General features: G+C 72.3%; 53 protein-coding genes and 1 pseudogene (1 of these 54 running past the window's edge). 30 read left to right on the top strand and 24 right to left on the bottom strand.

The annotated features are described in order from the left end of the window. Positions 1-1,044 carry the 3' portion of a tyrosine-type recombinase/integrase gene (locus ACZ52R_RS22050; protein ID WP_465753931.1) on the top strand. 159 nt of this gene lie to the left of the window's left edge, so only the last 1,044 of its 1,203 coding nucleotides appear in the window; the start codon falls outside the window, past its left edge; its stop codon occupies positions 1,042-1,044. Positions 1,045-1,250: 206 nt separating this feature from the next. Here the strand turns inward: ACZ52R_RS22050 and ACZ52R_RS22045 are convergent, their stop codons facing one another. Next, on the bottom strand, positions 1,251-2,324 hold the full coding sequence (locus tag ACZ52R_RS22045; protein WP_465663855.1) for a cytochrome c oxidase assembly protein: 1,074 nt from the start codon (positions 2,322-2,324) through the stop codon (positions 1,251-1,253). Between the two features lie 242 nt (positions 2,325-2,566). On the opposite strand from ACZ52R_RS22045, the gene ACZ52R_RS22040 reads away from it, so the two are divergent. After that, positions 2,567-4,066, top strand: coding sequence for an FtsW/RodA/SpoVE family cell cycle protein (locus ACZ52R_RS22040; RefSeq protein WP_465618526.1), 1,500 nt, complete (start codon positions 2,567-2,569; stop codon positions 4,064-4,066). A 122-nt stretch (positions 4,067-4,188) separates the two neighbouring features. On the opposite strand, the gene ACZ52R_RS22035 is transcribed toward ACZ52R_RS22040, so the two are convergent. Further along, positions 4,189-5,538 carry a YihY/virulence factor BrkB family protein gene (locus ACZ52R_RS22035; RefSeq protein WP_465618524.1) on the bottom strand — a complete coding sequence of 450 codons (1,350 nt, stop codon included), beginning with the start codon at positions 5,536-5,538 and terminating at the stop codon, positions 4,189-4,191. A gap of 177 nt (positions 5,539-5,715) precedes the next feature. Between ACZ52R_RS22035 and ACZ52R_RS22030 the strand changes: the two genes are divergently transcribed. From ACZ52R_RS22030 to ACZ52R_RS21980, 11 genes are all read left to right on the top strand, one after another. Further along, positions 5,716-5,799, top strand: coding sequence for a putative leader peptide (locus ACZ52R_RS22030; protein ID WP_310593185.1), 84 nt, complete (start codon positions 5,716-5,718; stop codon positions 5,797-5,799). Positions 5,800-5,997: 198 nt separating this feature from the next. Beyond that, on the top strand, positions 5,998-7,722 hold the full coding sequence (locus tag ACZ52R_RS22025) for a nitrite/sulfite reductase (protein ID WP_465753930.1): 1,725 nt from the start codon (positions 5,998-6,000) through the stop codon (positions 7,720-7,722). Further along, positions 7,719-7,901 carry an eL43 family ribosomal protein gene (locus ACZ52R_RS22020; protein WP_360499220.1) on the top strand — a complete coding sequence of 61 codons (183 nt, stop codon included), beginning with the start codon at positions 7,719-7,721 and terminating at the stop codon, positions 7,899-7,901. The genes ACZ52R_RS22025 and ACZ52R_RS22020 overlap by 4 nt, the downstream gene beginning before the upstream one ends. Next, positions 7,882-8,583: a phosphoadenylyl-sulfate reductase gene (locus ACZ52R_RS22015; RefSeq protein ID WP_465663857.1), complete on the top strand. Its 702-nt coding sequence runs from the start codon at positions 7,882-7,884 to the stop codon at positions 8,581-8,583. The genes ACZ52R_RS22020 and ACZ52R_RS22015 overlap by 20 nt, the downstream gene beginning before the upstream one ends. A 78-nt stretch (positions 8,584-8,661) precedes the next feature. Beyond that, the gene (gene cysC, locus ACZ52R_RS22010; protein WP_465618785.1) at positions 8,662-9,243 is read left to right on the top strand and encodes an adenylyl-sulfate kinase; all 582 of its coding nucleotides are present in this window, start codon (positions 8,662-8,664) and stop codon (positions 9,241-9,243) included. After that, the gene (cysD, locus tag ACZ52R_RS22005; protein WP_465618518.1) at positions 9,240-10,178 is read left to right on the top strand and encodes a sulfate adenylyltransferase subunit CysD; all 939 of its coding nucleotides are present in this window, start codon (positions 9,240-9,242) and stop codon (positions 10,176-10,178) included. Before cysC ends, cysD begins: the two co-directional genes overlap by 4 nt. After that, positions 10,178-11,497: a sulfate adenylyltransferase subunit 1 gene (locus ACZ52R_RS22000; protein WP_465618516.1), complete on the top strand. Its 1,320-nt coding sequence runs from the start codon at positions 10,178-10,180 to the stop codon at positions 11,495-11,497. Before cysD ends, ACZ52R_RS22000 begins: the two co-directional genes overlap by 1 nt. Positions 11,498-11,742: 245 nt before the next feature. Next, positions 11,743-12,903: an ABC transporter substrate-binding protein gene (locus ACZ52R_RS21995; protein ID WP_465618514.1), complete on the top strand. Its 1,161-nt coding sequence runs from the start codon at positions 11,743-11,745 to the stop codon at positions 12,901-12,903. Between the two features lie 140 nt (positions 12,904-13,043). Next, on the top strand, positions 13,044-13,847 hold the full coding sequence (locus ACZ52R_RS21990; protein ID WP_465618512.1) for an ABC transporter ATP-binding protein: 804 nt from the start codon (positions 13,044-13,046) through the stop codon (positions 13,845-13,847). After that, positions 13,834-14,760, top strand: coding sequence for an ABC transporter permease (locus tag ACZ52R_RS21985; protein ID WP_360499208.1), 927 nt, complete (start codon positions 13,834-13,836; stop codon positions 14,758-14,760). The genes ACZ52R_RS21990 and ACZ52R_RS21985 overlap by 14 nt, the downstream gene beginning before the upstream one ends. A 10-nt stretch (positions 14,761-14,770) precedes the next feature. Beyond that, complete coding sequence (locus tag ACZ52R_RS21980) at positions 14,771-15,499, top strand: sirohydrochlorin chelatase (protein WP_465618508.1); 729 nt, start codon at positions 14,771-14,773, stop codon at positions 15,497-15,499. A 15-nt stretch (positions 15,500-15,514) separates the two neighbouring features. On the opposite strand, the gene ACZ52R_RS21975 is transcribed toward ACZ52R_RS21980, so the two are convergent. From ACZ52R_RS21975 to ACZ52R_RS21955, 5 genes are all read right to left on the bottom strand, one after another. Beyond that, on the bottom strand, positions 15,515-15,925 hold the full coding sequence (locus ACZ52R_RS21975; RefSeq protein WP_465663858.1) for a PIN domain-containing protein: 411 nt from the start codon (positions 15,923-15,925) through the stop codon (positions 15,515-15,517). Further along, positions 15,922-16,143, bottom strand: a complete 222-nt coding sequence (locus ACZ52R_RS21970) for a type II toxin-antitoxin system VapB family antitoxin (protein ID WP_360499202.1) — start codon at positions 16,141-16,143, stop codon at positions 15,922-15,924. Before ACZ52R_RS21970 ends, ACZ52R_RS21975 begins: the two co-directional genes overlap by 4 nt. Before the next feature lie 138 nt (positions 16,144-16,281). After that, positions 16,282-16,389: an RICIN domain-containing protein gene (locus ACZ52R_RS21965; RefSeq protein WP_465663859.1), complete on the bottom strand. Its 108-nt coding sequence runs from the start codon at positions 16,387-16,389 to the stop codon at positions 16,282-16,284. 139 nt (positions 16,390-16,528) lie between these two features. Next, entirely contained in the window at positions 16,529-17,296 is a 768-nt protein-coding gene (locus ACZ52R_RS21960) for a ricin-type beta-trefoil lectin domain protein (protein WP_465663860.1), read from the bottom strand. A 293-nt stretch (positions 17,297-17,589) separates the two neighbouring features. Next, positions 17,590-18,621: a hypothetical protein gene (locus ACZ52R_RS21955; protein WP_465753929.1), complete on the bottom strand. Its 1,032-nt coding sequence runs from the start codon at positions 18,619-18,621 to the stop codon at positions 17,590-17,592. 111 nt (positions 18,622-18,732) lie between these two features. On the opposite strand from ACZ52R_RS21955, the gene ACZ52R_RS21950 reads away from it, so the two are divergent. Further along, the gene (locus ACZ52R_RS21950) at positions 18,733-19,635 is read left to right on the top strand and encodes a helix-turn-helix transcriptional regulator (protein ID WP_465618498.1); all 903 of its coding nucleotides are present in this window, start codon (positions 18,733-18,735) and stop codon (positions 19,633-19,635) included. Between the two features lie 55 nt (positions 19,636-19,690). On the opposite strand, the gene ACZ52R_RS21945 is transcribed toward ACZ52R_RS21950, so the two are convergent. From ACZ52R_RS21945 to ACZ52R_RS21930, 4 genes are all read right to left on the bottom strand, one after another. Further along, positions 19,691-20,458 (bottom strand): ricin-type beta-trefoil lectin domain protein, encoded by a 768-nt coding sequence (locus tag ACZ52R_RS21945; RefSeq protein WP_465618496.1) that lies wholly within the window; start codon positions 20,456-20,458, stop codon positions 19,691-19,693. A gap of 348 nt (positions 20,459-20,806) precedes the next feature. Next, complete coding sequence (locus ACZ52R_RS21940; protein WP_465618494.1) at positions 20,807-22,507, bottom strand: DEAD/DEAH box helicase; 1,701 nt, start codon at positions 22,505-22,507, stop codon at positions 20,807-20,809. 160 nt (positions 22,508-22,667) lie between these two features. Beyond that, positions 22,668-22,874, bottom strand: a complete 207-nt coding sequence (locus ACZ52R_RS21935) for a cold-shock protein (protein ID WP_380651267.1) — start codon at positions 22,872-22,874, stop codon at positions 22,668-22,670. Positions 22,875-23,216: 342 nt separating this feature from the next. Then, positions 23,217-25,409, bottom strand: coding sequence for an MMPL family transporter (locus ACZ52R_RS21930; RefSeq protein WP_465663862.1), 2,193 nt, complete (start codon positions 25,407-25,409; stop codon positions 23,217-23,219). A 592-nt stretch (positions 25,410-26,001) separates the two neighbouring features. Between ACZ52R_RS21930 and ACZ52R_RS21925 the strand changes: the two genes are divergently transcribed. The 5 genes from ACZ52R_RS21925 to ACZ52R_RS21905 all read left to right on the top strand — a co-directional run bounded on the left by ACZ52R_RS21925 (position 26,002) and on the right by ACZ52R_RS21905 (position 33,029). Then, complete coding sequence (locus ACZ52R_RS21925; protein WP_465618783.1) at positions 26,002-28,260, top strand: MMPL family transporter; 2,259 nt, start codon at positions 26,002-26,004, stop codon at positions 28,258-28,260. A 120-nt stretch (positions 28,261-28,380) separates the two neighbouring features. Further along, on the top strand, positions 28,381-29,274 hold the full coding sequence (locus ACZ52R_RS21920; RefSeq protein ID WP_465618490.1) for a phosphotransferase enzyme family protein: 894 nt from the start codon (positions 28,381-28,383) through the stop codon (positions 29,272-29,274). 204 nt (positions 29,275-29,478) lie between these two features. Next, positions 29,479-30,543 carry a polysaccharide deacetylase family protein gene (locus tag ACZ52R_RS21915; RefSeq protein ID WP_465663864.1) on the top strand — a complete coding sequence of 355 codons (1,065 nt, stop codon included), beginning with the start codon at positions 29,479-29,481 and terminating at the stop codon, positions 30,541-30,543. 26 nt (positions 30,544-30,569) lie between these two features. After that, a complete protein-coding gene (locus ACZ52R_RS21910; protein ID WP_465663865.1) occupies positions 30,570-31,535 on the top strand; it encodes a hypothetical protein in 966 nt (321 codons plus the stop codon). A gap of 198 nt (positions 31,536-31,733) precedes the next feature. Further along, positions 31,734-33,029 carry a S1 RNA-binding domain-containing protein gene (locus ACZ52R_RS21905; RefSeq protein ID WP_465753928.1) on the top strand — a complete coding sequence of 432 codons (1,296 nt, stop codon included), beginning with the start codon at positions 31,734-31,736 and terminating at the stop codon, positions 33,027-33,029. On the opposite strand, the gene ACZ52R_RS21900 is transcribed toward ACZ52R_RS21905, so the two are convergent. From ACZ52R_RS21900 to ACZ52R_RS21885, 4 genes are all read right to left on the bottom strand, one after another. Next, on the bottom strand, positions 33,010-33,723 hold the full coding sequence (locus ACZ52R_RS21900; RefSeq protein WP_465618781.1) for an exonuclease domain-containing protein: 714 nt from the start codon (positions 33,721-33,723) through the stop codon (positions 33,010-33,012). The two genes, ACZ52R_RS21905 and ACZ52R_RS21900, sit on opposite strands and share 20 nt — an antisense overlap. Beyond that, positions 33,723-33,896 carry a hypothetical protein gene (locus ACZ52R_RS21895; RefSeq protein ID WP_396287925.1) on the bottom strand — a complete coding sequence of 58 codons (174 nt, stop codon included), beginning with the start codon at positions 33,894-33,896 and terminating at the stop codon, positions 33,723-33,725. The genes ACZ52R_RS21900 and ACZ52R_RS21895 overlap by 1 nt, the downstream gene beginning before the upstream one ends. Positions 33,897-34,207: 311 nt before the next feature. After that, positions 34,208-35,140, bottom strand: coding sequence for a GNAT family N-acetyltransferase (locus tag ACZ52R_RS21890; protein ID WP_465618480.1), 933 nt, complete (start codon positions 35,138-35,140; stop codon positions 34,208-34,210). A gap of 74 nt (positions 35,141-35,214) precedes the next feature. After that, positions 35,215-36,489 carry an SAV2148 family HEPN domain-containing protein gene (locus ACZ52R_RS21885; protein WP_465753927.1) on the bottom strand — a complete coding sequence of 425 codons (1,275 nt, stop codon included), beginning with the start codon at positions 36,487-36,489 and terminating at the stop codon, positions 35,215-35,217. Between the two features lie 418 nt (positions 36,490-36,907). Between ACZ52R_RS21885 and glgX the strand changes: the two genes are divergently transcribed. From glgX to treZ, 3 genes are all read left to right on the top strand, one after another. Beyond that, positions 36,908-39,148, top strand: a complete 2,241-nt coding sequence (gene glgX / locus ACZ52R_RS21880; RefSeq protein WP_465663867.1) for a glycogen debranching protein GlgX — start codon at positions 36,908-36,910, stop codon at positions 39,146-39,148. Positions 39,149-39,300: 152 nt separating this feature from the next. Beyond that, positions 39,301-41,826, top strand: coding sequence for a malto-oligosyltrehalose synthase (gene treY / locus ACZ52R_RS21875; protein ID WP_465663868.1), 2,526 nt, complete (start codon positions 39,301-39,303; stop codon positions 41,824-41,826). Further along, positions 41,826-43,721: a malto-oligosyltrehalose trehalohydrolase gene (gene treZ, locus ACZ52R_RS21870; RefSeq protein WP_465663869.1), complete on the top strand. Its 1,896-nt coding sequence runs from the start codon at positions 41,826-41,828 to the stop codon at positions 43,719-43,721. Before treY ends, treZ begins: the two co-directional genes overlap by 1 nt. A 40-nt stretch (positions 43,722-43,761) precedes the next feature. On the opposite strand, the gene ACZ52R_RS21865 is transcribed toward treZ, so the two are convergent. Both ACZ52R_RS21865 and ACZ52R_RS21860 read right to left on the bottom strand, forming a co-directional pair. Beyond that, positions 43,762-44,655 (bottom strand): transketolase family protein, encoded by an 894-nt coding sequence (locus ACZ52R_RS21865; RefSeq protein ID WP_465663870.1) that lies wholly within the window; start codon positions 44,653-44,655, stop codon positions 43,762-43,764. 97 nt (positions 44,656-44,752) lie between these two features. Beyond that, positions 44,753-45,502 (bottom strand): thiamine pyrophosphate-dependent enzyme, encoded by a 750-nt coding sequence (locus ACZ52R_RS21860; RefSeq protein WP_465753926.1) that lies wholly within the window; start codon positions 45,500-45,502, stop codon positions 44,753-44,755. A 57-nt stretch (positions 45,503-45,559) separates the two neighbouring features. Between ACZ52R_RS21860 and soxR the strand changes: the two genes are divergently transcribed. Next, the gene (gene soxR / locus ACZ52R_RS21855; protein ID WP_465753925.1) at positions 45,560-46,096 is read left to right on the top strand and encodes a redox-sensitive transcriptional activator SoxR; all 537 of its coding nucleotides are present in this window, start codon (positions 45,560-45,562) and stop codon (positions 46,094-46,096) included. 90 nt (positions 46,097-46,186) lie between these two features. Next, complete coding sequence (locus ACZ52R_RS21850) at positions 46,187-47,140, top strand: phosphotransferase family protein (RefSeq protein ID WP_465753924.1); 954 nt, start codon at positions 46,187-46,189, stop codon at positions 47,138-47,140. On the opposite strand, the gene ACZ52R_RS21845 is transcribed toward ACZ52R_RS21850, so the two are convergent. The 4 genes from ACZ52R_RS21845 to ACZ52R_RS21830 all read right to left on the bottom strand — a co-directional run bounded on the left by ACZ52R_RS21845 (position 47,107) and on the right by ACZ52R_RS21830 (position 49,232). Beyond that, the gene (locus ACZ52R_RS21845) at positions 47,107-47,628 is read right to left on the bottom strand and encodes a GNAT family N-acetyltransferase (protein WP_465618462.1); all 522 of its coding nucleotides are present in this window, start codon (positions 47,626-47,628) and stop codon (positions 47,107-47,109) included. The genes ACZ52R_RS21850 and ACZ52R_RS21845 overlap by 34 nt on opposite strands. Positions 47,629-47,664: 36 nt before the next feature. Next, positions 47,665-47,838: a GNAT family N-acetyltransferase gene (locus ACZ52R_RS21840; protein ID WP_465618460.1), complete on the bottom strand. Its 174-nt coding sequence runs from the start codon at positions 47,836-47,838 to the stop codon at positions 47,665-47,667. 170 nt (positions 47,839-48,008) lie between these two features. Next, positions 48,009-48,629 (bottom strand): formylglycine-generating enzyme family protein, encoded by a 621-nt coding sequence (locus ACZ52R_RS21835; protein ID WP_465753923.1) that lies wholly within the window; start codon positions 48,627-48,629, stop codon positions 48,009-48,011. A gap of 9 nt (positions 48,630-48,638) precedes the next feature. Further along, positions 48,639-49,232 (bottom strand): TetR/AcrR family transcriptional regulator, encoded by a 594-nt coding sequence (locus ACZ52R_RS21830; RefSeq protein ID WP_465753922.1) that lies wholly within the window; start codon positions 49,230-49,232, stop codon positions 48,639-48,641. Between the two features lie 63 nt (positions 49,233-49,295). On the opposite strand from ACZ52R_RS21830, the gene ACZ52R_RS21825 reads away from it, so the two are divergent. Continuing rightward, complete coding sequence (locus tag ACZ52R_RS21825; protein ID WP_465753921.1) at positions 49,296-49,778, top strand: SRPBCC family protein; 483 nt, start codon at positions 49,296-49,298, stop codon at positions 49,776-49,778. A gap of 73 nt (positions 49,779-49,851) precedes the next feature. Further along, the gene (locus ACZ52R_RS21820) at positions 49,852-50,283 is read left to right on the top strand and encodes an SRPBCC family protein (RefSeq protein WP_465753920.1); all 432 of its coding nucleotides are present in this window, start codon (positions 49,852-49,854) and stop codon (positions 50,281-50,283) included. Positions 50,284-50,286: 3 nt separating this feature from the next. On the opposite strand, the gene ACZ52R_RS21815 is transcribed toward ACZ52R_RS21820, so the two are convergent. From ACZ52R_RS21815 to ACZ52R_RS21805, 3 genes are all read right to left on the bottom strand, one after another. Further along, the gene (locus ACZ52R_RS21815) at positions 50,287-50,739 is read right to left on the bottom strand and encodes a hypothetical protein (protein WP_465618450.1); all 453 of its coding nucleotides are present in this window, start codon (positions 50,737-50,739) and stop codon (positions 50,287-50,289) included. 251 nt (positions 50,740-50,990) lie between these two features. Further along, positions 50,991-51,266 (bottom strand): hypothetical protein, encoded by a 276-nt coding sequence (locus ACZ52R_RS21810; RefSeq protein ID WP_465618448.1) that lies wholly within the window; start codon positions 51,264-51,266, stop codon positions 50,991-50,993. Beyond that, positions 51,263-51,655: an ATP-binding protein gene (locus ACZ52R_RS21805; RefSeq protein ID WP_465618446.1), complete on the bottom strand. Its 393-nt coding sequence runs from the start codon at positions 51,653-51,655 to the stop codon at positions 51,263-51,265. Before ACZ52R_RS21805 ends, ACZ52R_RS21810 begins: the two co-directional genes overlap by 4 nt. A gap of 306 nt (positions 51,656-51,961) precedes the next feature. Here ACZ52R_RS21805 and ACZ52R_RS21800 point away from each other — a divergent pair, with 306 nt between their 5' ends. From ACZ52R_RS21800 to ACZ52R_RS21785, 4 genes and pseudogenes are all read left to right on the top strand, one after another. After that, entirely contained in the window at positions 51,962-52,807 is an 846-nt protein-coding gene (locus ACZ52R_RS21800) for a helix-turn-helix domain-containing protein (RefSeq protein ID WP_465618444.1), read from the top strand. After that, entirely contained in the window at positions 52,804-53,025 is a 222-nt protein-coding gene (locus ACZ52R_RS21795) for a DUF397 domain-containing protein (protein ID WP_465753919.1), read from the top strand. Before ACZ52R_RS21800 ends, ACZ52R_RS21795 begins: the two co-directional genes overlap by 4 nt. A gap of 211 nt (positions 53,026-53,236) precedes the next feature. Continuing rightward, positions 53,237-54,489: pseudogene (locus ACZ52R_RS21790) on the top strand (IS256 family transposase). Then, a complete protein-coding gene (locus ACZ52R_RS21785; protein ID WP_465753918.1) occupies positions 54,486-54,839 on the top strand; it encodes a hypothetical protein in 354 nt (117 codons plus the stop codon). Before ACZ52R_RS21790 ends, ACZ52R_RS21785 begins: the two are co-directional and overlap by 4 nt. Positions 54,840-54,919: the final 80 nt, after the last annotated feature.

The raw sequence follows: 54,919 nt of genomic DNA, 5'->3' as shown, positions 1-54,919 counted from the left end.
CAGCGCGCAACAGGTACCTACGTCGCCTCGTCGAAGATGACCGTGAACGAGCTTCTGGATATTTGGCTCAAGAGCGCCATCCGCGACGTGGAAGAGGCGACCGTTACTAACTACTACGCCACCCTGCGGCCTGCCCGAGAATTCTTCGGACACAAGCGGATCCAGCAGCTGACCGAGGAAGACGTCGAGGCGCTTATCGACTGGATGGCCACCAGTGCCCGGCATCGCGGCGGGGCACCGGGAACAGGCCTTGCTGTGTCAACTATTCAAGTCACGGTGAGCCGGCTCCGTGCTGCGCTGACGCTAGGTATCCGCCGCGGGTGGTTGATTCGCAACGTTGCTCAGTATGCCCGTGTAACGCGCGAGGTGAAGAACAAGGCGGCACAGACAAAGCAGGCGCGCCGCCCTTGGGATGAGACCGAGGTCAAGGCATTCATCGGAGGAACCCGGGATGACCGGTTTTTTGGTGCCATGCTGCTTGCCCTGATAGCGGAGCGTCCGGCTGAGGTGTGTGGTGCCCGGTGGGAGGAGGATGTCTGGCTCGGGGAGTCGGAGGGAACAATTGCCGTTGGCAATACGCGGACGCTCGTTTATGACCGGAGCCGGCCGTTCATGCAGCGGACGAAGGTGGTGGAGAAGCAGCCCAAGACCGAGGCTGGCAAGCGGGTGCTGCCGCTACCGTCTCCCGTCTTCTGGGCGTTGAAGGCTACCCGTGTGTGCCAGCTGCGCGAGAAGCTCGCGGCAGGGGAGGCCTACGAGGACTCGGGCTACGTGATCGTGGACGGGCTGGGCAGACCGCTGAAGACTGACAAGCTGCGCCGTGAGGCGTACCGGTTGATGGAGCAGGCGGGAGTCCGCAAGATCCGTCTCTATGACGCCCGCCATGCCGTCCTCTCCTGGATGGCCAACAACGGGGTTCCGGACACCGTGGTTTCTGCCTGGGCTGGCCACACCGACCTGTCCTTCACCAAGCGGGTCTACGTGCACTCCGATCCGCAGAGCCTCAAGGCAGGCGCAGAAAAGCTGGGACAGCTCCTCGGCTGATGAAGATCATCAGCGGCTTGTGACCAAATGTGACACAAGTGGCCTCCCGGCAGCAGCTCCCCCGGCCAACCTCCTTGGTACACCGCCGTTGTGCGGTGGTGGCGGGGGAGCTGCTATTTGTGACCTGCGGAAATACGCCCCACAGAGGCCAGGAAGCCCCCGTACCGCGACTGTCCCCGTACCGGCGCCATCCCCCCGTACCGCCGCTATCCCCCGTACCGGTGCTTGAGGTTCGGGTCGTCCAGCCACCACGGCCGCATCCCCGTCTCCTCCTCCTCCGGCCGCCCCTCGGCCCGCGCCTCCTCGGCCGCCGCCTCGAAGCGCGCGTCCAGCTCGGCGTCCACGGCCCGGATCTCCTCCCGCCCCTGCACGACCATCCGTCGCACCAGCGCGGCCAGGAACGGCAGTCCGACCAGGTCCCCCAGCACCCAGAACGCGTTGCCGCCCCAGGTCTGGTCCTGCGCCAGGCTCGGCCCCCACGGCCGCCCGAGCGCCACGTAGTAGTGCTCGGCGACCAGGTGGCCGCCGTAGATCAGCACGATCCCGAGCCCCGCGTCGAAGATCACCTCGGCGAAGGTGATGAACAGCCCGACCAGGTGCGGGTACTCGTGCCCGACCGGGTCGATCTGCAGCCGCGGCCAGAAGTAGGCGAGGCCGAGCAGCACCAGCGCCAGGTGCAGCAGCACGTTCCCGAACGCGCTGGAGACCGACTCCTCGTACCAGGGCGTGAAGTAGAGCAGCCACGGCGGTGCCATCAGCAGCGCGGTGGAGACGGCCGGGAACATCAGCACCTTGGACGGGCGGCTGCGCAGCGCCCGCAGGATCCGCTCCCGGCGGGCCGGCGGCGCGGCCTCGACCAGCAGCGAGACGGGCGCGCCGAGCGCGAGCAGCAGCGGGACGACCATCAGCAGCAGGACGACCTGCACGGCCCGGTCGGTGAAGAGGATCCGGTCGTACACGCCGAGGCCGGAGCAGGTGCACCAGATCCACAGGAGCAGTCCGCCGAGGAACGCGGCGCTGCGGGTGGGCTTCCACCGCTCGCCGCCGGACCGGTGGACGGTGCGCACCGCGGCGAGGTACCAGGCGCCGAGCAGCACCGAGAGGGTGAGCACCAGCGGTTCGGCCGTCCAGGAGGTGGCCAGGTCGGACCACTGCCACGCGGGCGGTCCGTGGTAGGCGAGTACGGAGACCGCGCCGTCCACCGCGCCGTTCATCCGTCCGCCCACCTCGCTCGCACCCGCCGCCGCCGAGGCGGCGGCAGCCGTGCACACCATCGCCATCGGGCCCCGCGGCGGACGCCGCGACGCCCGGCCATGATGTCGCCGCGCCGGCGGCCCGCCGCGCGCGGGGCCCACCTCTATACCCGGTCCTGAACAAAGCTTTACCCGGCCCGAACAAAGCTTTGCCCAGGCAAAGTTCTGCCCCGGGCCCCGTCGCTCCGCAACCGCGGCGACGACCCGGACGTCTGGCAGGATGCCCGTCGGCGATACCCGCCACGTGGGTGACAAGGGGACGACACGAGGTGCACAGCACTGCACGCGGCGAGGGCCGCCGGCTGGCCGCGCGCCACCGCAACATCGAGCTGGGCCTGCTGGCGCTCGCGGTGGCCGTCTGTCTGGCGGGACACATCGAAGCCGATCTGGCGCTGACCGGCAAGATGCCGCCCGGACTGCTGGTGCACGGCCTGTCGCTGGGCGCGCTCGCCGGGGCGGCGCATCTGGCGGTGCGCCGGTTCGCACCGTACGCGGACCCGCTGATCCTGCCGCTGGGTGTCTTCCTGACCGGCTTCGGACTGGTGCTGCTGGACCGGCTGGACATCAGCTACAAGGCCGCGCACAGCGCCAAGGGCGACTACCAGAAGCTCCCGGCCGCGCCCGCCCAGCTGATGTGGGTGTTCATCTCGGTGGCGGCGGCGATCGCGCTGATCGTGCTGGTCAAGCACCACCGCTTCTTCCAGCGCTACGTCTACCTGCTGATGGCGGGCGCGCTGATCCTGCTGGCCGCTCCGGTGGCCTCGCCCAGCGACAGCTTCGGCGCCAAGCGCTGGATCCGGCTGTTCGGGCTCTCCTTCGAGCCGGACGAGTTCGTGAAGGTCGCGATCACGATCTTCTTCGCGGGCTACCTGATGGCCTCCCGGGACGCGCTCGCGCTGGCCGGCCGCAAGGTCTGGGGGATGACCCTGCCGCGCGGCCGGCACGCCGGGCCGGTGCTGGCGATCTGGGTGGTCAGCCTGCTGGTGCTGATCTTCGAACGGGACCTGGGCACCTCGCTGATCTTCTTCGGCGTCTTCATCGTGATGCTGTACGTGGCGACCGAGCGCACCAGCTGGGTGGTGCTCGGCCTGCTGATGGCGGTCGGCGGCGCGGCGGTGGTCGGCACCGTGGAGCCGCACGTGCACGGCCGCGTCGAGGCGTGGCTGCACCCGCTCGACTACTACAAGCCGGTGCACGACAAGGCGATCTCCGAGCAGCCCGCCGAGGCGCTGTTCAGCCTGGGCACCGGGCACCTGACCGGGACGGGCCTGGGCTCGGGGCGGCCCTGGCTGATCGGCTTCGCCGGGCGCAGCGACTTCATCTTCACCACCATCGGCGAGGAGCTGGGCCTGGCCGGGGTGACGGCCTTGCTGCTGGTCTACGTGCTGCTGATCCAGCGGGGTCTGCGCACCGCGATCGGCCTGACCGACCCGTTCGGCAAGCTGCTGGCCACCGGCCTGTCGGCGGCCCTGGCGCTGCAGATCTTCGTGGTCGTCGGCGGGGTGAGCGGGCTGGTCCCGCTGACCGGCAAGGCGCTGCCGTTCCTGGCGGCCGGCGGTTCGTCGCTGCTGGCGAACTGGCTGATGGTCGCGCTGCTGATCAAGCTGAGCGACTCCTCCGGGCGCACCGCGCTGGAGCCGGCCCAGCCCACCACCGAGCCGTTCCCGGTCCGGGCCGCCCCGGCGGCGGCCGGCCCGACGCCCACCAGCCCGACGCCGACCCCGGCGGCGCCGCAGTACGGCTACCCCCCGAACCCCGCCACCACCTGACCGCCCGACCGGCGGACCTTCCGACCACGTGACCGCACGACCACAGGGACCGCCGGACACGGCACAGGGCCTCCCCCGCACCTGCGGGAGAGGCCCTGTCCGTTGGCACCGCACGCCCCTGCCTACCGCTGCTCCCACGGCGGCCGGGGCGGCCGCGGCGGGTACCCCGGCAGCTCCTGCCCGGGAGGACCGCCCGGGCCTGCGGCCGGAGGCCCGCCCGCAGGCCCGCCCGGCAGGGGCCCGGACGGCCGGTCGCTGTCCGGGGGCGGCGGGGTGGGCCGGTGGTGCGGCCCGCCGCGGGCGGTGAGCCGGCCGCGCACGTTGTCGGCGGCCAGCACGTCGGCCCACCGCTCCGGGTACTCGGAGGGCACGTCGACGTCCTCGCCGTCGTCCTCGCCCCACTCCTCCTCGGCGCCCTCGGCGAGCCCGAGTTCGCGGGCGCGCCGGGCCCGTTCGACGGCTCGCCGGGCGGCGACCTCGCGGACCACGGCGGCGGCCGCCTCCTCGTGGGCCCGTTCGTTCTCGGCGCGGGCGTCGGCGGTCTCCAGGGTGGGCCAGCGCCGGTCTATCGCGGCGTTCATGGCGGCGCCGATGAGGACCGCGAGGGCCACCACGAAGATCCACAGCAGGACGGCCACCGGTGCCGCCAGCGAGCCGTACACCGAGGGGCCCTCGACCGAGCTGACCAGGTAGAGCCGCAGGCCGACGCTGCAGAAGACCAGCACCACCAGGGCGACGAGGGCGCCGGGGATGTCCTCGCGCCACGGGGTCGAGACCGGGACGGCCAGGTGGTAGAGGGTGGTCAGCGAGACGATCAGCAGCACGATCGCGACCGGCCAGTACGCGGCGCCGACGAGTCCGGCGATGCCCGGCACGGCGTTCTCCACCAGTCCGGGCCCGGCCATCAGCAGCGGCAGCACCAGCGAGCCGATCACCAGGGCGCCGAGGTAGAGGCCGAGCGACATCAGCCGGGTCTTGACGATGCCGCGCTTGCCGTCGAGCCCGTACATGACGGTGATGGTGTCGATGAAGATGTAGAGCGCCCGGGAGCCGGACCACAGCGACAGCAGGAAGCCGATGGAGACGAGGTCGGGCCGGGTGTGGTCGAACACCTGGTTCAGCAGCGGGACGACGACCTCCCTGACGGAGGAGTCCGACAGGACCGTCCCGGAGGCCGAGACGATGTCGTGCTTGAGCCGGTCGATGGTGCCCGCGCCGAGGAACTCGTCGAGGTAGCCGAGGGTGCCGGCCAGGCCGAGCAGCAGCGGTGGGATCGACAGCAGGGTGAAGAAGGCCGCCTCCGCGGCGAGGCCGGTGACCCGGTACTCCACGCAGGTGTTGGTGGTGTCCTTGACCAGCTCCCACGCCGTGTGGCGCCAGGTGGCCTGTTTGGCCGCGCGCCGGGAGCCCTTGCCCCGGCGCCGGGAGGCCCGCTCGGGGTTCGTTCCGCTCGTATCGCCTGCTGCTTGCACAGGGCCAACCGTATCGGGCCGTGGCCCCGCGGTTGATCTCCCCGGGGTGGAAGCGTGTGGCCGGGCACCCGGGCCGGGAGCGGCGGGAACTCCCGACCGTCCCACATGACGAAACATCAGCGTCCAGTATGCGGATGTTAGTGGACCGCGAGTCCCGCGCCGTGCGAATCTCTTGCCATGCCTAGCGCCGGAACCACCCTGGTAGGTCGACTCCACGTCGATCTCCTTCGCGTGTCCAGCGCCATCTGTCCGGTGACCTGAGCCCACCCCCGCCGCACCACCGCACCCGGCGCCACCCGTTCCCGCCATCCCCGTCGCAGCGGATGTGCAGGCGCCCGCCCGGTCTCGGTCACTGCCCTCCAGGCCCTGAGAAACCCGCAGGTCAGAGCAGCACCGCACGGCTGAGCACGCTCCGCGACCCGCCTGGCACCAGCGCCATCTGCCCCGAAGGACTTCACCATGGCCACCTCCCCCGAGACCGTCGAGCCCACGGCCGACAGCCCCGCCGCGCGCCGCCCCGCCGCGGCCCGCAAGGTGACCCGCCACCGCGGCGAGGGCCAGTGGGGCATGGGCCACCACACTCCTCTGAACGCCAACGAGCAGTTCAAGAAGGACGACGACGGTCTCAATGTGCGGACACGTATTGAGACGATCTACGCGCACCGCGGCTTCGACTCGATCGACCCCGCCGACCTGCGCGGCCGGATGCGCTGGTGGGGGCTCTACACCCAGCGCAAGGAGGGCATCGACGGCGGCAAGACCGCGATCCTCGACCCGCACGAGCTGGACGCCGAGTACTTCATGCTCCGGGTCCGCATCGACGGCGGCCGGCTGACCGTCCCCCAGCTGCGGGCGGTCGCCGAGGTCTCCGAGCAGTACGCGCGCGGTACCGCCGACCTGACCGACCGGCAGAACATCCAGTACCACTGGATCCGGATCGAGGACGTCCCCGCGATCTGGCAGAAGCTGGAGGCCGTCGGCCTGTCCACCACCGAGGCCTGCGGCGACACCCCGCGCGTCATCCTCGGCTCCCCGGTGGCCGGCGTCGCCGAGGACGAGATCATCGACGGCACCCCCGCCATCGACGAGATCCAGCGCCGCTTCATCGGCAACCCGGACTTCTCCAACCTGCCGCGCAAGTTCAAGAGCGCGGTCTCCGGCTCCCCGCTGCTGGACGTCGCGCACGAGATCAACGACGTCTCCTTCGTCGGCGTGGTCCACCCCGAGCACGGGCCCGGCTTCGACCTGTGGGTCGGCGGCGGCCTGTCCACCAACCCGCGCCTGGGCGTGCGGCTGGGTGCCTGGGTCCCGCTGGACGAGGTCGCGGACGTCTACGGCGGCGTCATCGGCATCTTCCGCGACTACGGCTACCGCCGTCTGCGCAACCGCGCCCGGCTGAAGTTCCTGGTCGCCGACTGGGGCGTGGAGAAGTTCCGCCAGGTACTGGAGGACGAGTACCTCAAGTACCGGCTGGTCGACGGCCCCGCGCCCGCCGAGCCCGCCGCCCGCTGGCGCGACCACGTCGGCGTCCACCGGCAGAAGGACGGCCGGTTCTACATCGGCTTCGCGCCGCGCGTCGGCCGGGTCCACGGCAAGCTGCTCGCCGAGATCGCCGACCTCGCAGCCGCCCACGGCAGCGACCGGGTGCGCACCACCGCCGAGCAGAAGATGCTGATCCTCGACATCGCCGAGGAGCACGTCGAGTCGGTGGTGGCCGGCCTGGAGGCGCTCGACCTGCGCGTCGCCCCGTCGCCGTTCCGCCGCGGCACCATGGCCTGCACCGGCATCGAGTACTGCAAGCTCGCCATCGTCGAGACCAAGGAGCGCGGCCGCACGCTCATCGACGAACTGGAGCAGCGCCTGCCGGAGTTCACCGAGCCGCTGACCATCAACATCAACGGCTGCCCGAACGCCTGCGCCCGCATCCAGGTCGCCGACATCGGCCTCAAGGGCCAGCTGGTCACCGACGACAACGGCGAGCAGGTCGAGGGCTACCAGGTGCACCTCGGCGGGGCGCTCGGCCTGGAGGCCGGCTTCGGCCGCAAGGTCCGCGGCCTCAAGGTCACCAGCGCCGGCCTGCCCGACTACGTCGAGCGCCTGCTGACCCGCTACCAGGCCGACCGCACCGAGGGCGAGCGCTTCGCCCAGTGGGCGACCCGGGCGACCGAGGAGCAGCTGTCATGAGTGAGCGAGCAGCACCGTTCTTCTGCCCGTACTGCGGGGAAGAGGACCTGCGCCCCTCCGAGGCCGGACACGGCGCCTGGGAATGCCACGGGTGCCGCCGGGCCTTCCAGTTGAAGTTCCTCGGCCTGCTGTCACCGACCGACCACGGGGGTACGTCCCATGAGCAGCACCGCGACTGACCACGAGGCGGCAGCCGTCCGGGCCGGCCGCGAGCTGGAGGAGGCGACCCCGCAGGAGATCCTGCGGTGGGCCGCCGACACCTTCGGCAAGCGGTTCTGCGTCACCTCCTCGATGGAGGACGCGGTCGTCGCCCACCTCGCCTCCTCGGTGCTCCCCGGCGTGGACGTGGTGTTCCTGGACACCGGCTACCACTTCCCGGAGACCATCGGCACCCGTGACGCGGTGGCCGCGACCATGCCGGTCAACGTCATCACGCTCACCCCGCTGAAGACCGTGGCCGAGCAGGACGCCGAGTACGGGCCGAACCTGCACGACCGCGACCCGGACCTGTGCTGCTCGCTGCGCAAGGTCGAGCCGCTGAACCGCGGCCTCGGCGGGTACGACGCCTGGGCCACCGGGCTGCGCCGCGACGAGTCGCCGACCCGGGCGAACACCCCGGTGGTCTCCTGGGACCCCAAGCGCCGCAAGGTCAAGATCGCCCCGATCGCCCGGTGGACGCAGGAGGACGTGGACGCCTACGTCGCCGCCAACGGCGTGCTGCTCAACCCGCTGCTGTGGGAGGGCTACACCTCGATCGGCTGCTCCCCGCTGTCCTGCACCCGCAAGCCCGCGGAGGGCGAGGACGCCCGGGCCGGCCGCTGGTCCGGCTCCGGCAAGACCGAGTGCGGCATCCACCTCTGACGCACCGCCAGGCGAGCCCGCCGGACACACACGTACCGTCGACTACCGAGTGAGGAAGACCCCGTGACAGCTCACACCCTGGCCGCCGATGGAGCCGCAGAGGCGGCCCGCACGGCCGGCCCCTGCGAGCGCGGCGCCACCGTGTGGCTGACCGGGCTGCCGAGCGCCGGCAAGACCACGCTGGCCTTCGCGCTGGCCGAGCGGCTGCGCGCCGAGGGCCACCGGGTCGAGGTCCTGGACGGCGACGAGATCCGCGAGTTCCTCTCCAAGGGCCTCGGCTTCTCCCGCGAGGACCGGCACACCAACGTCACCCGGATCGGCTTCGTCGCCGAGAAGCTCGCCGCCAACGGCGTCAAGGTGCTCGCCCCGGTGATCGCCCCGTTCGCCGACTCCCGCACCGCCGTGCGCGAGCGGCACGCCGCGGCCGGCACCGAGTTCCTGGAGATCCACGTCGCGACCCCGGTCGAGCTGTGCGCCGAGCGCGACGTCAAGGGCCTGTACGCCAAGCAGGCGGCCGGCGAGATCTCCGGTCTCACCGGCGTGGACGACCCGTACGAGGCGCCGCAGGACCCGGAACTGCGGATCCAGACACAGGGCCGCGCGGTGGCCGACTCCGCCGCCGAACTGCACGCCTTCCTGACCGAGAGGGGTCTGGCATGACCACCGCGACCGACAGCCCGGTCTACACCGACGACAACCCGTTCGCGCTGTCCCACCTGGACGCGCTGGAGGCCGAGTCGGTGCACATCTTCCGCGAGGTCGCGGGGGAGTTCGAGCGCCCGGTGATCCTCTTCTCCGGCGGCAAGGACTCCATCCTCATGCTGCACCTGGCGCTCAAGGCCTTCGCGCCCGCGCCGGTGCCCTTCTCCCTCCTGCACGTCGACACCGGACACAACTTCCCCGAGGTCATCGCCTACCGCGACCGCGTCGTCGCGGAGCACAACCTGCGCCTGCACGTCGCCCACGTCCAGGACTTCATCGACGACGGCCGGCTGCGCGAGCGCCCGGACGGCACCCGCAACCCGCTGCAGACCGTGCCGCTGCTGGACGCCATCGAGAAGGGCCGCTTCGACGCGGTCTTCGGCGGCGGCCGCCGCGACGAGGAGAAGGCCCGCGCCAAGGAGCGCGTCTTCTCGCTGCGCGACGAGTTCGGCGCCTGGGACCCGCGCCGCCAGCGCCCCGAACTGTGGTCGCTCTACAACGGGCGGCACGCCGTCGGCGAGCACGTGCGGGTCTTCCCGCTGTCCAACTGGACCGAGCTGGACGTCTGGCAGTACATCGAGCGCGAGGGCATCGAGCTCCCGGAGATCTACTACGCGCACGAGCGGGACGTCTTCTCGCGCGGCGGCATGTGGCTGACCGCCGGCGAGTGGGGCGGCCCCAAGGACAGCGAGCCCGTCCAGCGGCGGCTGATCCGCTACCGCACCGTCGGCGACATGTCCTGCACCGGCGCCGTCGACTCCGACGCCACCACCATCCAGGCCGTGATCGCCGAGATCGCCGCCAGCCGCCTCACCGAGCGCGGCGCCACCCGCGCCGACGACAAGCTGTCCGAGGCCGCGATGGAAGACCGCAAGCGCGAGGGGTACTTCTAATGAGCACGACCATCGAGAACACCGCCACCTCCCTGCTGCGCTTCGCCACCGCCGGCTCCGTCGACGACGGCAAGTCCACCCTGGTCGGCCGCCTGCTGCACGACTCCAAGTCGGTGCTCGCCGACCAGCTGGAGGCAGTCGAGCACGCCTCCCGCAACCGCGGCCAGGAGGCGCCCGACCTCGCGCTGCTCACCGACGGCCTGCGCGCCGAGCGCGAGCAGGGCATCACCATCGACGTCGCCTACCGCTACTTCGCCACCCCCCGGCGGCGGTTCATCCTCGCCGACACCCCCGGGCACGTGCAGTACACCCGCAACATGGTGACCGGCGCCTCCACCGCCGAACTCGCCGTCGTCCTGGTCGACGCCCGCAACGGCGTGGTCGAGCAGACCCGCCGGCACGCCGCCGTCGCCGCGCTGCTGCGGGTGCCGCACGTCGTGCTCGCCGTCAACAAGATGGACCTCGTCGACTACGCCGAGCCCGTGTTCGCCGCCATCGCCGCCGAGTTCACCGCCTACGCCGCCTCGCTCGGCGTGGGCGACGTGCTCGCCGTCCCGATCTCCGCCCTCGCCGGGGACAACGTCGTCGAGCCCTCCGCGCACATGGACTGGTACGGCGGCCCGACCCTGCTCGAACACCTGGAGACGGTGCCGGTCGGCAGCGACCCGAGCGCCGAACCGGCCCGCTTCCCCGTCCAGTACGTGATCCGCCCGCAGACCGAGGAACACCCCGACTACCGCGGCTACGCCGGCCAGCTGGCCTCCGGCGTGCTGCGCGTCGGCGACCCGGTCACCGTCCTGCCGTCGGGCCTCACCAGCACCGTCGCCGGGATCGACGCGCTCGGCCGCCGGACGGACATCGCCTGGGCCCCGCAGTCCGTCACCGTCCGGCTCGCCGACGACCTCGACATCTCCCGCGGCGACCTCATCGCGGCCGGGGCAACGGCCGTCCCCACCAAGGACATCGAGGCCACCGTCAGCCACCTCAACGAGCGCCCGCTGCGCGCCGGGGACAAGGTGCTGCTCAAGCACACCACCCGCACCGTGCGCGCGCTCGTCAAGGAGATCTCCTACCGGATCGACATCGACACCCTCGAACAGCGCTCCGGCGACGAGGGGTTGAACGTCAACGACATCGGCCACGTGAAGCTGCGCACCGCCGAGCCGCTGGCCCTGGACAGCTACTCGGACAACCGTCGCACCGGCTCGTTCCTGCTGATCGACCCGGCCGACGGCACCACCCTCACCGCCGGCATGGTGGGCGAGGCCTTCGAGACCGTACGCACCACCGACGTACCCGACGAGGAGGACTGGGTCTGATGCCCAGCGAGGCGTTCTCGGGCATGGACAAGGAAGGCGGCCGCATCGGCAGCGGCGCCCTCGGCAGCGGCCAGGGCGGCCTGACCCGATGTGCGGGCCGACAGGGCTGAGAACGCCCTGTCACCGGGCTGTCTTCCCCCACAGCCGCCCGGCTTGCCCCGGCACTTGGCTGCCGCGCGCACCACCTTCCGAACCATCCGCCCGAGACCGCTTCCTGACGGTCCGTCCGCGAACAGGACTCCACCATGGCACCGAACCCGGCACCCTCGCATACCCGCACCCGCCCCAACGCCGGCCGGATCAGACGTACCGCCGCGGCCGCCACGGCCGGCCTGGCCGCCGTGGCGCTGCTGTCGGCCTGCGGCTACGGCTCCAAGGCCGACGACAAGTCCTCCGACACCAAGGCCGGCGCCGCCACCGCCGCGGATTCCGGCGCGAAGCTCTCCGCCGACTCCGTGAAGATCGGCTACTTCGCCAACCTGACCCACGGCACCCCGCTGGTCGGCCTCCAGGAGGGCCTCTTCCAGAAGGAGTTGGGCGCCACCCAGGTGAAGACCCAGGTCTTCAACGCGGGCCCGGCCGAGATCGAGGCGCTCAACGCCGGCTCGATCGACATCGGCTGGATCGGCCCCTCCCCGGCGATCAACGGCTACACCAAGTCCGACGGCAAGTCGCTGAAGATCATCAGCGGTTCGGCCTCCGGCGGGGTCAAGCTGGTGGTCAACCCGGACAAGATCTCCTCCCTCGACGACCTCAAGGGCAAGAAGATCGCCACCCCGCAGCTGGGCAACACCCAGGACGTGGCACTGCTCAACTACCTCGCGGGCAAGGGCTACAAGGTCGACGCGGCCTCCGGCGCGGGCGACGTCTCGGTGGTGCGCACCGACAACAAGGTCACCCCCGACGCCTACAAGTCCGGCTCCATCGACGGCGCCTGGGTGCCCGAGCCGACCGCCTCCAAGCTGGTCACGCTCGGCGCGAAGGTCCTGCTCAACGAGAAGGACGTCTGGCCGGACAAGAAGTTCGTGATCACCAACATCATCGTCTCGCAGAAGTTCCTCAAGGAGCACCCGGACGTGGTGGAGGCCGTGCTGCGCGGCTCGGTGAAGACCAACGCCTTCATCAAGGCCGACCCCGACAAGGCCAAGGCCGACGCCAACGCGGCGATCAAGAAGGAGGTCGGGACCGCCCTGGAGCCCGCCGTCCTCGACCCGGCCTGGGCCGACATCGACTTCCTGGACGACCCGCTGGCGAACACCCTGCAGGCCGAGGCCGACCACGCCGTCACCGCCGGGCTCCTCAAGAAGCCCAGCCTGAACGGCATCTACGACCTCACCCTGCTGAACAAGGTCCTCGCCGCCCAGGGCCAGGCCGCCGTGGCGGACGCCGGGCTCGGCGCCAAGTAGCGCCACCGCCCCTCCAGTTCCGCGGTCCGGCCCCCGCCCGCCCGGTCGATCCCCGATCGATGCCCACCGGGACGGGCGGGGCCCGGGCCCCGGCCCCGACCCGCAGCCCCCGCAGACCACTCACGCAGGAGGTGCCCAGGATGACACTGGCACTGACCACCTCGGCGGACGCCCCCGGCGCCGACGCCCTCGGCGGCGCGCCCGCCGTCCGGATCTCGCACGTGCACAAGTCCTTCGGCCGCCCCGGCGCGCAGACCCACGTCCTGGACGACATCACCCTCGACGTCGCGCCCGGCGAGTTCGTCACCCTGCTCGGCGCCTCGGGCTGCGGCAAGTCCACCCTGCTCAACCTGGTCGCCGGCCTCGACAAGCCCACCGCCGGCAGCATCGAGGTGCCCGGCGGCCGCCCCGCCCTGATGTTCCAGGAACACGCGCTGTTCCCCTGGCTCACCGCCGGGAAGAACATCGAGCTCGCCCTCAAGCTGGCCGGCCTGCCCCGTCCCGAGCGCCGCGCCGAGGCCGAGCGGCTGCTCGAACTCGTCCGCCTGAAGGGCTCGTACGGCAAGCGGGTGCACGAGCTGTCCGGCGGCATGCGCCAGCGCGTGGCGATGGCCCGGGCACTCGCCCAGGGCAGCAAGGTCCTGCTGATGGACGAGCCGTTCGCCGCGCTCGACGCCATCACACGGGACGTGCTGCACGACGAGATCACCCGGATCTGGGCCGAGCGGCAGCTGTCCGTCCTCTTCGTCACCCACAACGTGCGCGAGGCGGTGCGCCTGGCCCAGCGGGTCGTGCTGCTCTCCTCCCGCCCCGGCCGGGTCGCCCGCGAATGGCGGATCGACCTGCCGCAGCCGCGCCGCATCGAGTCCGCGGGCGTCGCCGACCTGTCCATCGAGATCACCGAAGAACTGCGTGGGGAGATCCGTCGCCATGGCCAGCACTGACACCACCCCCGTCCTGGACAAGACCGCCACGGTCGACGCGGCCGAGAAGGGCGCCACCGACACCGCCGGCGTCGGCGCGGGCCTGGACGCCCTCGACACCGTCACGGCGCAGCGCGGCTCGCTCGGCGAGGCCCTGCGGACCAAGGCGCTGCCGCCGCTGATCGGCGTGCTCGTGGTGATCGCCCTGTGGCAGGGGGCGTACAGCCTGCACGTCACCTCCTCGTACAAGCTGCCCAGCCCGGCGGACGTGTGGCACTCCGCGCAGGACCTCTGGTACCAGGGCACGCTGTTCTCGATCATCTGGACCAGCGTCTGGCGCGGCCTGTCCGGCTTCCTGCTCGCCGTGGTGATCGGCACCCCGATCGGACTGGTCGTCGCCCGGGTCAGGCCGGTGCGCACCGCGATCGGGCCGGTCCTGCAGGGCCTGCAGTCGCTGCCCTCGGTCGCCTGGGTGCCGGCCGCCGTCATCTGGCTCGGCATCAACGACTCGATGATGTACGCGGTGATCCTTCTGGGCGCCGTCCCGTCGATCGCCAACGGGCTGGTGGCCGGCATCGACCAGGTGCCGCCGCTGTTCCTGCGGGCCGGGCGCACCATCGGCGCCACCGGCCTGGCGGGCGCCCGGCACGTGCTGATCCCGGCCGCGCTGCCCGGCTACCTGGCCGGGCTCAAGCAGGGCTGGGCGTTCTCCTGGCGCTCGCTGATGGCCGCCGAACTGGTCGCCTCCTCCCCCGACCTGGGCCGGGGCCTGGGCCGGTTCCTGGAGGACCAGCGCGAGTTCTCCGACATGTCCGGGGTCCTGCTCGGCATCATCCTGATCCTGTTCGTCGGCATCGCCATCGAGCTGCTGGTGTTCACCCCGGTCGAGCGCCGGGTGCTGCGCAACCGCGGCCTGCTGGCCGGCGGCAAGTGAGGCCCCGCTGATGCCCGCCCTCCTCCTCATCGCCCACGGCAGCCGCGACCCGCGCCACGCCGCGACCGTGGCCGCGCTCGTCGAGGAGGTGCGGGACCGGCGGCCCGGCGTCGAGGTCGCCACCGCGTACCTGGACCACTGCGCGCCGCGGATCCCGCAGGTGGTGGGACGGCTGGCGGACGCGGTGGCCGTCCCGCTGCTGCTCAACCGGGCGTTCCACGCCAAGCACGACATCCCCGCCGCCCTGCGCGCCGCCGGCTCCCGGCTGCCGGTCGCGGACGTGCTCGGCCCCTCCCCACTGCTGCTCGCCGCCCTGGACCGCCGCCTCGCCGAGGCCGGGGTCGACGTGCGCTCGGCCGCCGTCCGCGCCCGTACGGGTGTCGTGCTCGCCGCCGCGGGCTCCTCCGACCCGGCGGCCGACGCCGCGACCCGCGCGGTCGCCGCCGAGTGGCGGCGCACCCGCGGCTGGGCCGCCGTCGAGGTCGCCTACGCCTCCGCCGCCGGCCCCCGCGTCCCCGACGCCCTCGCCGCCCTCCGGGCCGCGGGCGCCGAGCACACCGCCGTCGCCCCCTACCTGCTGGCCCCCGGCCTCCTGCCCGACCGCATCGCGGCGGCATCGGAAGGGGCGGACGTGCTGGCCGACGTCCTCGGCCCCGCCCCCGAGCTGGCGGCCCTGCTCCTGGAGCGCTACGACGAGGCGAGCCGCACAACCTCGGCCGTCCCGGCGCTCACCGCCTGAGCGGGGAGCCCTCCCTCACGTGTGGTCCAGGATGCTGTGCTCGCTGAGGTCGGACGCGAACCGCGCCACGGTGCGGTAGTCCGCATCATCGTGGAGGAGCGTGAGTCGGTGGTGCGCGGCCGTCGCCGCGATCATGAGGTCCACCGCAGATGCACTGCGGTGCTGTCCGGCGAGTGCCATCCGTCGTTGCGCCGTGTCGATCCAGCGCCCCGCGCCCTTCGGCACCGAGACGTCCGGGTACAGCTCGGCGAACATCTCGGAGATCTCGTCGTACTCCCGACCGTCACGCGCGGTGTACAGGAACTCGGCACGCTGCGGATAGCACGACGCGATCGACCCCGCGTCGATCGCGTCGTACCAAGCGGCCTGGAGGCTCGGATCACGGAGCAGCCGGACCAGCCCGGAGGTGTCGAGCAGGTAGATCACCGGGCGTCCTTCTCGGCCTGGTGCAGCCGCTCGGCGCGATCGACGGCCTCCCAGTTCCGAGCCCGCTCGAAGTGCCTGCCGATGCGGGCCGCCCGTTCCTGACGCTCGGCGTAGTAGCGCAGCGCGAGATTGACGGCTTCCTTCTTCGTCCGCACTCCGGCGAGTGCCATCGCCCGCTCCAACGCCTCTTCATCGATGTCGATCTGGGTCACGGACATTCGGCGCCTCCGTCGATCGATGTTGGTGATGTCCATGGAATTGTACTCCGCCAACATCACACTGGGCGAGGACCAGAACCAGGCCGGACCGACGGCGCGCGCGGCCGGTGGCCGCGCGCGCCGTGGGGGTGGTGCGGGTCAGGCCGGGAGGTTCCACTTCTCGTTGGCGGCGCCGTTGCAGTCCCAGATCTGGACGGGCGTGCCGTTGGCGTTGCTGCCGCCGCGCGCGTCCACGCACTTGTTCACGCACCCGCTGATCCGACCGACCGGGCCCGCCAGGACGGGCGAGCCGGTCACGATCCAGCCGCGAACAGGGCGGCGGTGCGACGCACGGCGGGGCTCCTCGGGGGTGAGGGTGATCCGGTCGACGGTCCGGCCGCGGGCATCAGACGGGCAGGTGCCAGATCTGGTTGGCGGCGGTGGCGCCGAAGCAGTCCCAGATCTGCAGGACCGCGCCGTTGGCGCTGGAGACGCCCCGGACGTCCAGGCAGCGGCCGGACTGCGGGTTGACCAGCGCGCCGTCGGCCCGCGGGCGCCACTGCTGGGCGCCACTGCCGTTGCACTCCCAGGTCCGCACCAGGGTGCCGTTGCCGGTGCGCCCGCCCTCGACGTCCAGGCAGTTGCCGACGGCCCGGACGGTGCCGTCGGCGCCGACCTTCCAGGTCTGGTTCACGTTGCCCAGGCAGTCCCAGATCTGGGTCTGGGTCCCGTTGGCGTTGCTGCCGCCGCGCACGTCCAGGCACTTGCCCGCGATGCCGGTGATCTGGCCGACCGGGCCCGCCGGGACCGCCGGACCGAAGGAGACGCCGCCCCAGCCCCCCGTGGCCATACCGGAGCACCCCGCGGTGGCGGTGGTGTTGCCGGTGACCCAGCCGCTCATCCCGTACGAGTAGGTGGGAAACCCGTTGCTGTCGGGGAGGCCCTGGCAGGTGATCCCGACCATCCAGGTCTGCTGCGGGTCGAGGCCCGTGCAGGTGCCGGAGAGGCCCCAGCCGGTGCCGCTGACGGTGCAGCTCCCGACACCGCCCGGGCCCGGGGTGGTGTCGCCCGACGCGTTACGGGTGGTGCTCTCGGCGGCACCGGCGGCGGGCGCGGTGACCGCGGCGGCTCCGGCGAGCAGGGCGGTGGCGAACAGGGCGGCGGTACGACGCACGGGGGGAGTCCTTCCGGAGAGGGTGAACCGACCGGCCCGCATGTGAAGTATTCGCGGTGAAGATGCGATCTTTGTGCGGGCCGCGCGAAAGCCTCGGGCACGCCATGTTCACGGTCAACGGGTAAGGCCAAGATCACGCCACAGATTCGCACACGCACGGAGCTTGTACGACACGGCGCGGGAACGGCCCCGGCAGGCCGCGCGCCCGGCCGATCCGGCCGGATCGCGTACGGCCCGGCCCCCGGGTGAGCGGGAGCCGGGCCGTAGGCGATCCGGGGTCGGGCGGCGCCGGGTCAGATCCGGCGCAGGGTGAAAGCGTCCGTCGGGTGGCCCGCGATGGCGTCGCCGAGGCCGGCGGAGAGCTGGTAGACGCGGCCCGCCGGGCCGGCGATGAGCGCGGTGGGGGTGGCGTCCACGGAGGGGCGGACGGCGGTGAGGCGGGCGGTGCGCCAGTGGTCGTCGGAGCGCAGTTCGACCTCGGCGTCGCGGCCGGCCCCCAGGAGGGCGTTGGTGACGCCCGCGACGGAACCGTCCGGGCGGCCGAGCAGGCCGTCCAGGTGGAGCAGGGACGCGGCCCCGGCGTCCACCTCGACCTGCCGCACGGCGGCCGGGTTCCACAGCGGGACCTGCCACAGCGTGCCGTCGTCCCACTTGCCGATGATCAGCCGGCCCTCGCGCAGGACGATGCCGTTGAGGCCGTACGAACCCGGGGCGGGGGTCAGCCGCGGGTCCCGCAGCAGGACGGAGGCGGTGCCGTCCGGCGCCACCCGGTAGACGACGGGGGCGAAGGAGTCGGTGACGTAGGCGGTGCCGTCGGGGCCGACCGCGATGTCGTTGGCCAGGTGGTTGCCGCCGTCGGCGGCGACGGCGGCGAGGTCGGTGTAGAAGAGGCGGCGGCCGGTGTCCAGGTCGTAGGCGCCGATCCCGGCGATCTTCCCGAGGGTCGCGGGGCTGCTGTGCTCGCCGACGCCGTTGTCGAGGTCGGTGACCAGGACGCGGCGATGGACGGGGTCGACCCGCAGGCCGGCGACCTCGGTCAGCGCGGGGTCCTGCACGAGGGTGCGCACGCTCCCGTCGGTGCCGACGGCGGAGACGGTGCCGTGCCGCAGCGAGCCGAGCAGGAAGCGGTAGTGGGAGGCGTCCCAGGCGCCCGCCTCGGGCACCACGGTGGGCGCGTGGCCGGTGATCACGGCCGGGGCCGGGCAGTTGGCGGGCGACGCGGCGGCGGGCGAGGCCGCGGGCAGTGCGCCGGCGGCGCCCAGCAGGGTGGTCAATGCGGCCGCGACCAGGGTGCGGCGGAGAGTACGGTGCTGACGGTTGCTCATCGGAATTCCCTTGCGTGCGATCCGTTGACGTGATCAAGCTTCGCGTGAACGGGCGGTCCGCAGCAGTGCGTGGGAATACTGGTAGTTCGACTACCAGGGAGGACGGGGGAGATGGTCGAGGTGGAGGACGCCCAGGAGCGCCGTACGGCGCTGTCGAGTTTCCTGCGCAGCCGCCGGGCGCGGCTGACGCCGCAGGACGTGGGGCTGGCGCCGGGGGTGCGGCGGCGCACACCGGGGCTGCGGCGGGAGGAGCTGGCGCTGCTCGCCGGGGTGGGGGTGACCTGGTACACGTGGCTGGAGCAGGGGCGGGACATCCATCCGTCCCCGGAGGTGCTGGCGAGCCTGGCCCGGACGCTGCGGCTGGACCGGGCGGAGACGGCGTACCTGTTCCGGCTGTCCGGCAGTCACCCGCAGGACGGGGAGGTGGCCGCGCCGGGGGACGTCCCGGTCCCGCTGCTGCGGCTGATGCACGCGCAGTGGCCGGCGCCGTCCTTCGTGATGGACGCCAACTGGGACATCCGGGCCTGGAATCCGGGCGCGGACGCGCTGTTCGGCCTGACCGGCCGGCCGCCGCAGGAGTGCAACCTGGCCTGGGTGGTGTTCGGCAACCCCGTGCACCGGGCCCGGGTCGAGCACTGGGAGGAGCATGCCCGCAGTTTCCTGGCGCAGCTGCGTTCCGCCTATGCCGAGCGCGGTGGCGAGACGACGGCCGTGGGGCGCCATCTGGCCCGGATGATCCAGCAGATGCGCGGCGAGTACGCGGAGGCGGACCGTTGGCTGGACGAGCACCAGGTCGCCGAGCGTTCCGGCTCCGAGAAGGTCCTCCGGCACGAGGCGGTGGGCCTGCTGCGGATCGACCAGCATGTGCTGCTGGCCGCCGAGGGCCTGCAGCTGATCGTGATGGCCCCGCGTGACGCCGAGACGGAGGAGCGGCTGCGCGCCCTCGCCCCGGCCCCGGCCCTGGCCCCGGCCCTGGCCCTGACTCCGGCGGCGGCGGCGGTGGCAGCGGTGTGACGCGGAACGGTCCGCCGCCCCCGTGTGGCGCGGGGCGGCGGACCGGGAGCGGCGGTCAGGCCGGGAGGTTCCACTTCTGGTTGGCGGCGCCGTTGCAGTCCCAGATGCCGAGCTGGTTGCCGTTGGTGGTGGAGAAGCCGAGGTCGTCCAGGCAGCGGCCGGACTGCGGGTTGAGTAGCGAGCCATCCGGACGGACCTGCCACTGCTGGGCGCCGGTGCCGTTGCAGTCGTAGATCTGCACCAGGGTGGCGTTGCCGGTGTTTCCGCCCTGGACGTCCAGGCACCTGCCGAGGGCGCGGATGGTGCCGTCGGTGCCGACCCTCCAGGTCTGGTTGGCGGCGCCGGTGCAGTCCCAGATCTGGACGGGCGTGCTGTTCGCGTTGCTGCCGCCGCGCACGTCCGCGCACTTGTTCACGTAGCCGCTGATCTGACCGACCGGGCCCGCCGGCACCGGGGAGCCGTACACGATCCAGCCGGAGGTCGGCATCGCCGGGAAGAAGCACCCCGCGGTGGCGGTGACGTTGCCGGTGGCCCAGCCGCTGGACGTCCCCGAGAAGACGGGGAAGCCGTTGCTGCCGATGCTCTGGCAGGTGCCCGCGACGCGCCAGGTCTGCTGCGGGTCGATGCCCGTGCACGTACCGACGAAGCCGTAGCCGTTGCGGCCGACGGTACAGCTTCCGGCGGTCAGGGCATTGGTGGTCGGCGCGGCGGACGCGGACGGCGCGTTCCGGGTGGTGCTCTCGGCGGCGTCGGCGGCGGGCGCGGTGAGCGCGGCGGCCCCGGCGAGCAGGGCGGCGGTCAGAAGTGCGGAGGTTCGGCGCATCGGTACGGTCGTCCTTCCGGTTGGCGGATCACGTCGACTCACCCTCGGCCGCACCGTGTTGACGGTGTGGCAGATGTGTGGGCCGGGTGAGAGCTTCGGGGCCTCGTGATCGACCGTCAACCGGCAGTAAGGCGGAAGCTGCCGGTGCGATCGGGGCTGACCAGCACCGTTGCCCCGGGCGGCAGTTTCACCGCGAGCGGGCAGTTTCACCACACGCGGGCAGCGGTGCCGCGGCCGCCTGGGTGCGGACAGGCGCTGTCGCGGCCGTCGGCCCCGGAACGCGGAACGGGCCCCGCGCCCCCCACGACAGGGGAGGCACGGGGCCCGTTCGGCGGGCTCGGACGGTCGTCAGTCCGTCTTGCGACGCTGGCGCCCGGTCCCGTAGTTGGAGCCGGACTTGGTGCCGCTGCCCGGCTTGGCGCGACCGGAGGAGCGGCCGATGAAGCCGGCCGCCTGGGGGCGGTCGCCCTGGGCGGCGGCGGCGCCCATCCGCTGCTTGGGGCGGGGGCGGCGCGGGTTGCCGTTCATGTCGACGTCGGCGGGCAGCCCGGAGCGCTTGCCGGAGCGGCGGCGCGGGGACCCGTTCTTGGACCCGGCGCGCTTCTCGTCCGCCGAACCCGCCGAGTCGGCCGGGGCCCCCGTGGCAGCCTGGGCCACCGGCACCGCCAGGGTGACCGGGACGCCGCTCGGCGTGCGGGCGCCGGTGATCCGGGCCAGGTCGGCGTCGCCGGGGCGGATCTTGGTGACGGTCGGGCGGATGCCGGCCACCGTCATCAGCCGGTTGACCTCGCGGCGCTGCTCGGGCAGCACGAGGGTGACGACCGTGCCGGACTCGCCGGCCCGGGCGGTGCGGCCGCCGCGGTGCAGGTAGTCCTTGTGGTCGATCGGCGGGTCGATGTTGACGACCAGGTCCAGGCCGTCGATGTGGATGCCGCGCGCGGCGACGTTGGTGGCGATCAGCGCGGTGACGTGGCCCTCGCGGAACTGGTCGAGCACCCGGTTGCGCTGCGGCTGGGACTTGCCGCCGTGCAGGGCGGCGGCCTTCACGCCGTTGGCGAGCAGCTGCTTGGCGAGCCGGTCGGCGCCGTGCTTGGTGTGCACGAACATGATCACGCGGCCCTCGCGGGAGGCGATGTGCGCGGTGGCGGAGGCCTTGTCGGTCGGCTCGAGCTGCAGGACGTGGTGGTCCATGGTGGTGACCGCGCCGGCCGACGGGTCGACCGAGTGGGTCACCGGGTCGGTCAGGAAGCGCTTGACCAGCCGGTCGACATTGCGGTCCAGGGTGGCGGAGAACAGCATCCGCTGCCCGCCCTCGGCGACCTGCTCCAGCAGCTTGCTGACCTGCGGCAGGAAGCCCATGTCGGCCATCTGGTCGGCCTCGTCCAGGACAGTGATCGCCACGTCGGAGAGGTTGACGTCGCCGCGCCCGATCAGGTCGTCCAGCCGGCCCGGGGTGGCGACCAGGACCTCGGTGCCACGGCGCACCGCGTTGGCCTGCCGGTTGATCGACATGCCGCCGACGACGGTGGTGATCCGCAGGTTGACGGCGGTGGCGTACGGGGTGAGCGCCTCGGTGACCTGCTGGGCCAGCTCGCGGGTGGGCACCAGGACGAGGGCCAGCGGGTACCGGGCGTCGGCGCGGCGCCCGGCGGTACGGGCGAGCAGCGACAGGCCGAAGGCCAGGGTCTTGCCGGAGCCGGTGCGGCCGCGGCCGAGCACGTCGCGTCCGGCGATCGAGTCGGGCAGCGTGGCGCCCTGGATCGGGAACGGCTCGGTGACGCCCTGGCGGGCGAGCGTGGAGAGGATCGCCTTGGGCAGCTCGAGCTCGGCGAAGGTGGCGGCCGGGGGGCGGGCCGGGGTGCCCTGGACCACGGTGAAGTCGGCGGCCTCGGGCGCGACGGCGCGGGTCTGCTTGGGGGCACCGGTCTGCTTGGGGGCACCGGTGCGGCCGCGCGGCTTGCGCAGGCGGTCGCCGCCGCCGGCGTTGCGGCGGGACTGGTCGGTGGTGCGGGGGCCGCGGTCGCGCGGCGGGCGGGCAGGGGTGGTCATGGGATCTCCGATCCGTCGGTCTGAAGCCCGCGGTGTGCGGACTGGTCGGCCGTCGGAAGGGAGTGCGCCGCCCCGGCCGTACGGCGGCATGAACGGGGGCCCGCACCATGCGGTGCGGGCCCCAGCTTCGCGATGATCGCGAGTCAGCGTGGAGCTGACGTCAGCCGATGATCTGGATGTTCTCGGCCTGCGGGCCCTTCTGGCCCTGCGTGACGTCGAACTCGACCTTCTGGCCCTCGAACAGCTCACGGAAGCCCTGAGCCGAGATGTTCGAGTAGTGGGCGAACACGTCAGCGCCGCCACCATCCTGCTCGATGAAGCCGAAGCCCTTTTCGCTGTTGAACCACTTCACGGTGCCGGTAGCCATAACCGTCTCCTCATACTGGGGCATCAGGAATCCACACCTCGTGAATCCCCAAGTAGCCGCGATCCCCATCCGGAGACTGAAACACCGGACAAAACAAATGCGCCTGTTGGTTGGTACCAGCAGGCGCACATACACGTTCATGGGAACCAAAACTGCAACTGACTCGACTGTAGCACGGCGCCACCCAGAGCGACCGGGGATTTTCCGCTGAACAGATCACGTTTGGCGCCCCCGGCGAACGGGCAGGCGGCGCCCCGCCGAAGCGGGGCGCCGCCGGTGGATCGGCCCGGGGCCGGTCCCGGGGAGGAACCGGTCCCAGGCCGATCCTGGGTCAGCCCGAGGTCAGTGCCGGCCGGCCGGCTCCGGCACGCCGTGCGTGCCCGCCAGCGGGGCCGGACCGTCGCCGTGACCGTGGTCGGGGCTGTCGGCGTGGCCGGGCCACCAGGCGCGGTGGCCGAGCAGCGCGGTGAGCGCCGGAGTGAAGAACATCGCCATCACGAAGGCCGCCAGCACGATGCCGAAGGCCAGCGAGAAGCCGAGCTCCATGAAGAGCACGTTGCCCGCGAGCATGAAGGTCGCGAACGACGCCGCCAGGATGAAGCCGGCCGCCGCGACGGTCGGGCCGCCGTGCTTGACGGCTTCGCGGGCCGCGTCGCGCGGGTTGCGGCCCTCGCGGGCCTCCTCGCGGAGGCGGGCGATGATCAGGATGTTGTAGTCGGTGCCGATCGCCACCACGAAGAGGTAGATGAAGATCGGCAGCATGAACATCAGGCCCTGCTCGCCCTTGATGTTCTGGAACACCAGGGTGGTGGCACCGAGGGTGCCGCCGAAGCCGAGGCCGACCGAGGCCATCAGGTACCACGGCGCAACCACGCTGCGCAGCTGCAGGCCCAGGATGATCATGATGAGCAAGGCCGCGATCGGGAAGACCAGCGTGTAGTCGTGCACCATCGCGGTGTTGATGTCCTTGTACACCGAGGTGATGCCGCCGACCAGGGCCTTGCTGTCCGCCGGGGCCGAGGCGTGGGCGGTGTCGCGGACCTTCTCGATGGCGTCGATGGCCTTGTTGGAGGCCGGGGCGTCGTTGAGCATCACCGTGAAGTCGGCGGTGCCGCCGTCGGCGCTGATCCCCTTCTGGGCGACCGGCGTGGTGACCGAGGCCACCCCGGAGACGCCCTGGAGCTTGCCGGCGAAGTCCGTGATCGCCGAGTCGCTGAGCTTGGCGCCGTTGGTGCTGGTCAGGTAGACGTGGCTCGGGTCGGCGGCGCCGGCCGAGAACGCGGTCATCAGCTTGTCCTGGACGACCATCGACTCCTTGCCCTTGGGCATGGAGCTGCCCGCCAGGTCGTAGGTGCCGTTGTAGTTGATGCCGGTCAGGGTCAGCAGCACCAGGACGCCGCCGGAGACCAGGGCGACCAGGCCGGGCTTCTTGCCGGTCATCCGGCCGAGCGCGGCGAAGCGGGCGTTCTTCGGCTCCTGCATCCACTTCTTGCCGGGCCAGAACACGGCCTTGGACGGGAGGACGGCGAGCACGGCGGGGGCCAGGGTCAGCGAGACCAGGGCGGTCGCGATGACCGCGATGGCCAGTGCCGGGCCGAGCGCGGTGAACATGCCCAGGCTGGACAGGATCAGCACGGCGAAGGCGACGGCGACGGCACCGGCGGCGGAGGCGATCGCCTCGCCGACCCGGCCGACGGCGTTGGCCACGGCCGTCTTGCGGTCCTCGCCCAGGCGCAGCCGCTCGCGGTAGCGGAAGGCCAGGAAGAGGAAGTAGTCCGTGCCGACGCCGAGGACCACGATGATCAGGATCGCGGAGGTCATCGGGGAGGACTTGAGGTCGAACATCTTGATCGCGTCGGCGATCAGGCCGTTGGCCACCGGCATCGCGATGACCAGCGAGAGGAGGACCGGCAGGAGGCCGGCCAGGATGCTGCGGAAGATGATGCCGACGATCAGGATGACGAGCAGCAGGCTGCCGAGCATCACGATGGCGTCGGTGGAACCGGAGGCGTCCTTCTGGTCCAGGCTGCTGGCGGCCTGGCCGCCGACCTGGAACTTCAGTCCGGAGCCGTCGGCGAGCTTGGCGCCCTCCTCACGCAGCTTCTTGGCCGCGTCGGGGAACTCGTCGGTCTGCATCTTGGTCTTGTCGATGGCGACCATGGACAGCGCGTACTTGCCGTCCTTGGACTTCGAGGTCTTGGGGTCGACCGGGATGATCTTCTCGACGGCGGGGATGTTCGCCGCGGTCAGACCGTTGACGACCTTGTCCATCGAGGCCTGGTCGGCGTCGTTCAGCGCCTGGCCGTCGTTGCGCTCGAAGAGCAGAAGCGCGGCGGGGGTGAAGCTGGACGGGAAGGCCTGCTCCTGGAGCTGCGCCGCCTGGATCGACTCGTAGTGCTTGGGCAGGAACGCGGACTCGTCCGTCTGGGAGGTGACCTTCGGGGCCGACGCGACGATGGCGAGCATCGCGACGACCCAGGCGAGGATCACCCACCACGCACGGCGAACGACGAAGTGTCCTAGTCGGTGGAACATGCTCGTGATGCCTCCTGGGCATGGTTCACCGCCGGCCCTTGGGGGACGGGACGCTGGGCGACGGCAGGACCGGCCCAGGCATGCACGGGAGGCACACCCTTGCCGGTCGGCAGGTAAGTAGGTTTGGGGCATCATCTTACGAGCACTTGCTTGCCGCCCGGCAAGGAGCCCCCGTATTCCAACCCCCGTTGCGGGACCGCCCCGAACGGCCCCGACCCAGTTTCTCCCGAACGCAAGCCCGTTGACCTCGTGCTCCGGGTGGAGTCGCCTCCCCCTCAGGGTGGAGTTGTGCCCCCTACCCCTGAGGAGGAGTTCTCGGGGTCGGGAGGTAGGGAAAACCCCACCCCGGCCCCGAGGCAAGCCCCAGGGAAGGGTCACCCGCCAGCCGGATTACCGACCAACCCCCGCTTCCCTACTGTCTGTTGGGACGCCGGATCCGCACCCGGCAGACAGCCGGCGGGCAACCGGCGCGGCACCGGCGACCACCGCCGCCACCGCTCCCGTCCGGCGACGACCGCTCTCCCAGGGGGGACCTCCCGTGAAGCCCGTACAGACCGGACCCGTGCAGGCCCGACTAGGCCTGGCCGCCGCCATGGGCGTCTGGAGCGCCCGGCACCGCAAGACCGCCGTCTTCGGCTGGCTGCTCTTCGTCGTGCTGGCCGCCGTGCTCGGCGGCATGCACGGCAGCACCAAGGTGACCGACGCCGAGTCGATGCCCGGGCAGGTCGCCCGGGCCGCGAGGATCCTCGACGAGGCCGGACTGACCAGCCCGGCGAGCGAGACCGTCCTGGTCCAGAGCGCCACCCGCAGCGCCGACGACCCCGACTTCCGCACGGCCGTCGGCCAGGTGGTCACCGCCGTCGACGGCACCGGCAAGGCCGCCGGGATCCGCTCGCCGTACGACACCAAGGCCGTCTCCCAGGACGGCCACTCCGCGCTCGTCCTGGTCACGCTCAAGGGCGACCGGGACACGGCCGTCGCCGAGGTGCAGTCCGTGATGGACGCGGTGGCCGGCGTGCAGAAGCAGAACCCCGGCCTGACCGTGGTCGAGCTCGGCGACGCCAGCTCCGGTAAGTGGATCCAGGACCAGTTCACGAACGACTTCGCCCGCGCCGAGTGGACCGCCGTGCCGCTCGCCCTCGGCATCCTGCTGATCGCCTTCGGCGCGCTGGTCGCCGCCGTGCTGCCGGTGGTGCTCGCCCTGACCGCCTTCGTCGCGGCCGCCGGACTGGTCGCGCTCGGCAGCGGCCTGCTGCACACCAGCGACGACGCCAGCTCGGTGATGCTGCTGGTCGGCCTCGCCGTCGGCGTCGACTACTGCCTCTTCTACCTGCGCCGCGAACGCGAGGAACGGGCCGCCGGACGCGACGCGCACACCGCGCTGACCGTGGCCGCCGCCACCAGCGGCCGGGCGGTGCTGGTCTCCGGCGTCACCGTGGTGGTCGCCATGGCCGGCATGTTCCTCACCGGGATCGGCGACTTCCGGGCGATGGCCTTCGCCACCATCCTCGTCGTGGTCACCGCCGTGCTCGGCTCGCTCACCGTGCTGCCCGCGCTGCTGTCGATGCTCGGCGACCGGGTCGACAGGGGCCGGGTGCCCTTCCTCTCCCGGCTCCGCCGCCCGAACGCCGCCGGGAGCCCCGCCGGGAGCCCCGCGACCGGCGGACGGTTCTGGAACGCGGTGCTCACCCCGGTGCTCAACCGCCCGCTGGCCTCCACCCTGCTCGCCGGTGCCTTCCTGCTCGCCCTGGCCGCGCCGCTGCTCACCATGCACACCGCCAACCTGACCTTCCAGCAGCAACTGCCCCGCGGCAACGAGCTGGTCGCCGCCTCACAGAAGATCGAGGCCGCCTTCCCCGGCAGCCCGGCCCCCGCCACCGTCGTCATCAAGGCAACGGACATCGGCTCCCCCGCGATGACCGCCGCGATCGCCGACCTCAAGGCCAAGGCGCTGGCCAGCGGACGGATGCACGGCCCGATCGAGGTCGCCGTGCACGCCGACCGGAACGTCGCCACCGTCGACATCCCGCTCGACGGCACCGGCAACGACGCCACCAGCAACGACGCGCTGAAGACCCTGCGCGAGGACCTGGTGCCCTCGACCGTCCTCAAGGTGCCGGGCACCGAGGCCCCGGTCACCGGAAGCACCGCCGGCTCGTACGACTTCAACGCCACGATGACCGGCTCGATGCCACTGGTCTTCGGCTTCGTGGTCGCCTTCGCCTTCCTGCTGATGCTCACCTCCTTCCGCTCGCTCGCCGTGGCCGGCACCGCCGTGGTGCTCAACCTGCTCTCGGTGGGCGCCGCGTACGGGGTGCTGACACTGGTCTTCCAGCACGGCGTGGGCGCCTCGCTGCTGGGCACCGCCGGCGTCGGCGCGGTGGAGTCCTGGGTGCCGCTGTTCCTCTTCGTCATCCTCTTCGGGCTCTCGATGGACTACCACGTCTTCGTGGTCTCCCGGATCAAGGAGGGCCACGACCGCGGCCTGCCGACCCGGGCCGCGATCGCCCACGGCATCCGCTCCACGGCCGGGGTGGTCACCAGCGCCGCGGTGATCATGGTGGCGGTGTTCGCGGTCTTCGGCACCCTGTCCATGCAGGCGATGAAGCAGATGGGCGTGGGCCTGGCGGTCGCGGTGCTGATCGACGCGACGGTGATCCGCGCGGTGCTGCTCCCCTCCGTGATGAGCCTGCTCGGCGACCGCAACTGGTACCTGCCGCGCTGGCTGAACTGGCTGCCGGACCTCTCGCACCGCGAGTCCGTCCCACCGCTCGGCACCGCGACCGCCCTGCACGGGCAGCCCGCCGCCCCCGCCGAGGGCACCGCCCGGCACCGGCGGGTCGAGGTCTGAGCCGCCACCGGTGACGCGCACCACGCCGGGCCCCGCCACGCGCGGGGCCCGGCGCCCGTGCGTCATGATGATCACCGTCCGGGGTCCCCCGGGTGAACCCCGCCGGAACGGAGCCCCCTCATGATCCCCTTCGACGAGGGCCGCGCCCGGCTGCTGCTCGCCCACGCCTGCGAATCCGCCGACCTGCCCGGCTCCGGCGACGCCCGGCTGCTCGCACTCGGCGAGAACGCCGTCTTCGACCTCGGCGACCCGGCCGTGGTCGCCAAGGTCGGCCGCGGCCCCGAGCTGTACGACCGGGCGCACCGCGAACTGACCGTCGCACACTGGCTGGCCGGACAGGGCGTCCCGGTGGTGCGCCCGTTCGACGCGGTCGCACCCGAACCGCAGCTCGCCGACGGGCACCCGGTCACCTTCTGGCACCGGCTCGCGCCCGCCGTCCGCCCCGCCCGCCCGGTCGACCTCGCCCCGCTGCTGCGCACCCTGCACCGGCTGCCGGTGCCGCCCGTCCCGCTCGGCCGACGCGACCTGCTCGCCCCGGTGGAGCGCTGGCTGGCCTCCGCCGAGGGCCACGTCGCCCCGGCGGACGTCGCCTTCCTGCGCCACCGCAGGGACGCCTTCGAAGCCGCCCTGCCCGACCTCGCCCCGCGGCTGCACCCCGGGGTGATCCACGGCGACGCGCTGCCGCGCAACGTCCACGTCGGCCCGGACGGGCCGGTCCTGCTCGACCTCGAGTTCGTCGCCAACGACCTGCGGGAGCACGACCTGGTGGTCCTCGCACTCGCCCACGACCGCTACAGCGTGCCCGACGAGGAGTACCGCGCGTTCACCGAGGCGTACGGCTGGGACGTGCGCGACTGGCCCGGCTTCACCGTGCTGCGCGGCGCCCGGGAGACCGCCAGCGCCTCCTGGGTGGCGCAGCAGGCGGCGAGCAACCCGGCCGCGCTCGCGGAGTTCCGGCGGCGCGTCGACTCGCTGCGGAGCGGGGCCACCGAGGTGCGCTGGTACCCGTTCTGACGGCGGCCCGACGGGCCTCGACCGGCTGGGGTGAGGAGCCCGGTACCCCGATCGGCGGGCGGACGCCAACCGGTACGGGTGTGAGAAGGCTCTTAGAGCGCCGCGGTCCGGCGTGCAACCGGGCCACGTACGCTCGGCGTCCTATCGGACAGTCATCCTGACCCGAGAGATCGGCACCGCACTCGCACCTCAGGAGCCGCCGCCATGCACCGGAACGCCCACCGGACCACCCTCCGCCCCTCCGCCCCGACCCACCCGTCCCGCTCCCGGCGCCGGCTGATCGCGGGCTGCGTCGCGGTGGCCGCCGTCCTGGGACTGACCGCGTGCGGAACCGCCAGCGGGGCGCTGCAGCCACCGGGCGCCACGGCCCAGACCGGCACACAGCCGCCGATGGCCGCCCAGCCGAACGGGACGGCGGCGACCACCATCGCACCGACGCCCGGCTCCGACGGAATGCCGCCGGTCGCCGGCTCCTCCGGGTCCACCGGGTCCACCGGCTCCTCCGCGCCGTCCGCTCCGGCCGCGTCGTCCGCTCCGGCGAAGCCGCGCACGCCCAAGCCGGCGGACCCCTCCTCCCCCGCAGCACCGGCCACACCCGCAGCACCGGCCACACCCGCCGCGGCCTCCTCGCCCGCCGCGCCGCCGACCACCCCGCCCGAGCACCCCGGGGCGGGCACCGTGATCGGCTCCACCGCCTCCGGCGGCCGCACCGTCGCGCTCACCTTCGACGACGGCCCCGGCCCCGCGACCGGCCAGATCCTCGACCTGCTCGCCCAGTACCACGCCAAGGCCACCTTCTGCGAGATCGGCCAGAACGCCGCCGCCAACCCGGCCACGGTCAAGCGCGTCCTGACCGCCGGGCACCGGCTCTGCGACCACAGCATCCACCACCCGCAGCCCTTCGCCAAGCTCCCGCACGACAAAGCCGTGTACGAGATCACCGCGGCCCGGGACATGATCGTCCAGGCCGGCGGCCCGGGCACCCAGGTCGACTGGTTCCGCGCCCCGGGCGGCGGCTTCAACGCCGACAACGAGCAGATCACCGCGAGCCTGGGAATGGGCTCGCTCGGCTGGACCGTCGACCCGCGCGACTGGTCCCGCCCCGGCGTGCCCGCCATCGTCTCCACCGTGCAGAAGCAGCTCAAGCCCGGCGGCGTGATCCTCATGCACGACGGCGGCGGCGATCGCAGCCAGACGGTGGCCGCACTCAAGCAGCTGCTGCCCTGGCTGGTCGCCCAGGGGTACACCTTCGACTTCCCTGCGGCCTGACGGACCGTACCCCTAGGGTGTGCGGCGTGACCGACACCCGCCCGACCCCCGCCGAACTCGTCGCCGCCGTACCGGGACTGGCCCCGTACCTGCGGCCCGCCACCCTGCTCCACCCGTACGCCGCGACGCCCGACCCGCAGGCGAGCCGGATCGGCGGCCCCGCGCTCTGGCCGGCCGACGAACCCTGGCCGCACTGCACCGCCGGGCACCTGGAGGACGAGTACCAGGACGTCTCCGCCGCCGACCGCGCGATCTGGGAGGACATCGACCGCGCGGTGCGCGAGCGCACCCGGGCCGGCGGCCCCGCGCACGTCTTCACCTCGGCCGAAGCCGCCGAGCAGCGCCGGATCATGGGCGACGGCCGCTCCCTCGACCTGGTCAACTGGCGCACCCACCGCATGGTCCCCGAGCGGCCGGCCGCCGGAACGGCCATGGTGCCGCTCGTCCACCTCCGGGCCGAGGACGCCCCGCACCTGCCCTGGCCGGACGGCACCGACCGGCTCCAGGTGATCTGGTGCCCCAACGACCACGACGACCTCCCGAACACGCGCTACTACTACGGCCCGAACGTCGAACTCCACTGGCAGCGCGCCGCCGACCTCGCCCCGGCCATACCCCCGGCACCCCGGCGCAGCGACAAGACGTACCTACCGACCCCGTGCGCGCTGCGCCCCGAGCAGGTCCGGGACCTGCCCGACCAGGACGAGCTGCCCAGCGAACTCCACGACGCCGCCGAGGAGTTCGCGCAGCGGCACGGCATCGAGTACCACCGCTTCCTGTCCTGCGCGGAGGGCTGGAAGGTCGGCGGCTGGCCGTCCTGGCACTCCACCGACCTGGTCCCGATCGACTGCGGCTGCGGCGCGCGGATGGTCCACCTGCTCACCGTGGACAGCGGCTTGGCCCCGGACGTGTCCGTCGGACGGTTCGGAGAACTGCACGTCTTCATCTGCCCGACGGACCTCACGCACCCGGTGGGCCTGGACCTGCAGTAGGGCCGTCAGGCCGGGCCGGGTCCGGGGGCGGCTCCCGGCAGCGGCGACTGCGGCGGCGATGCGGCTCGGTATCCCGCTTGCAGAAGGTGATCGCGATGACCATCCTCGAGGCAGCGATGCGCCGGCCCATCCCGCCCTACGCTCCCGATCACGAGATCGGCCGCTGAGCCAGCATCGTCAACGACCACGGGGAGCCACGTGCCGCCTTTCGTCCACCAGATCACCAAGTACGACCCTGCCGACCGCGACGAGCACGGCAGCTACACCGGCACCGAGGACTCGACCAGCGACCACGGACCGGTCGAGGCCGCCTATCTGCAAGCGATTGCCGCCTTCGCCGAGGACACCGGCATCGACCGACTGGCCATTCGTGAGCCGGAGATCTCCGGCCTTGCCCACTTCGGCCTGGAGCCGGCGGTCGACGGCCATGGTCTCGCCGGGCTCTTCCCGCCCGACCTCAGCGGGTTCCACGACGGTGCCGAGGTGCCCGTCTCCCTCGGCCTGGAGCTGGTCAGGGCCATGCTCCGCGACAACGGCGCCTGGTGCCGTCTGGAGGTGGAGGACAGGTTCGTCGTGCACGTCGGTTGGGACCAGTACGTCTACGTCAGCAGCGACACGTCCTGCGAGCGCGCCGTTGCCCGCACCCGGGCTCTCGGTCTCTTCCCGGAGCGGCTGGAGGCCTCGCCCTATGACGCGGACGTCGACGAGCCCGGCGTGCAACGTCCCGCCGACGAGGACTTCTGGGCCCGTCTCGGCTGGTCCGTCGCCATGCGGCAGGCAGCGGTACTGGAGGAGGGGTACCTCCACAATGCCTCCCGCTGGCACCGCCTCACCGAGGGCACCCTCGATGCGGTACGCGCCCGGCTCACCCCTCGTGCCTGGTTGACCGTCTGGCCGGACCTGTCCACCGATGTCGACGCGGTCCTTGCCGCGCTTCCCGACCGGGGTTCGGTGGAGTTCGTCTGGGAGGACGAGAACGGAGCCATCTCCGGCACGATGGCCGACGAGTCCGAGTACCGGGAACTGGCCGCCCGGGTGGCAGGCGCCCGTGCCGCGATGGCCCTGCCCTTGGCCCTCGACGAACGCCACCCGCTGTTCACCGCGGTCCTGCCCGACAGCGACGGCGTCCTGCGCGCCCGGTGGAGGACCGAGCCGACCCGGAGCGATCGGGACTGGGCCTTTCTGAGGACTCTCCGCCGCGGGCAGATCGTCACCGGCACGGTCATCAAGATCGCCGACTTCGGGGTGACCTTCGTGGACATCGGCGGCTTCACCGCGATGATCAACATTCCCGAGCTGTCCTGGCACCGTTTCGATCACCCCTCCGAGGTCGTCGCCGTCGGCCAGGAGATCTCGGCCCAGATCCTCGACGTCGACCTGGTGCGCGAGCGCGTGCCACTGTCCCTGAAGGCCTTGCAGGAGGACCCGATGTCGCCGTTCGCACGGCAGGTCGGCCGGACGGTGACCGGCGCGGTCACCGACTCCGGGGAATGAGCGGCCAGGCCGGCTCGACGACTGCCGTCGGATCCGCGGTACGCCGCAGATAGGCCTGGAGGGAGACCGACTGCTCAGCCGCCGCACGCACCTGAAGGTCATGCAGATCCGCCAGCGGCATCAGGCCCACGGGCTGGTGCTTCTCACCCATGCGCCGCACCACGCGGGCGGCGGCCACGGCATCGGCCCTCGCGTTGTGCGCGTCATCGAGCGACACCCCGTAGTGCGCACACAACGCGTGGAGGGCCCGCTTGCCCTTCCGGTACTTGTCGATGTGCTTGTCGATCACCAGCGGATCGATGACGGGCGAAGGCACACCACCCAGCCGCGCACTGATCGACTCGACCCCGTGCCGCCGACACTCGCGGTCCAGCAGTGACAGGTCGTAGCGTGCGTTCATCACCACCAGAGGCGTCCCCGTGCGCAGCCCCTCGACGACGACCTGCACGATCTCCTCGATGGCCGAAGCAGCCGGCACCCCGTGCTCGCGGGCGTGTTCCGTCGAGATGCCATGGATCGCCGATGCCTGCTCGGGTATGGCTACCCCGGGATTCAGCAGCCAGGTCCGCTCGGCCGAGACGGCCCCGGCCGAATCCAGGCGCACGACCGCCGCCGTCACGATGCGGTCGGTCTCGACGTCGGTGCCCGTGGTCTCCAGGTCGAAGGCCACCAACGGCCCACTGATCCAGCTCATCACGCGGCCCTCGTTCCGGCGTGGGCTGCCGGCCGGCGCCGTGCCTCGCCATGAGACACCCGAGCGGCCCCGACCGTGTCCACGAGCGCGGCCGTGACGATGCGCTCCACGGCCGGGTCGGTGCCCGTGGTCTCCAGGTCGAAGCCGACCAGTGGCTGCTGCCACCAGCTCATCAGGTGTGTCCTTCCGTCCTACCGCTCGAAACAGCCCCTATCATCACCCGACCCACCGACAACCCGACCCACGGGCCGCCCGCTCCCCCTGCCCGGCGGGCCCGGGCTGCTCCTCGGGCCCGAACGCAGGAGCCACCCATGAGCACTGCCCCGAACCTGCCCGGGTGCCCCCTCACCGGCCGGACGAGTCCCACCCGCTGCGGACGATCGGAGACGCGCCAGCGAGGGCGCCGGGCCGTGGGCATCTCGGATGACTACCGGCCGCCAGCCGTCCGGCCTACGGAGGCCTGAGGCCGGTCGCCGACGAATCGTTACTGCCTCAGGCGGCGGGCCTCGGCGAGGACGTCGGCGTCCAGGTCCTCCCGAGTGCGCGTGCCGTAGTCGAGCATGTCGTACTCGTCGTCGAGGCACGAGAGCGGGTCGGACTCGTCGAGCTGGTGCCCCCAGCGCTGGTGCACGACGCGGGTCAGCTCCCGGGGCGTCAGCTCCCCGTCCAGGCAGCGCGCGGCGAGCGCCCGCAGCGCGGCCTCGTCGGCGGAGCGGCTCCCGTTGGGGTGGAAGTCCAGGCCCTGTTCGGCCAGCGCCGGGGGCAACAGCGCGTCCAGGTCGGTGACGGCGTCGGCGTACTCGCAGGCGGCCAGTTCGCGCAGGGCCGGGCCGTCGAGTCCGACGACCAGGGCCTCGCAGGCCGCGTCGATCACGGTGCGGCCGGTGGCGGCACCGGTGCTCCAGAGGGCTGCCCAGTTCTGGAGCCGGGTGCGCGCCTGCTCCGGGGTGGTCGCGGGGGTGGGTTCGGGGGCCGGGCGGTGCATGTGGACGTCGATCGGGTCCTCGTGGACGACGGTGAAGCCGTGCCGCTCGTACAGCCGCTGGGCGGCGCTGCCTCGCAGGACGACGAGGCGCACCGGCTCTCCGGCGGCGTCGGCCTCGGCGAGGAGCCGGCGCAGCACGGCGGTGCCGAGGCCGCGGCCCTGGAGGTGCGGGGCCAGGTAGAACAGTTCCAGGTGGCGCCCGCCCTGCTCGTCGGGGCGGACGGTGACGGAGCCGGCGAAGGCGCCCTCGACCAGCAGCACGGACGTCCACCTGGTGGAGAAGGAGTCCGCCACCCGCCGGCGGGAGCGGTCCGGGTCCCAGCGGCCGAGGCGTTCCAGGTCGGCGCGCATGACCTGGTCCTTGAGGTCGGTGATGCGTTCGAGGTCGTCGAACGCGGCGGGTTCCAGGGTCCACGCGGGAAGGCTGTTCACGGCCCGCAGTCTGGCAGCCACCGCACCCCGTGGACCAGCGGTTATCTCACGGCGTGGGCCTTGCGGCGTGGGCCTCACGACACGGGCCGGGAGTCCGCCCAGACCCCTTCGAACTCCTCGCGGTAGACCTCCAGCAGTCCCGGCTCGGTGCCGCCGGGCTGCTGGCCGGCGCCGCCGCGCAGTACCAGCGCCGGGGACTCCATGCCGCGGGCGCGGCGCAGGTAGGGCTGGATGACGCCGAGGTCGCGGCCCTGTCGGCGGCCGCCGGCCTGGCCGGTGGTCCGGGGGCCCTCGACCAGGTAGGCGGTGAAGCGCGGGGTCTCGTCGAAGACCCGGATCTCGAAGCCGCCCTGGTCGCGCAGCCGGGCCCGGACCCGCCGTACGTGCATGATGTTCATCTCGATCGAGCGGGACAACTCGTTGCGCCCGAGGCCGAGTTCGCGTTCACGGCGGCGTACCGCGCTGCTCGCCGGGTTGAGGAAGAGCAGCCGGACCCGGCAGCCCTCCCCGGCCAGCCGCACCAGGCGCTTGCCGGTGTAGTTCTGACAGAGCATGCCGAGGCCGATGCCGAGCGCGTCGAGTCGTCGGGCACCGTCCAGGAGGTCCTCCACCGGAAGGTCGCGCTGCAGCCGGACGCGGTCGACGTGCACCGCGACCACGTCCGCGTACCGGCCGGCCACCAGGGACTCCACGACGTCGGCGGGCACCCCGCCCGCGCCGCCGTCCAGGACGGCCAGCAGCCGGGCGGCGGCCCGCTCGGTCTGGGCCAGGACGGTCTGGGTGAGCACCCGGTTGCGGGAGACCACGTGCCGGGCCACTTCCAGCTCGTCCAGGGCGAGTTCGATCTCGCGGCGGTCGGCGAGGTACGGCTCGAAGCAGGGCCAGTGCTGGACCATCAGCTCGCGCAGCTGGGGCAGGGTGAGGAAGACCAGCGGGTCGTCGTCGGCCGGGTCGAGCAGGTAGCCCTTGCGGCGGCTGACCTCGCGCACGGCCCCGGCCCGGTGTGCCCATTCCTCGCCGGCCGGTCCGGCGGCGGCGGTGACCCAGTCCTCGCCGTGGGCGGGGGCGTAGATGGGGTGCAGGACTTCGTCCACCAGGGAGCGCAGCCGCTGTTCGACCAGGTTGAGCCAGACGTAGGCGCGGCCGGACAGCCGCACCCGCTGGTAGGCGTCCTCCCATTCGGCGGCGGACCAGGCCAGTGCGGGTATCTCGACGGGGCCGCTCTGGGCGGGGACCAGCGCGCGGCCGGTCAGGGTGGGGCGCATGACCACCGTGGGCGCCTCGCTGCGGGCCCCGACCCGGTGGGGGCCGTCGGGCCCGGGGCCACGGCCGCCGGCGGGGAACACCATGCGCCACCTCATCTGGTTGCTGCTCGTTCTGCCCCGGGTCCGTCGACTGTCCGCTGACTGTCCGTCGGCAGTGCGCCGGGTCGGCCGGGGCGGCCGGACGATCAAGGGTACTGCCCGCCGCGAGCCGACCGCAGCCGGATGCTCGAGGGCTCCGCCCGCACCACTGGTCCGCACCACCCGCACCACTCTTCACAGGAATGCCCGCCGGACACTCGTTCGGACCAACCCGGGCCGGTTCTCCCGGCCCCCGGGGAAGGGCTCGGGAAGTATGCGGGCTGTGCCGTGCGTCACGGCGCACGAGCACCGCACATGCCCGGCCGCCCGGCCGGGCAGGAGAGCGTCCGAGTCCGGGCAGTCCGTCGGACTTATTGTCGGACCACATGTCAGTTTCCATAGGCAGCAAGGAAGTTGAGGAGTCATGCAGGTCTGGCCTGGTACGCCCTACCCGCTCGGCGCCACCTACGACGGGGCCGGCACCAACTTCGCCGTGTTCTCCGAGAGCGCCGACCGCATCGAGCTGTGCCTGCTCGACGAGGACGGCTCCGAGACCGCCGTCGAACTGCGCGAGACGGACGCCTTCGTCCGGCACGCCTACCTCCCGGGCATCCAGCCCGGCCAGCGCTACGGCTTCCGCGTGCACGGCCCGTACAACCCGGGCCTCGGCCAGCGGCACAACAGCGCCAAGCTGCTCCTGGACCCGTACGCCAAGGCGATGAGCGGGAACATCGACTGGGACGAGTCGGTCTACGGCTACCACTTCGGCGCACCCGAGCGCCGCAACGACCTCGACTCCGCCCCGCACACCATGCACTCGGTGGTGATCAACCCGTACTTCGACTGGGGCACCGACCGCCCGCCGCGCACCGACTACCACCGCACCGTCATCTACGAGGCCCACGTCAAGGGCCTCACCCGGCTGCACCCGGGCATCCCCGAGGAGATCCGCGGCACCTACGCGGGCCTGGCCCACCCGGCGGTGATCGAGCACCTGGCCAAGCTCGGCGTCACCGCGATCGAGCTGATGCCGGTGCACCAGTTCGTCCGCGACCACCGGCTGCGCGACCTCGGCCTGGCCAACTACTGGGGCTACAACACCATCGGCTTCTTCGCCCCGCACTCCTCCTACTCCTCCACCGGCGACCGCGGCCAGCAGGTGCAGGAGTTCAAGTCGATGGTCAAGGCCCTGCACGCGGCCGGGATCGAGGTGATCCTGGACGTCGTCTACAACCACACCGCCGAGGGCAACCACCTCGGCCCGACGCTCTCGCTGCGCGGCCTGGACAACGTCTCCTACTACCGCCTCGCCCAGGACCAGCGCTTCTACGAGGACACCACCGGCACCGGCAACAGCCTGCTGATGCGCAGCCCGCACGTGCTCCAGCTGATCATGGACTCGCTGCGCTACTGGGTCACCGAGATGCACGTGGACGGCTTCAGATTCGACCTCGCCGCCACCCTCGCCCGGCAGTTCCACGAGGTCGACCGGCTCTCCTCGTTCTTCGACCTGGTCCAGCAGGACCCGGTGGTCTCCCAGGCCAAGCTCATCGCCGAGCCCTGGGACCTCGGCGAGGGCGGCTACCAGGTCGGCAACTTCCCGCCGCTGTGGACGGAGTGGAACGGCATGTACCGGGACACCGTGCGCGACCTGTGGCGCGGCGAGAACGCCACCCTCGCCGAGTTCGGCTCCCGGCTCACCGGCTCCTCCGACCTCTACCAGGACGACGGCCGCCGCCCGATCGCCTCCATCAACTTCGTCACCTGCCACGACGGCTTCACCCTGCGCGACCTCGTCTCCTACAACGACAAGCGCAACCAGGCCAACGGCGAGGACAACCGCGACGGCGAATCCTTCAACCGCTCCTGGAACTGCGGCGTCGAGGGCCCCACCACCGACCCGGCCGTCGAGGAACTGCGCGCGCGCCAGCAGCGCAACTTCATCGCCACCCTGATGCTCTCCCAGGGCGTGCCGATGCTCTCCCACGGCGACGAACTCGGCCGCACCCAGCTGGGCAACAACAACACCTACTGCCAGGACAACGAGCTCAGCTGGGTGCACTGGCCCGAGGACGACGGGCCGCAGGCACGGCTGCTGGAGTTCACCCAGGGGATGATCTGGCTGCGCCGCGACCACCCGGTGTTCCGGCGGCGGCGGTTCTTCCACGGGCGGCCGGTGTCGGGGCCGTCGTCGGTGTCCGGGCCGTCGGGGGCCGGGCTGTCAGGGGCCGGGCTGTCAGGGGCCGGGCGGCCGGGCTCCGGACAGTCGGGGTCCGGGCGGCCCGGTGCGGGGGCGCCGGCCTCCGGCGGCTTCGACGACCTCACGGACATCGCCTGGTTCACCCCGACCGGCGAGGAGATGACCAAGCGCAACTGGGGCGCCAGCTACGCCAAGTCGCTGACCGTCTTCCTCAACGGCTACGCGATCTCCGAGCCGGACCGGCGCGGTGGGCGCATCGTCGACGACTCCTTCCTGCTGATGTTCAACGCCCACTTCGAGCCGCTGGAGTTCACCGTGCCCGCCGACCACGGGCAGGAGTGGCAGCTCGTGGTCGACACCGCGCAGGCCCGGCTGCCCGCCCCGGGCACGGGGGCGCGCGTCAAGGCGGGCGACACGCTGTGGCTCATCGACCGCTCACTGATGGTGCTGCAGCGGCCGGCGTAGCGAGACTCCCCGAACGGCGGCGGTCGCCCCTCCGCGACGGTGACGGTGACCGTCCGCGAACGCTGACGGTCACCGTCCGCGAACGGCGGTGGTCACCTGTTCGGGTCAGCAGCGGGTCTTGGCGGCGGGCTCCCCCGGGTACCTATGGAGCTATGACCTCCGCCGCCGAGCCCGCGCAGTCCCGCCCGGCCGCCACCCCTCCCGGCGGCACGCCCACCGCCAGCTACCGCCTCCAGCTCCAGCCCGGCTTCACCCTCCACGACGCCACCGCCGCCGTCCCCTACCTGGCCGCCCTCGGCGTCTCCCACCTGCACCTCTCCCCGCTGCTGGAAGCCGCCCCCGGCTCCAGCCACGGCTACGACACCGTCGACCACACCCGGATCAGCGAGCAGCTCGGCGGCGAGGCCGCGCTGCGCGCACTGGCCGCCGAAGCGCACCGGCACGGACTGCGCCTGATCGCCGACGTGGTGCCCAACCACATGGCCGTGCCCGTCCCGGAGCGGCTCAACCGCCCGCTCTGGCAGGTGCTGCGCGACGGGCCCGACTCGCCGTACGCCCGCTGGTTCGACATCGACTGGACCGCCCAGCCCGGCCCCACCGACGCCCCCGGGCGCGGCCGGGTCCTGCTGCCCCTGCTCGGCGACCGGCTCGGCACCGTCCTGGACCAGCTCACCGTCGACGGCGAGACCCTGCGCTACCACCGGCACGAGCTGCCGCTGCGCCACGGCACCGAGGCCCTGCCGCTGCCCGAGCTGCTCGCCCGCCAGTGGTACCGGCTCGCCTGGTGGCGCCTGGCCCGCACCGAACTCAACTACCGGCGCTTCTTCACCGTCAACGAGCTGATCGCCCTCCGCGTCGAGGACCCCGAGGTGTTCGCCGCCACCCATGCCGTGCTGCTGGGCCTGCACGCCGACGGCGTCCTGGCCGGCTTCCGGATCGACCACCCGGACGGGCTCGCCGACCCGCGCGGCTACCTGCACCGCCTCGCAGCGGCCACCAACCGGGCGGGGGCCACCGGCGGGGCGGCGGGCGCCACCGGCGGGGCGTACGTCGTGGTCGAGAAGATCCTCACCGGCGAGGAGCGGCTGCCCGCGGACTGGCCGGTCGCCGGCACCACCGGCTACGACGCGCTGCGCCGCATCGACGGCGTGCTCACCGACCACGCGGGCGCCTGCCGGCTGGCCGGGGCCTACGAGTCGTTCCTGCGCGACCCCTCCCCGCACGGCGGCCCCGCCCGGGACCTGTGCGAGGACCCGCACCCGGCGATCGCCGCCGCCCGGCGCGGGCGGGCCGACATGACCCGACCGGACGGCGAGCTCGCCGCCGAGGTCGAGCGGCTGGTGCGGATCGCCCTGCGGATCGGCGCCGCCGAGCCCGCGCACGCCGACCACTCACCCTGGCAGCTGCGCGCCTCGCTCGGGCGGCTGCTCACCGGCTACCCCGCCTACCGGCCGTACGCCCGGCCCGGCGAACAGGTGCCCACCGCCTCGGCGCAGCAGCTGCGGGCGGCCCTGGACGGCTCCGCCGACCCCACCGACCGGCTGGTGGCCGCACTGGCGCTCGGCGAGCTGGGGCGCGGCGCTGACCACGACGAGTTCTGCGTGCGCTTCGCCCAGACCGCCGCTGCGGTGGCCGCCAAGGGCGTCGAGGACACCGCCTTCTACCGCTGGAACGCGCTGCCCGGCCTCAACGAGGTCGGCGGCGATCCCGCCCGGCCCGGGCTGCGCCCGGCGGACTTCCACGACTGGTGCCGCCGGCAGGAGCGTGACTGGCCGCACGGCATGACCGTGCTCTCCACCCACGACACCAAGCGCAGCGCCGACGCCCGTGCCCGGCTCGCCGTCCTCGCCGAGCAGCCGGAGGCGTGGGCCGCCGAGGCCGCCGCCTGGTCCACCGCAGCCGGGCTCCCGGCTGTCGGGCCCGGCGCTTCCGGCCTCGACCGCGACGCCGACTGGCTGCTCTGGCACACCCTGGTCGCCGCCTGGCCGATCACCCCGGACCGGCTGGTCGCGGCCCTGCTCAAAGCGGTCCGCGAAGCCAAGCTGCACACCTCCTGGACCGAGCCCGACCCGCGCTACGAGCGGGCGCTGGAGGAGCGGGCCCGCGCCGTCTTCGGCAACCCCGGGCTGCTCCCCCGGATCGAGGGCACGGTGCACGCCCTCGCCCCGTACGCCCGCTCCAACACCCTCGCCGCCGCCCTCCTCCACCTCACCGTGCCGGGCGTGCCCGACCTCTACCAGGGCAGCGAGGAGCCGCTGTACACCCTGGTGGACCCGGACAACCGGGGCGTGGTGGACCTCGGCGCGCTCGCCGTCCGGCTCACCGACTCGGCCACGGCGCGCCCCGGCGACCTCGCCCGCGAGAAGCTGCACCTCACCACCCGCGCACTGCACCTGCGCCGCTCCCGCCCGCTCGGCCCGTACCGGCCGCTGCCCGGCGTGGGCCTCTCCAGCGACCACCTGCTGGCCTTCGCCCGCGGGAACGACGTGGTCACCGCCGTCACCCGGCTGCCGTACGGGCTGGAGCGGGCGGGCGGCTGGCGGGACACCGTGCTGGAGCTGCCACCGGGCGGACCGTGGACGGACGAGCTGACGCTGCGGAGCTTCCCGGCGGGCCCGGTGCCGACCGCCGAGCTGCTGGCGGCCCTGCCGGTGGCGCTGCTGACGAGGAGGGGCTGATGCCGGCCAACGAGGCGCGGGCCGACAAGGCACAGGCCAAGGAGGTGCCGGCCAAGGAGGTTCGGGTCGACGTGGTGCGGGTCGAGGAGGTGCGGGCGTACGAGGTATGGGCGCCCAACGCCGCTTCCCGCGTCCACGTCGAAGTCGACGGCGTGCCGCACGAGTTGGACCGCTGCACCAACCGTGACGGCTGGTGGTCCGGCGAGGCCCCGGCGGGCGACTACGCCTTCCGCCTCGACGGCGGCCCGCCGCTGCCCGACCCCCGTTCGGCGTGGCAGCCGCACGGCCCGGACGGCCCGAGCCGGCCGGTGGACCACGCCGCGTTCCGCTGGTCCCGGACCGGCTGGCGCGGCCGCGCACTGCCCGGAGCGGTGCTGTACGAGCTGCACATCGGCACCTTCACCGCGCGCGGCACCTTCGACGCCGCCGCCGAACACCTGGACCACCTCGTCGAGTTGGGCGTCGACTTCGTCGAGCTGATGCCGGTCTGCCCGTTCCCCGGCAAGCACGGCTGGGGCTACGACGGGGTCTCGCTCTGGGCCGTCCACGAGCCCTACGGCGGCCCCGAGGGGCTCAAGCGCTTCGTCGACACCGCCCACCGCAAGGGCCTCGGTGTGGTGCTGGACGTCGTCCACAACCACCTCGGCCCGTCCGGCAACTACCTGCCGTCCTTCGGGCCGTACTTCACCGACCGGCACCACACCCCGTGGGGCTCCGCGGTGAACCTGGACGCGCCCGGCTCGGACGAAGTCCGCGCGTACCTGATCGGCAGCGCGCTGGCCTGGCTGCGCGACTACCGCATCGACGGCCTGCGGCTGGACGCCGTGCACGCCCTCGCGGACGACCGCGCGGTCCACTTCCTCGAAGAACTCTCGTACGAGGTCCAGAAGTTGGCGGTCGCGACGAACCGCCCGCTGTTCCTGATCGCCGAGTCCGACCTCAACACCCCGCGCACCACCACCCCGCGCGAGGCCGGCGGCCAGGGCCTCGGCGCCCAGTGGAGCGACGACTTCCACCACGCCCTGCACTGCGCGCTCACCGGCGAATCCCAGGGCTACTACGGGGACTTCGCGCGCGAACCGCTCGCCGCCATCGCCAAGACCCTCACCCGGGGCTTCTTCCACGACGGCACCTGGTCCTCCTTCCGCGGCCGCAGCCACGGACGCCCGTTCCCGGCGGGCGAGGGACACCGGCTGCTCGGCTACCTGCAGACCCACGACCAGATCGGCAACCGGGCGCTCGGGGACCGCCTCTCCACCACGCTCTCCCCCGGCCGGCTCGCCTGCGGCGCCGCGCTCGTGCTCACCTCGCCGTTCACCCCCATGCTGTTCATGGGCGAGGAATGGGGCGCCGCCACCCCCTGGCAGTACTTCACCGACCACACCGACCCGGACCTCGCCGAAGCCGTCCGGCAGGGCCGGCGGCGGGAGTTCGCCGAACACGGCTGGGCCGCCGACGCCGTCCCCGACCCGCAGGAGCCCGCCACCGTCCTGCGTTCCGTCCTGGACTGGACCGAGCCCCGGCGCACCCCGCACAACGAACTGCTCATCTGGTACCGGACGTTGATCCGGCTGCGACGCGAACGCCCGGAGCTCGCCGACCCCGACCTCGGCACGGTCCGGGTGGACTTCGACGAGGCGGCGGGCTGGCTGGTGGTACACCGCGGGCCGTACCGGATCGCGGTCAACCTCGGGCCGGCCGAGGCCGCGCTGCCCCTGGGGGCCGCCGGACTCGAGGTGGTCGCGGCCTTCGGCCGAACGGTTCCCGGCGACCCGGCGGCGCCGGACGGCGCGGCGGTGCGGGTCGGGGCGGCGGTGCTGGACGGGGCGGCGGTGCTGGACGGCTCGGCGGTGCGGGTCGGCCCGGACGCGGTGGCCGTGGTCCTGACCGGCTGATCCGCCGGCTGATCCGCGGACTGATCCGACTGGGACCGGCTCACCCCAGGAAGGTGCCGATCCGCTCCCGCAGCGCGGGCGCGTCCAGGCCGTAGGCGGCCAGGTGCTCCGCGATCGAGCCGTAGTGCCGGTGCTCCTCGCGCGGCACGCCGAGGCCCAGCACCCGGTGCGGGCGGTCGGCCAGCGCCTCGTGCGCCTCGTTCGCCGAGGTGCCCGCCAGGTACGGCTCGACCAGCACCACGTCCGCCCGGTCGCCGATCGCCGCACGCAGCCCGGCGGCGTCGAAGGGCCGCACCGTCGCCGCGTACAGCACGGTGACGTCCAGGCCCTCGGTGGCCGCGAGCACCGCGTCCAGCATCGGCCCGACGGCCAGCACCACACCGCGCGAGCCGGTGCGGACGGTGGTGAAGCGGCCCGGCTCGACCGCCACCGGCGCCGCGTTCTGGTGCGCCGAGAGCCGGACGTACACGTTGCGGTCGCCGTCCGCGTAGGCGTGCCGCAGCAGCTGCTCGGCCTCGTCCGGGTGGCCGGGGACGTGGACGGTCCAGTCCGGCAGGGTGTCCAGCAGGGCGACGTCGCCCGGGGACATGTGGGTACGGCCGCCGGCCGGCCAGTCGTAGGAGCCGGCCGCGCTGACCAGGACCGCGCCGACGCCCTGGTGGATCAGGTCCAGCTTGACCTGCTCGAAGGGCCGTTCGATCAGGAAGCTGGCGAAGGTGTGGGCGATCGGACGCATCCCGGTGAGCGCGAGGCCGCCCGCGGCGCCGATCAGCAGCTGCTCCCGGATGCCGACGTTGACCACCCGGTCGGGATGGCGCTCCTGGGCCGGGGTGAAGGCGGCCGCGGTGATGTCGGCGAGCACCACGGCCAGCCGGGGGTCCTCGTCCAGCAGGCGGGTGGTGACGTCGACGAAGCGGTCGCGCATGGTGTCCATCGGTGGGGTTCCCTTCGGGTTCTTGCAGTCTTGGCGTGCGTGCGGCACGTACGTGCCGCACGTGCAGTACGGGGTGGCTGTGGGCGCCGGTGGGGGCTCAGTAGCCCTTGGGCTCCACCCGGGCGACCACCACGTGCGGGCGGCCCGGGTGTTCGGCGGTGTAGGCCCGGTACAGCGCCTCGTGGTCGCGTCCGTCCACCGTCGCGGTGGACCAGCCCTCGGCCGCGAAGCGCTGGGCGACGCCGCCCCGCCAGCCGTGCGTGGCCGAGGAGTTGTCGATCACCACCACGTGCAGCCGGTCCAGCCCGTACGCCCCGGCGAAGGCCACCGCCTCGTGGTTGGAGCCCTCGTCGAACTCGGCGTCGCCGACCAGCACCCACACCGCCGGGTCGGCCAGGCCCTGCGCCCGCAGACCGAGCGCCGTGCCGACGGCCAGCGGCAGGCCGTGCCCGAGCGAGCCGGAGGAGATCTCCACGCCGGGGACCAGCGTGCGGTCCGGGTGGTGGCCGAGCGGCGAGTCGTAGCCGCCGAAGCTCGCCAGCACCTCGGGGTCGATGAAGCCCTTCGCCGCCAGCACCGCGTAGTACGCCATCGGGCCGTGGCCCTTGGAGAGCAGGAAGCGGTCACGGTCCTGGTCCTCGGCGGTGGCCGGGGTGACGCGCAGGACCCGGTCGTACAGCACCCAGAGCGCGTCCAGCGTGGAGGTGGCGGCCGGGCCGTGCTTCTCGTCGCCGGTCATCAGGCCCATCAGGGCCGACAGGTCCTCGAACCGGGCCTGGGGGAGAGCCTCGGCCTTGGTCTCGGTCACGGTTTCCGCGGGTGCGTTGATCACTGCGTTCGTCGTCATGACCACGATGGTGCAACTTAAAGCCAGCTTGAGGTCAAGCGGCTACAGTGGGCTCCCATGACCGCCCATCCCGACGGCCGCCGCGCCCCCGGTCCGCACCACAGCGACCTGCTCACCATCGGTCAACTCGCCGACCGCAGCGGCCTCGCCGCATCAGCGCTGCGCTACTACGAGACCCTCGGCCTGATCCACGCCACCCGCACCGCCGGCGGTCAACGCCGCTACACCCGCGGCACCCTGCGCCGGATCGCGTTCATCCGCGCCGCCCAGCGGGTCGGCCTCTCCCTGGACGAGGCGAGGGTCGCCCTCGACCGCCTCCCCGATCGCCCGGCGCCCAGCCGCGCCGAGTGGGGCCGGGTCGCCGAGTCCTGGCAGAGCCGCATCGACGAGCAGATCGCCGAACTCGAACGGCTGAAGGGCAAGTTGTCCGGCTGCATCGGCTGCGGCTGCCTCTCGCTGTCCCGCTGCGCCCTCTACAACGCCGGCGACCGCGCCGGAGAGACCGGCCCCGGCGCCCGCTACCTGCTCACCCGCGACCCGGCCGCCGGGCCCGAGCCGGTCTCGCCGACCGCCGACGACTGCGGCGCCGGGTGACGAGAGGCGACTGCGGCGCCGAGTGACGAGAGGGTGAGATCGGGTGAAAACGGTTTGGCGCGGCGGCCCCGCCCCGCCTACCGTGCGCCCATGCTGCCCCTGGTGGAGACGGACGAGGACTGGGACGCGGTCGTCCCCGACGAAGCGGTGATGCGCCCCGGCGCGGAGGTCCTCTGCGCCCGGCTCGGCGTCGGCGGCCTGCCGCTGGAACGCTTCGCGGAGGGCTCCGTCCCGGTCTACGCCGTCGGCGACGAGCACGTCCTCAAGCTGTTCCCCGCCCCCAGCGCCCAGGACGGCCGCACCGAGGAGCGCGTCCTCGGCCACCTCCGGGGAGCGCTGCCGATCCCCACCCCGGAGGTCCGGGCGGCCGGCGCGTACGTCAACGGCTGGCACTACGTCCTGATGTCCCGGCTGCCCGGCGAGGGCCTCGCGCCCGCCTGGCCGCGCATCCCGCGGCCCGACCGCGAACGGATCGCCCACGACTGCGGCGAGGCGCTCGCCGCCCTGCACGCCCTCGACCCGGAACCGCTCGCAGACGCGCTCGGCCCGGGTGACTGGTCCGCCTTCCTAGCCCGACAGCGGGCCGGCGCCGTCACCCGGCAGCGCGAGCGCGGCCTGCCGGAGGCCTGGGCGGAGCAGATCCCCGACTTCCTCGCCGCCGCCCCGCTCCCGGCGGCTCCCGGACGCGCCCTGCTGCACACCGAGTTCATGCGCGAGCACCTGCTCACCGACCCGGCCGCCGGCTGGCGCCTCACCGGCCTGTTCGACTTCGAGCCCGCGATGATCGGCGACCCGGCCTACGACCTGGTCGCCGTCGGCCTCTTCACCACCCGCGCCGACCCGGGGTTGCTGGGCCGACTGCTGGCCGCGTACGGCCGCCCCTTCGACCCCCGCCTGCTGATGGCGTACACGCTGCTCCACGTCTACAGCAATCTGCCGTGGTACCTACGGGAGTTGAAGCCGGCGGCGAGCACCCTGGACGACCTCGCCGAGGAATGGTTCGGAGTGGGTCAGGGCTTCGGATCGGTGCGCAGCAGGCTGTAGACGACCCCGTCCCGCCACTCGCCGTCCCGGAAGGTGGCGCCGCGCCGCACGCCCTCGCGGGTGAAGCCGGCCTTCTCCAGGGCGCGCTGCTCGGCACGGTTGGTGACCTCGGTGTCCGCCTCCAGCCGCATCACCGTCGTGTGCGCGAACAGGTACCGTGCCAGCTGCCGTTGGGCCTCGGTGCCGATGCCCCGGCCGCACAGCTCCGCGCGGAGCTGGATGCCGATGTTCCAGTAGTACGTGTTGGGCCCGGCGTTCACCCGGCGCCAGGAGACGAAGCCCGCGAACTCGCCCCCGGCCCGGACCGCCAGCGCCGACTGCTCGTCGGAGAACAGGCCGTTCTCGGCCCAGAGCCGGCGGAACCGGCCGGGGTCACGCCAGCCGAACCACTGGAACGGCGCCAGCTGTTCGGGCCCGGCGACCAGCGCGTCCAGCTGCGGAAGGTCGGTCTCGGCGATCGGGCTGAGGGCGATCGGTTCGTCGGTCATACCGACCCCAACGGCCCTCACCCGTACGCCGGTTCCTCAGAGCGCGGGCCGGGGGTCGGTGCGCAGCAGGCTGTAGAGCACCACGTCGCGCCATTCGCCGTCGCGGAAGGTCTGCGCCCGCTGCACGCCCTCGCGGGTGAAGCCGACCTTTTCCAGCACTCGCTGCTCGGCACGGTTGGTGGACTCGGTCTCCGCCTCCAGCCGTATCACCGGCGAATGCGCGAACAGGTAGTCGACGAACAGCCGATGGGCCCCGGTGCCGATGGGCCCGGGTGCCGATGCCCCGGCCGCGCGCCCCGGGCAGCAACTGCGCGCCCAGGTTCCAGTACGGGGCGGCCGGGGACGAGCCCTCACCGGAATTCCCTGTACTGCGCCTGGCATCACGTCCGGATCGAGCGGGCGATCCGGAATCCCACGTCGTCGATCCCCAGCGTCGGGTGGCTGCGGCGGCGGACGGAGGCGCGGCAGCTCCAGTGCTCGTCGAACCAGCCGCCGCCGCGCAGGACCCGGTAGCTGCCGTACACCTCGGGGTCGTACAGGTCCCAGCACCACTCCCACACGTTGCCGAGAAGGTCGTACAACCCGTAGGCGTTCGGGAGGAGTTCGCCCACCGCGTGCGGGCGCTCGCCGGAGTTCGCGCGGTGCCAGGCGATCTCGTCCAGCGGGCCGTAGCGCGGGCCGTCCGTACCGGCCCGGCAGGCGTGCTCCCACTCGGCCTCGGTGGGCAGCCGGTAGCCGTCGGCGGCGTGGTCCCAGACCACGTCCTCGCCGTCCGACCGGTAGGCGGGGGCGAGGCCTTCGCGGCGGGAGAGCTCGTTGCAGTAGCGAACGGCGTCGTGCCACGACACGCTGTGCGCGGGGCGGCGGTCGGCGGCCACGCCCTCGTACTGCTCACGGGTGACCGGACAGGCCGCCAGCTCGAACGACGCCACGTCGACGGCCCAACTACGCTGGGTGCGACGGTCGGAGAGCGTGACCCGGCCGGACGGTACGGTGATCATCCGGCGATCCTACGGCCTGCTTCCGCGCAGCAGATCGACTGCGCCGCGCTCCGCGAGTTCCTCCGCGTGCGGCGGCAGCGGCGCCCCAACGTTCAGCGGGTGGCGCACCACGGCGAGCGGGAGCCCGATGGCGGCGAGCCTGACCCGGTCGACGTCCAGGGGCGTCGTGGCACCCGCCCGCTCGGCCAGCGCGGCGAGCGCCCCCAGCACCCTCCGACCGCCCTCCCGCTCGCGCCGCAGGTGCTCCTCGGACCACTCGGCCTTGCCGAAGGCCTCCGCGCCGTGCAGCAGCACGACGGCGCGCTCGCGGTTGGCCCGGCACCAGGCGACGACCTGCCGGGCGACCGCGCCGGCCGCCAGCTGCGGTTCGGGGTGCGCGTCGAAGGCGGGCAGGCAGTCGGCCTGGAACTCCGCCACCGTCCGCAGCCACAACTCGGCCAGCAGCGCCGCCCGTTGAGGGAAGCGGTGGTACACGGAGCCGTTGGGCGCACCACTCTCCCGGGCGACGGCGGACATCGTGACGGCGGCCGGTCCGCCGGCGGCCGCGAGTCGGACGGCGGCGTCGAGGAGGGCGGATTCGTCGTGGCGGGGTGGCCTGGGCATGTAGTGGAGAGTACTCTCCATTTCAATTGGAGAGAGTCATCCAAAACCAGGGGAGGCCCCGGCATGGCCGTGCTCAACATCCACGAACGCACCGTCCCGGCACCGGCGGAGACCGTCGGCGCCCTCATCGACGGCCTCGCCGGCCCGGACGACCTGCTCTGGCCGGGGTCCGCCTGGCCCCGGATGCGCCTCGACGGCCCGCTCGCCGTCGGCGCCGCCGGAGGGCACGGCCCGATCCGCTACACCGTCGTCGGGTACGCGCCCGGCCGGTGGGTGCGCTTCCGCTTCGACGGCCCGCGCGGCTTCGACGGCTACCACGAGTTCACCGTCCACCCGGCGGGCGGGGCCGCCGTGCTGCGGCACACCATCGCGATGCGACTGAGCGGCTCCGGCAGGCTCGCCTGGCCCCTGGCGATCCGCCGGCTGCACGACGCCCTGATCGAGGACAGCCTGGACCGCGCGGTGCGGGCCTGCGGCGGCACCCTCGCCCGACCCGCCCGCTGGAGCCCGTACGTCCGCCTGCTGCGCCGGCTTCGGCAGCGGTGAACCACTGGCGCCCACCCCACCTCGCGCCCGAGGATTGGCCTGTTGTGACGGGACGTCAGGAGGGAAGCCGGCCATGGCGGAGACGAAGGTCAGCACGGTGGTGGAGGCCCCGGCCGAGCGGGTGTGGGAGCTGATCGGGAGCTTCCACGGCCTCGGCGGCTGGCACCCGGAGCTGCCCGAGAGCACCCTCGGAAGCGAGCTGACGGGCAACGCGATAGGCGCGGTGCGGGTGTTCGAGTTCGACGGCACCGTGCTGCGCGAGACCCTGCTCGGCTACGACCAGGACGCGCGCAGCTACACGTACAGCTTCCCCGACGGGACGTTCCACCTCGACGGCTACCGGGCGACGCTCAGGGTCACCCCGGTCACCGAGCTGGGCGCCAGCTTCGTGGAGTGGAACGCGGCGTACGACGTCGAGGCCGAGCACCGGAAGGAGTCGGGCGATCTGGTGCACGGCGTCTTCGCGTCCGGCCTCGCCGCCCTGCGCGAGCGCTTCGCGGGCTGACCCTCAGATCGGGAGCGCCCACAGCTCGACGGACGACCAGCCGGCCACCGCGGCCGCCGCGCACCCCCAGGCAACCACAGCGGCCCGGCGACCGCGGGCGCGGCCGCGGGCCCGCTGGAAGGCCGCGACCAGGCCGGCGATCGCGGTGACCGGCAGAGCGAGGAAGGCCAGGTACAGGGGCCAGCTCTCGATCGCCACCGCGAACAGGATGCCGACGAGACCCGAAGGGATCGACGCCGCCGCGACGACCATCCCGGCGGCCGCGCAAGCGACCCGGAAACGCTTCGGGTCGCGGAAGAAGGGCGGCACGGCACAGGCGACGACGCAGAGCAGCCCGGCCGCGTACAGGAACACTCCGGCCGTACCGAACCCGTCCGCGATGGCGACCACCGGCAGCAGGAACACGACGACGCCAAGGGCGGACAGCCACCGGGCACTCAGCGGCACCGCATCCATGGCTCCCCCTGCACGCACCTGAACTTTTGAACGTGTTCGAACCTAGCATGCAGGGGGTCATCCGGGACGCCACTATCCCGGTGGCCGCCGCTCGCCCGCGATCCCGGCCAGGACACGGCGCCGAACGGCCGCCGATGCCTCGGGCAGCCAGCACGCCAACTCGGCCTCAAGGCGGCGCCGTTCGGCGCGGAAGAGTCGAGCAAGGCGACTGCGGGAGCAGTGCAGGAACCACCAGTCCCGGATCCGGTCGATCACGCGGGCTCCCCGGAGGGGTTCGCCCAGCGGATGCGGACTTCGCGGTCGCCGACCGGGAGGACGAGGACGGGGTCGGCGGCGAGGTCCCGGATCACGTCGCGCTTGGCGCAGGGGCCGGTGAGGCGGCGCTCCAGGGCGTGGTGCTGGGATCGGGGCATCGGGACGAAGCAAATCGAGGCCCAGATCTTCTCCAACGCGTCGGCACTGAGGGTGACGACGACCGGCAGCTTGACACCCGGGATGTCGATGACGATGTCGTGATCGGCCCTCACGCGGCCACCTCACACCAGACGATCTTGCCCCTGGGCTTGCGCGGGCAGCAGCCCCAGCGCTTGGCGACGGACGTCACGAGGTGCAGCCCGCGCCCGGCCTTGGAGGCGAGGCCGGGCGCGGAGAGGACGGGCACGCGGTCCCGCCGGGCGTCGTGCACCTCGATCCGGAGGCGGGTCGAGTCGACGTCGAGCGAGAGGTAGATGAGGTAGCCGGGCGGCGTCCCGTGCAGGACGGCATTGGTGACCAGCTCCGAGACGACGAGCAGCCCGGAGTCCTGGAAGCGCTCCCCGTCCGGGACGGAGGAGAGGAGAGCGAAGAGGCGGCGACGGGCCTCGGCGGGAGCACGGCGGCTGCGCGGCAGCCAGATGGTGGAGGTCTTTCGAGACATGGCGAAGACACCTTCCAAGCACATGAGTGGAGAAGGCCGGGCGGCCGATTCGACGGCCCGTGCACGTCCGACACGAAGCGCCCATGAGAATGCGCCGTAGCCATACGCCATGCATGTCACACACAGCCAGCGCTCTGTTACTCACAGCATGGAGCATATTGAAGGCTCGACGCAAGGCATGCCGTTGAAATATGAAAACTTTCAGATTCGATGGCAAGGTGCACCCTCTGCGCTTCAGTCGATGGTGGCGAACCGTCACCACTCGCATGCACACTGGTCCCTGAACGTTCTGGAGGGGTTACGTAGATGGCAGTCGCAGTACCAGCCGTGCGATACCGCCGCATCGCTGCCGAGCTGAGGAGACTCCGCGAGCTGAAGAACCTCTCAGCGGAGGAGGTGGCCGCCCAGGTCGAGGGCATCAACCTGGTGAAGCTCAGCAGGTACGAGAACGCCCGCGTCCAGCTGAAGCCCGATGTCGTCCGGGCGTTGCTCGACTTCTACGAGTGCGACGAGGAGCTCAAGGAGGTCCTCGTCGAGATCCTCCGAGACAAGCGCCGCCCCGGCTGGATGGCGGGCTACGAGCAGCTGAACCCGCTCTACACGGATCTGATCCGCCTCGAAGAGACGGCGGTAGGCAACAAGTCGTACGAGTCCGCCTACATCCCCGGACTGCTTCAGACCCGCCAGTACGCTCACGCCATCATCGCCAGTGGCGTGATAAACAAGCCCAGCGTCGAAGAGCGTGTCGAAGTCCGGATCAACAGGCAGTCCGTCCTCACTCGATCCGAGAACCCGCTGAAGCTATGGGCCGTGATCCATGAGGCAGCCCTGACCATGACTGCCGCCCCGGGCGTGATGGCCGACCAGTTGGACAAGCTGCTCCAGTTCAGCCAACTCCCCAACATCAAGGTCCAGATCATGCCGGCCATGGCTCCGCCGCACCCCGGAATGACCGGGCCGTTCGCACTCCTGGAGTTTCGGCAACGCGATCTCGACTTGGTTCTGCTCAGCGGAATGCTCAGCAGTGACTGGGTGGAGGATCCGGACCAAGTCGATATCTATCGAGCGGCGTTCGACGAAATCATGGCAACCGCCCTGTCCCTCGACGAGTCGCGCAACCTCATCACACAGAAGAGAGACACGCTCAAGTGACCCACTTCCCTGTCGCCTCCGCACTCCCCGTGCAGTGGAAGAAGGCAACTGCCAGCAACCCGAACGACAACTGCGTCGAGGTGGCCGACGGCATCACCGGCATCATCCCGGTCCGCGACAGCAAGGACCCCCACGGCCCGGCCCTCACCTTCACCCCCGAGGCCTGGCAGTCCTTCCTCGCCGGCATCCGCTCCGACGACTTCCCGACCACCCCCTGACGCACTTCCACCGGGCGGCCCCGCGCACCACGCGGGGCCGCCCACTGCGCCGCTATGCACAGGAGGCACGGCCAGGTCAGAAGCGCCGAGCAATGCTCACGACCTGTGGACCGGGTTCCGGGAGGGCACGCAGAAGGCGTACCTTCCCGAATGATCCTTTGATGGTCTCCGAGTAGGCCCGCGTTGCAGCGCGGGTCGGGAAGGCATGCCCGTGCTCAGCGTAGTCAACGCCCACGGCTCCACCGAGTCCGGCTCCCTGATCGACGAGATCGTCCGCGAAGGCGCCCGCCGGGTGCTGGCAGCCACCCCTGGAAGGGGAAGTCAACCAGTACGTAGTTGAGTTGGCCGCTGAGACCGACCAGCGGGAGCATCGTCTGATGGTCCGCAACGGCCACCACGAGCCGCGAACCGTGACCACCGCAGCCGGACCGATCGAGGTGCGGGCCCCGCGCGTGAACGACAAGCGGGTGGACGGGACGACCGGCGAGCGCAAGCGGTTCTCCTCGAAGATCCTCGCGCCGTGGTGCCGCAAGTCGCCCAAGGGAAGCAAGGTGCTGCCGCTGCTCTACCTGCACGGCCTATCCTCAGGCGACTTCGTGCCCGCGCTGGAGCAGTTCCTCGGCTCGACCGCCGGGCTCTCGTCGGCCACGGTCACCAGGTTGACGAAGCAGTGGGGCAACGACCACACCGCCTTCCAGGCCCGCGAGCTGTCGGAGCGCGACTTCGTCTACGTGTGGGCCGACGGAGTGCACACCAAGGTGAGGCTCGGCCAGGACCATTCGTGCGTCCTGGTCCTGCTCGGCGTCCGCGTCGACGGCACCAAGGAACTGATCGCACTCGCCGAGGGGCTACGCGAGTCCACCGAGTCGTGGGCTGACCTGCTCCGCGGCTGCCGCCGACGCGGCATGCGCGACCCCGAACTGGTCGTCAGCGACGGCGCAATGGGCCTATGGCGAGCCCTGGCCGAGGTGTTCCCCGCTGCCCGCCATCAGCGCTGCTGGGTCCACAAGGCCCGGAATGTCACGAACGCCCTGCCAAAAATCCGCGCAGCCCGGCGCGACAAGGCGATGCAGGAGATCTACAACGCCGAGGACCGCGCCCACGCCGAGAAGGCTATCGAGGCGTTCGCGCGCACCTACGGCACCAAGTGGCCCAAGGTCATCGCGAAGATCGCCGAAGACACCGAGGAGCTTCTGGCGTTCTACGACTTCCCCGCAGAGCACTGGATCCACCTGCGGACCACGAATCCCATCGAGTCGACGTTCTCCACCGTCAAGCTCCGCACCAAGGTCACTCGCGGAGCAGGCAGCCCCCGCCGCCGCGCTCGCGATGGTCCTCAAGCTCGTCGAGTCCGCCCAGGAACGCTGGCGCGCGCTCACCGGCGCCCACCTCGTCGCGCTCGTCCGCGCCGGCGCTCGGTTCGAGAATGGCGTCCTGGTCGAGCGAAAGGAGCAGGCCGCATGACCTGGTCGAAGGACTACGCCAGCTGCCGGATCTATCTGCGGGGCGGCAACCGCCAGTCCGTGACGGATGCCGTCGCGGCTACTCTCGGAGCCCAGGCCGACGGTCACCACACAGTCCAAGCGGGCCAGATGCTCTTCGAAATCCGAAGGAACCCGGACGGCGGGCTGACCGCCGACTTCATCGGGTGGCCGTTCAAGATCGAGGCAGAGGCCGACGAACCCGGACCCGCCTTCATCGAAGCGGTGTCACAAGTTCTCAGCGCTGCCTGGAACCACGGCTTCGACGCCGTTGCCGCCTGCGACTTTGAGGACGAGCTCCCGGACCTCGGCGGACTCCCGCACCACCGCTGACTGACCCACCCACCCCGGATCCACAGGGGCGTCCCCGCGGGGCGAGCTGACATTGCGCTGCCGCTTCGCTGCGGTGGCGC

Source organism: Kitasatospora sp. NPDC034023, assembly GCF_055575795.1.
Note: the sequence above shows the minus strand (reverse complement) of the source record. Positions and strands in the feature narration are given on the sequence as shown.

What these genes read in the sequence shown, in the direction of transcription:
- ACZ52R_RS22045 (WP_465663855.1), bottom strand. Translation starts at nt 2,324, where the DNA reads ATGGCGATGGTGTGCACGGCTGCCGCCGCCTCGGCGGCGGCGGGTGCG.
- ACZ52R_RS22030 (WP_310593185.1), top strand. Translation starts at nt 5,716, where the DNA reads ATGCCTAGCGCCGGAACCACCCTGGTAGGTCGACTCCACGTCGATCTC.
- ACZ52R_RS22025 (WP_465753930.1), top strand. Translation starts at nt 5,998, where the DNA reads ATGGCCACCTCCCCCGAGACCGTCGAGCCCACGGCCGACAGCCCCGCC.
- ACZ52R_RS22020 (WP_360499220.1), top strand. Translation starts at nt 7,719, where the DNA reads ATGAGTGAGCGAGCAGCACCGTTCTTCTGCCCGTACTGCGGGGAAGAG.
- ACZ52R_RS22015 (WP_465663857.1), top strand. Translation starts at nt 7,882, where the DNA reads ATGAGCAGCACCGCGACTGACCACGAGGCGGCAGCCGTCCGGGCCGGC.
- cysD (WP_465618518.1), top strand. Translation starts at nt 9,240, where the DNA reads ATGACCACCGCGACCGACAGCCCGGTCTACACCGACGACAACCCGTTC.
- ACZ52R_RS22000 (WP_465618516.1), top strand. Translation starts at nt 10,178, where the DNA reads ATGAGCACGACCATCGAGAACACCGCCACCTCCCTGCTGCGCTTCGCC.
- ACZ52R_RS21995 (WP_465618514.1), top strand. Translation starts at nt 11,743, where the DNA reads ATGGCACCGAACCCGGCACCCTCGCATACCCGCACCCGCCCCAACGCC.
- ACZ52R_RS21990 (WP_465618512.1), top strand. Translation starts at nt 13,044, where the DNA reads ATGACACTGGCACTGACCACCTCGGCGGACGCCCCCGGCGCCGACGCC.
- ACZ52R_RS21985 (WP_360499208.1), top strand. Translation starts at nt 13,834, where the DNA reads ATGGCCAGCACTGACACCACCCCCGTCCTGGACAAGACCGCCACGGTC.
- ACZ52R_RS21980 (WP_465618508.1), top strand. Translation starts at nt 14,771, where the DNA reads ATGCCCGCCCTCCTCCTCATCGCCCACGGCAGCCGCGACCCGCGCCAC.
- ACZ52R_RS21970 (WP_360499202.1), bottom strand. Translation starts at nt 16,143, where the DNA reads ATGTCCGTGACCCAGATCGACATCGATGAAGAGGCGTTGGAGCGGGCG.
- ACZ52R_RS21955 (WP_465753929.1), bottom strand. Translation starts at nt 18,621, where the DNA reads ATGAGCAACCGTCAGCACCGTACTCTCCGCCGCACCCTGGTCGCGGCC.
- ACZ52R_RS21950 (WP_465618498.1), top strand. Translation starts at nt 18,733, where the DNA reads ATGGTCGAGGTGGAGGACGCCCAGGAGCGCCGTACGGCGCTGTCGAGT.
- ACZ52R_RS21945 (WP_465618496.1), bottom strand. Translation starts at nt 20,458, where the DNA reads ATGCGCCGAACCTCCGCACTTCTGACCGCCGCCCTGCTCGCCGGGGCC.
- ACZ52R_RS21940 (WP_465618494.1), bottom strand. Translation starts at nt 22,507, where the DNA reads ATGACCACCCCTGCCCGCCCGCCGCGCGACCGCGGCCCCCGCACCACC.
- ACZ52R_RS21935 (WP_380651267.1), bottom strand. Translation starts at nt 22,874, where the DNA reads ATGGCTACCGGCACCGTGAAGTGGTTCAACAGCGAAAAGGGCTTCGGC.
- ACZ52R_RS21930 (WP_465663862.1), bottom strand. Translation starts at nt 25,409, where the DNA reads ATGTTCCACCGACTAGGACACTTCGTCGTTCGCCGTGCGTGGTGGGTG.
- ACZ52R_RS21925 (WP_465618783.1), top strand. Translation starts at nt 26,002, where the DNA reads ATGGGCGTCTGGAGCGCCCGGCACCGCAAGACCGCCGTCTTCGGCTGG.
- ACZ52R_RS21920 (WP_465618490.1), top strand. Translation starts at nt 28,381, where the DNA reads ATGATCCCCTTCGACGAGGGCCGCGCCCGGCTGCTGCTCGCCCACGCC.
- ACZ52R_RS21915 (WP_465663864.1), top strand. Translation starts at nt 29,479, where the DNA reads ATGCACCGGAACGCCCACCGGACCACCCTCCGCCCCTCCGCCCCGACC.
- ACZ52R_RS21900 (WP_465618781.1), bottom strand. Translation starts at nt 33,723, where the DNA reads ATGAGCTGGATCAGTGGGCCGTTGGTGGCCTTCGACCTGGAGACCACG.
- ACZ52R_RS21895 (WP_396287925.1), bottom strand. Translation starts at nt 33,896, where the DNA reads ATGAGCTGGTGGCAGCAGCCACTGGTCGGCTTCGACCTGGAGACCACG.
- ACZ52R_RS21885 (WP_465753927.1), bottom strand. Translation starts at nt 36,489, where the DNA reads ATGGTGTTCCCCGCCGGCGGCCGTGGCCCCGGGCCCGACGGCCCCCAC.
- glgX (WP_465663867.1), top strand. Translation starts at nt 36,908, where the DNA reads ATGCAGGTCTGGCCTGGTACGCCCTACCCGCTCGGCGCCACCTACGAC.
- treY (WP_465663868.1), top strand. Translation starts at nt 39,301, where the DNA reads ATGACCTCCGCCGCCGAGCCCGCGCAGTCCCGCCCGGCCGCCACCCCT.
- treZ (WP_465663869.1), top strand. Translation starts at nt 41,826, where the DNA reads ATGCCGGCCAACGAGGCGCGGGCCGACAAGGCACAGGCCAAGGAGGTG.
- ACZ52R_RS21865 (WP_465663870.1), bottom strand. Translation starts at nt 44,655, where the DNA reads ATGGACACCATGCGCGACCGCTTCGTCGACGTCACCACCCGCCTGCTG.
- ACZ52R_RS21860 (WP_465753926.1), bottom strand. Translation starts at nt 45,502, where the DNA reads ATGACGACGAACGCAGTGATCAACGCACCCGCGGAAACCGTGACCGAG.
- soxR (WP_465753925.1), top strand. Translation starts at nt 45,560, where the DNA reads ATGACCGCCCATCCCGACGGCCGCCGCGCCCCCGGTCCGCACCACAGC.
- ACZ52R_RS21850 (WP_465753924.1), top strand. Translation starts at nt 46,187, where the DNA reads ATGCTGCCCCTGGTGGAGACGGACGAGGACTGGGACGCGGTCGTCCCC.
- ACZ52R_RS21845 (WP_465618462.1), bottom strand. Translation starts at nt 47,628, where the DNA reads ATGACCGACGAACCGATCGCCCTCAGCCCGATCGCCGAGACCGACCTT.
- ACZ52R_RS21835 (WP_465753923.1), bottom strand. Translation starts at nt 48,629, where the DNA reads ATGATCACCGTACCGTCCGGCCGGGTCACGCTCTCCGACCGTCGCACC.
- ACZ52R_RS21830 (WP_465753922.1), bottom strand. Translation starts at nt 49,232, where the DNA reads ATGCCCAGGCCACCCCGCCACGACGAATCCGCCCTCCTCGACGCCGCC.
- ACZ52R_RS21825 (WP_465753921.1), top strand. Translation starts at nt 49,296, where the DNA reads ATGGCCGTGCTCAACATCCACGAACGCACCGTCCCGGCACCGGCGGAG.
- ACZ52R_RS21820 (WP_465753920.1), top strand. Translation starts at nt 49,852, where the DNA reads ATGGCGGAGACGAAGGTCAGCACGGTGGTGGAGGCCCCGGCCGAGCGG.
- ACZ52R_RS21815 (WP_465618450.1), bottom strand. Translation starts at nt 50,739, where the DNA reads ATGGATGCGGTGCCGCTGAGTGCCCGGTGGCTGTCCGCCCTTGGCGTC.
- ACZ52R_RS21805 (WP_465618446.1), bottom strand. Translation starts at nt 51,655, where the DNA reads ATGTCTCGAAAGACCTCCACCATCTGGCTGCCGCGCAGCCGCCGTGCT.
- ACZ52R_RS21800 (WP_465618444.1), top strand. Translation starts at nt 51,962, where the DNA reads ATGGCAGTCGCAGTACCAGCCGTGCGATACCGCCGCATCGCTGCCGAG.
- ACZ52R_RS21785 (WP_465753918.1), top strand. Translation starts at nt 54,486, where the DNA reads ATGACCTGGTCGAAGGACTACGCCAGCTGCCGGATCTATCTGCGGGGC.